46 protein-coding genes and 3 tRNA genes (2 of these 49 only partly in view) are annotated in these 57,671 nt (G+C 54.9%); 32 read left to right on the top strand and 17 right to left on the bottom strand.

The features are described from left to right. Positions 1-687, top strand: the 3' portion of a protein-coding gene (locus O3C79_RS09630; RefSeq protein ID WP_494385760.1) for a class II glutamine amidotransferase. It extends 153 nt beyond the left edge of the window; the window shows 687 of its 840 coding nt (coding positions 154-840); its start codon lies off the left edge, out of view; the stop codon is at positions 685-687. On the opposite strand, the gene O3C79_RS09635 is transcribed toward O3C79_RS09630, so the two are convergent. The 3 genes from O3C79_RS09635 to ptsP all read right to left on the bottom strand — a co-directional run bounded on the left by O3C79_RS09635 (position 669) and on the right by ptsP (position 5,670). After that, positions 669-1,202 (bottom strand): mechanosensitive ion channel domain-containing protein, encoded by a 534-nt coding sequence (locus O3C79_RS09635; RefSeq protein WP_494385761.1) that lies wholly within the window; start codon positions 1,200-1,202, stop codon positions 669-671. The genes O3C79_RS09630 and O3C79_RS09635 overlap by 19 nt on opposite strands. 34 nt (positions 1,203-1,236) lie before the next feature. Further along, positions 1,237-3,204, bottom strand: coding sequence for a flavohemoglobin expression-modulating QEGLA motif protein (locus tag O3C79_RS09640; RefSeq protein WP_494385762.1), 1,968 nt, complete (start codon positions 3,202-3,204; stop codon positions 1,237-1,239). Positions 3,205-3,408: 204 nt separating this feature from the next. Beyond that, positions 3,409-5,670, bottom strand: coding sequence for a phosphoenolpyruvate--protein phosphotransferase (gene ptsP / locus O3C79_RS09645; RefSeq protein ID WP_494385763.1), 2,262 nt, complete (start codon positions 5,668-5,670; stop codon positions 3,409-3,411). Positions 5,671-5,795: 125 nt separating this feature from the next. Between ptsP and O3C79_RS09650 the strand changes: the two genes are divergently transcribed. Next, complete coding sequence (locus O3C79_RS09650) at positions 5,796-8,339, top strand: EAL domain-containing protein (protein ID WP_494382939.1); 2,544 nt, start codon at positions 5,796-5,798, stop codon at positions 8,337-8,339. A gap of 13 nt (positions 8,340-8,352) precedes the next feature. Further along, on the top strand, positions 8,353-8,562 hold the full coding sequence (locus O3C79_RS09655) for a hypothetical protein (RefSeq protein WP_494382940.1): 210 nt from the start codon (positions 8,353-8,355) through the stop codon (positions 8,560-8,562). A 287-nt stretch (positions 8,563-8,849) separates the two neighbouring features. Here the strand turns inward: O3C79_RS09655 and O3C79_RS09660 are convergent, their stop codons facing one another. Continuing rightward, positions 8,850-9,422, bottom strand: a complete 573-nt coding sequence (locus O3C79_RS09660) for a TIGR04211 family SH3 domain-containing protein (RefSeq protein ID WP_010325378.1) — start codon at positions 9,420-9,422, stop codon at positions 8,850-8,852. 130 nt (positions 9,423-9,552) lie between these two features. Here O3C79_RS09660 and O3C79_RS09665 point away from each other — a divergent pair, with 130 nt between their 5' ends. Then, positions 9,553-10,362: a mechanosensitive ion channel family protein gene (locus tag O3C79_RS09665; protein ID WP_494382941.1), complete on the top strand. Its 810-nt coding sequence runs from the start codon at positions 9,553-9,555 to the stop codon at positions 10,360-10,362. Here the strand turns inward: O3C79_RS09665 and O3C79_RS09670 are convergent, their stop codons facing one another. The 4 genes from O3C79_RS09670 to O3C79_RS09685 all read right to left on the bottom strand — a co-directional run bounded on the left by O3C79_RS09670 (position 10,363) and on the right by O3C79_RS09685 (position 16,240). Further along, entirely contained in the window at positions 10,363-12,567 is a 2,205-nt protein-coding gene (locus O3C79_RS09670; RefSeq protein ID WP_494382942.1) for a hypothetical protein, read from the bottom strand. Between the two features lie 38 nt (positions 12,568-12,605). Next, positions 12,606-12,887 (bottom strand): membrane protein insertion efficiency factor YidD, encoded by a 282-nt coding sequence (gene yidD, locus O3C79_RS09675; protein WP_010325381.1) that lies wholly within the window; start codon positions 12,885-12,887, stop codon positions 12,606-12,608. A gap of 104 nt (positions 12,888-12,991) precedes the next feature. After that, a complete protein-coding gene (gene mqo, locus O3C79_RS09680; protein WP_494382943.1) occupies positions 12,992-14,482 on the bottom strand; it encodes a malate dehydrogenase (quinone) in 1,491 nt (496 codons plus the stop codon). A gap of 369 nt (positions 14,483-14,851) precedes the next feature. Next, positions 14,852-16,240, bottom strand: coding sequence for a PhoH family protein (locus O3C79_RS09685; protein ID WP_494382944.1), 1,389 nt, complete (start codon positions 16,238-16,240; stop codon positions 14,852-14,854). A 208-nt stretch (positions 16,241-16,448) separates the two neighbouring features. Between O3C79_RS09685 and ppnN the strand changes: the two genes are divergently transcribed. From ppnN to O3C79_RS09735, 10 genes are all read left to right on the top strand, one after another. Next, positions 16,449-17,819, top strand: coding sequence for a nucleotide 5'-monophosphate nucleosidase PpnN (gene ppnN / locus O3C79_RS09690; RefSeq protein WP_494382945.1), 1,371 nt, complete (start codon positions 16,449-16,451; stop codon positions 17,817-17,819). Between the two features lie 98 nt (positions 17,820-17,917). After that, positions 17,918-18,850, top strand: a complete 933-nt coding sequence (locus tag O3C79_RS09695) for a peptidoglycan DD-metalloendopeptidase family protein (RefSeq protein ID WP_494382946.1) — start codon at positions 17,918-17,920, stop codon at positions 18,848-18,850. Beyond that, a complete protein-coding gene (locus tag O3C79_RS09700; protein ID WP_494382947.1) occupies positions 18,799-19,284 on the top strand; it encodes a bactofilin family protein in 486 nt (161 codons plus the stop codon). Before O3C79_RS09695 ends, O3C79_RS09700 begins: the two co-directional genes overlap by 52 nt. Continuing rightward, positions 19,284-20,066 carry a class II glutamine amidotransferase gene (locus O3C79_RS09705; protein ID WP_010325387.1) on the top strand — a complete coding sequence of 261 codons (783 nt, stop codon included), beginning with the start codon at positions 19,284-19,286 and terminating at the stop codon, positions 20,064-20,066. Before O3C79_RS09700 ends, O3C79_RS09705 begins: the two co-directional genes overlap by 1 nt. 6 nt (positions 20,067-20,072) lie before the next feature. Continuing rightward, positions 20,073-21,731 (top strand): AMP-binding protein, encoded by a 1,659-nt coding sequence (locus O3C79_RS09710; protein WP_494382948.1) that lies wholly within the window; start codon positions 20,073-20,075, stop codon positions 21,729-21,731. Between the two features lie 63 nt (positions 21,732-21,794). Further along, positions 21,795-25,709, top strand: coding sequence for an ATP-dependent RNA helicase HrpA (gene hrpA / locus O3C79_RS09715; RefSeq protein WP_494382949.1), 3,915 nt, complete (start codon positions 21,795-21,797; stop codon positions 25,707-25,709). 332 nt (positions 25,710-26,041) lie between these two features. Next, positions 26,042-26,932, top strand: a complete 891-nt coding sequence (locus O3C79_RS09720; RefSeq protein WP_494382950.1) for a porin — start codon at positions 26,042-26,044, stop codon at positions 26,930-26,932. A 145-nt stretch (positions 26,933-27,077) separates the two neighbouring features. After that, complete coding sequence (locus tag O3C79_RS09725) at positions 27,078-27,782, top strand: MlaA family lipoprotein (protein ID WP_494382951.1); 705 nt, start codon at positions 27,078-27,080, stop codon at positions 27,780-27,782. A gap of 81 nt (positions 27,783-27,863) precedes the next feature. Then, complete coding sequence (locus O3C79_RS09730) at positions 27,864-29,036, top strand: PP2C family protein-serine/threonine phosphatase (protein ID WP_494382952.1); 1,173 nt, start codon at positions 27,864-27,866, stop codon at positions 29,034-29,036. After that, entirely contained in the window at positions 29,033-29,518 is a 486-nt protein-coding gene (locus O3C79_RS09735; protein WP_010325393.1) for an STAS domain-containing protein, read from the top strand. The genes O3C79_RS09730 and O3C79_RS09735 overlap by 4 nt, the downstream gene beginning before the upstream one ends. Positions 29,519-29,551: 33 nt before the next feature. On the opposite strand, the gene tal is transcribed toward O3C79_RS09735, so the two are convergent. Then, complete coding sequence (gene tal, locus O3C79_RS09740; RefSeq protein ID WP_010325394.1) at positions 29,552-30,487, bottom strand: transaldolase; 936 nt, start codon at positions 30,485-30,487, stop codon at positions 29,552-29,554. Between the two features lie 29 nt (positions 30,488-30,516). Continuing rightward, complete coding sequence (dusA, locus tag O3C79_RS09745) at positions 30,517-31,470, bottom strand: tRNA dihydrouridine(20/20a) synthase DusA (protein ID WP_494382953.1); 954 nt, start codon at positions 31,468-31,470, stop codon at positions 30,517-30,519. A gap of 430 nt (positions 31,471-31,900) precedes the next feature. Between dusA and O3C79_RS09750 the strand changes: the two genes are divergently transcribed. The 11 genes from O3C79_RS09750 to paaE all read left to right on the top strand — a co-directional run bounded on the left by O3C79_RS09750 (position 31,901) and on the right by paaE (position 40,724). Continuing rightward, positions 31,901-32,278, top strand: a complete 378-nt coding sequence (locus O3C79_RS09750; RefSeq protein WP_494382954.1) for a diacylglycerol kinase — start codon at positions 31,901-31,903, stop codon at positions 32,276-32,278. Between the two features lie 86 nt (positions 32,279-32,364). Next, positions 32,365-33,849 (top strand): glutamate--tRNA ligase, encoded by a 1,485-nt coding sequence (gene gltX / locus O3C79_RS09755; protein ID WP_494382955.1) that lies wholly within the window; start codon positions 32,365-32,367, stop codon positions 33,847-33,849. Positions 33,850-33,937: 88 nt separating this feature from the next. Continuing rightward, positions 33,938-34,013 (top strand) — tRNA-Ala (locus tag O3C79_RS09760). A 20-nt stretch (positions 34,014-34,033) separates the two neighbouring features. Then, positions 34,034-34,109 (top strand) — tRNA-Glu (locus O3C79_RS09765). A gap of 25 nt (positions 34,110-34,134) precedes the next feature. Further along, a tRNA-Ala gene (locus tag O3C79_RS09770) sits at positions 34,135-34,210 on the top strand. Between the two features lie 299 nt (positions 34,211-34,509). Then, the gene (locus O3C79_RS09775; RefSeq protein WP_494382956.1) at positions 34,510-36,528 is read left to right on the top strand and encodes a methyl-accepting chemotaxis protein; all 2,019 of its coding nucleotides are present in this window, start codon (positions 34,510-34,512) and stop codon (positions 36,526-36,528) included. 472 nt (positions 36,529-37,000) lie between these two features. Next, positions 37,001-37,942 (top strand): 1,2-phenylacetyl-CoA epoxidase subunit PaaA, encoded by a 942-nt coding sequence (gene paaA / locus O3C79_RS09780; RefSeq protein WP_076461551.1) that lies wholly within the window; start codon positions 37,001-37,003, stop codon positions 37,940-37,942. Positions 37,943-37,956: 14 nt separating this feature from the next. After that, entirely contained in the window at positions 37,957-38,250 is a 294-nt protein-coding gene (gene paaB, locus O3C79_RS09785) for a 1,2-phenylacetyl-CoA epoxidase subunit PaaB (RefSeq protein WP_010325399.1), read from the top strand. Positions 38,251-38,284: 34 nt separating this feature from the next. Further along, positions 38,285-39,049 carry a 1,2-phenylacetyl-CoA epoxidase subunit PaaC gene (gene paaC / locus O3C79_RS09790; protein ID WP_010325400.1) on the top strand — a complete coding sequence of 255 codons (765 nt, stop codon included), beginning with the start codon at positions 38,285-38,287 and terminating at the stop codon, positions 39,047-39,049. Between the two features lie 25 nt (positions 39,050-39,074). Beyond that, positions 39,075-39,614 carry a 1,2-phenylacetyl-CoA epoxidase subunit PaaD gene (gene paaD / locus O3C79_RS09795; protein ID WP_494382957.1) on the top strand — a complete coding sequence of 180 codons (540 nt, stop codon included), beginning with the start codon at positions 39,075-39,077 and terminating at the stop codon, positions 39,612-39,614. A gap of 9 nt (positions 39,615-39,623) precedes the next feature. Then, a complete protein-coding gene (paaE, locus tag O3C79_RS09800) occupies positions 39,624-40,724 on the top strand; it encodes a 1,2-phenylacetyl-CoA epoxidase subunit PaaE (RefSeq protein ID WP_494382958.1) in 1,101 nt (366 codons plus the stop codon). 70 nt (positions 40,725-40,794) lie between these two features. Here paaE and O3C79_RS09805 read toward each other — a convergent pair whose 3' ends face one another. Beyond that, on the bottom strand, positions 40,795-41,427 hold the full coding sequence (locus tag O3C79_RS09805) for a peptidylprolyl isomerase (protein ID WP_494382959.1): 633 nt from the start codon (positions 41,425-41,427) through the stop codon (positions 40,795-40,797). A gap of 185 nt (positions 41,428-41,612) precedes the next feature. Between O3C79_RS09805 and O3C79_RS09810 the strand changes: the two genes are divergently transcribed. The 7 genes from O3C79_RS09810 to O3C79_RS09840 all read left to right on the top strand — a co-directional run bounded on the left by O3C79_RS09810 (position 41,613) and on the right by O3C79_RS09840 (position 49,880). Next, a complete protein-coding gene (locus O3C79_RS09810) occupies positions 41,613-42,374 on the top strand; it encodes an EAL domain-containing protein (RefSeq protein WP_494382960.1) in 762 nt (253 codons plus the stop codon). A 101-nt stretch (positions 42,375-42,475) separates the two neighbouring features. Next, entirely contained in the window at positions 42,476-43,087 is a 612-nt protein-coding gene (locus O3C79_RS09815; RefSeq protein WP_494382961.1) for a TetR/AcrR family transcriptional regulator, read from the top strand. Next, complete coding sequence (locus O3C79_RS09820; protein WP_494382962.1) at positions 43,080-46,553, top strand: acyl-[ACP]--phospholipid O-acyltransferase; 3,474 nt, start codon at positions 43,080-43,082, stop codon at positions 46,551-46,553. Before O3C79_RS09815 ends, O3C79_RS09820 begins: the two co-directional genes overlap by 8 nt. A gap of 50 nt (positions 46,554-46,603) precedes the next feature. After that, entirely contained in the window at positions 46,604-47,701 is a 1,098-nt protein-coding gene (gene apbC, locus O3C79_RS09825; RefSeq protein ID WP_494382963.1) for an iron-sulfur cluster carrier protein ApbC, read from the top strand. 116 nt (positions 47,702-47,817) lie between these two features. Next, positions 47,818-48,384, top strand: coding sequence for a dCTP deaminase (gene dcd / locus O3C79_RS09830; RefSeq protein ID WP_010325409.1), 567 nt, complete (start codon positions 47,818-47,820; stop codon positions 48,382-48,384). Positions 48,385-48,413: 29 nt separating this feature from the next. Continuing rightward, on the top strand, positions 48,414-49,061 hold the full coding sequence (locus O3C79_RS09835; protein WP_494382964.1) for a hypothetical protein: 648 nt from the start codon (positions 48,414-48,416) through the stop codon (positions 49,059-49,061). A gap of 27 nt (positions 49,062-49,088) precedes the next feature. Next, positions 49,089-49,880, top strand: coding sequence for a hypothetical protein (locus O3C79_RS09840; RefSeq protein ID WP_010325411.1), 792 nt, complete (start codon positions 49,089-49,091; stop codon positions 49,878-49,880). 83 nt (positions 49,881-49,963) lie between these two features. Here O3C79_RS09840 and O3C79_RS09845 read toward each other — a convergent pair whose 3' ends face one another. The 6 genes from O3C79_RS09845 to O3C79_RS09870 all read right to left on the bottom strand — a co-directional run. Beyond that, a complete protein-coding gene (locus O3C79_RS09845) occupies positions 49,964-51,265 on the bottom strand; it encodes a TolC family outer membrane protein (RefSeq protein WP_494382965.1) in 1,302 nt (433 codons plus the stop codon). Positions 51,266-51,281: 16 nt separating this feature from the next. Next, on the bottom strand, positions 51,282-54,338 hold the full coding sequence (locus tag O3C79_RS09850; protein WP_494382966.1) for an efflux RND transporter permease subunit: 3,057 nt from the start codon (positions 54,336-54,338) through the stop codon (positions 51,282-51,284). Beyond that, positions 54,335-55,393, bottom strand: a complete 1,059-nt coding sequence (locus tag O3C79_RS09855; protein ID WP_494382967.1) for an efflux RND transporter periplasmic adaptor subunit — start codon at positions 55,391-55,393, stop codon at positions 54,335-54,337. The genes O3C79_RS09850 and O3C79_RS09855 overlap by 4 nt, the downstream gene beginning before the upstream one ends. Beyond that, a complete protein-coding gene (locus O3C79_RS09860) occupies positions 55,390-56,022 on the bottom strand; it encodes a TetR/AcrR family transcriptional regulator (RefSeq protein ID WP_494382968.1) in 633 nt (210 codons plus the stop codon). The genes O3C79_RS09855 and O3C79_RS09860 overlap by 4 nt, the downstream gene beginning before the upstream one ends. 84 nt (positions 56,023-56,106) lie before the next feature. Next, positions 56,107-57,258, bottom strand: coding sequence for a GGDEF domain-containing protein (locus O3C79_RS09865; RefSeq protein ID WP_494382969.1), 1,152 nt, complete (start codon positions 57,256-57,258; stop codon positions 56,107-56,109). Positions 57,259-57,317: 59 nt separating this feature from the next. Beyond that, positions 57,318-57,671: the 3' end of a pyridoxal phosphate-dependent aminotransferase gene (locus O3C79_RS09870; protein ID WP_494382970.1), read on the bottom strand. Its footprint extends 831 nt past the window's final position; 354 of the gene's 1,185 nt are visible here — the last part of the coding sequence; its start codon lies beyond the right edge, outside the window — the gene reads right to left on this strand; its stop codon occupies positions 57,318-57,320.

Raw genomic sequence — 57,671 nt, forward strand, 5'->3', positions numbered from 1 at the left:
GCTGCGGCCTGCGCGCACAGTGAAACCGCACACTGGCTAACGGACCGACACCGCCCTTCAACACTTTTTCTCGGTCATATCCGTCATGCGACCCAGGGTGAAGTGGCCTTGCGCAATACCCAGCCATTCCTGCGTGAAGCAGGGGGAGTGCCCCATTCGTTCGCACACAATGGCGACCTGAACCGGTTTATTTTCAACCCCAAGCGTTTCCCGCGCGGCAGCTTCGCGCCGGTGGGGGAAACAGACTCAGAGCATGCCTTCTGTGTCCTTATGGCAAGAATGTCTGCGGTATGGCAGGACGGTCGACCCGATGCAGATGTGCGTCTGGCAGTGGTTGCTGATTTTGCGGCGCGCCTGCGCCAACTCGGGTCAGCCAATTTCATCTATTCCGATGGCGAGTTGTTGTTTGCACACAGTGATCGCCGTCGTCAGCCTGATGGTGAGTTGTCATCGCCGGGCTTGTACTGGTTGCAGCAGAACATCTGTGAAACCGGCCCTATCGAGGGACTGGATCTTGAGTCACGTACAGACATGCAGACGGCCATGCTGGCCAGTGTTCCTCTGGATGACAGGGACTGGGAGCCCTTGCCGGAAGGAGAAGTGCTGATGTTCAGACAGGGGCAGCTGATCCAGCGCTACCCCCGTCTGGTACTTTGGCAGGAAGCCAGTCAGTTACTGGATGACTGAGGTGGTTCGGATGTATCCATGGGTACCTGGTCATGCAGCTTGCGAACGGCCTTTTGCAGAATCAGATTGTTGGGATAATGCACGGTCTCGCCATTGTCAGCCCGAATGTGCAGGTGAAACAGACCGATCTCGGTAATGATACCGGTGATGTCATCGTCCTTGTCCAGTACCTTGATGCGGTCACCAATCCGGTAGGGAAAGGCAAAGAAAATGATAATGCTGCCTGTGATGTTGCTGAGGATCGACCATTGCGCGAACAGGGCAACCCCAATCACGGCGAAGGCTGATGAGAACAGAATCATCAGCTCGGCATAGTCGACGCCCCAGATGATGCACAGCAGCATCACGGTAAATACCAGCTGCAGCAGACTGAAGAAGCGTTTGACCACCAATAGCCGCCGGTCAGCGACCTGTTTCTGTGAACCAATACGATCCAGCAGGCGATGGCTGAGCCAGCGCGCGGTAAACAGTGCCATGACGGCGGCGGTGCTGAGTGCCAGTTGAGTTTCCCACATATGACGCTTGTCCTTGGCTATTCCTTTAGGTGTGTCAGCGGATACAACTTACCAGATAGGCGATTTCCGGCGGGCTGGTGACCGGGTGCTTGAAGCTGTCTGGCAGGTGCAAGGGGGCTTCGATCAGTCCCCGGGACAGCAGGTCTTCCAGCAGTGAAAGATAACTGAATCCCGTCTTGCCGATATAGAGCGCACTGATATCGCCCTGGCGCCAGAGGTTCAATGCTTCACGAAAACCACTCAAGTACAGATGATCCTTGGTAAAACCTCCGCCCCGGTGAATCCTGGCGGTGATCTTGAACGCTTCCTTGTGTGAACAGCCGTGGTCTTCGACCAGCATACGCCAGGTACGGCAGAAGTCTCCGTAGCGCAGCATCTGGTCCACGGCTACAACACGCAAAGCGAGGGTTTTCAGGCGCTTGAGCGTCAGGTGACCGCAAAGGTATTCACTCAATATCGCCAGCCCTTCCTGGGCATGAGTATTGCCGGGCATGCCCAGGCTGAACACTTTCAACGGCTGGGCAGCAGCGTTCAGTGAAGTCACCATATGTACGCCCAGCTCGTGATGCGCCAGGGCATGCATCTCGGACTCGGTAGCCAGGGTATCACGCTTCACCATCAGGGCCTTGCGGCCACTGCTGACCATGGCCTGGGCCAGTATTCGGTCGGAAAGTTCGACCTTGCATTCAAGTCCCCAGGACTTGGCTTTTTCGGTGAAAAACGACGTCATTTGATCAGCCGGATAACGCTCGGCTTCGGTTTCCTCGATCCGGTCGGCAGCATGTAGCAGAAAGCGGGCATTGGCCAAGTCATCGGCGGTGGGCTCGCCGTAATAGCGTAACGAGTTGTACTGGAAACGGTCGGTTCCGATGCTGACAAGCAGGTCGATACGTTCCGCCAGGGTATCAATCACATCCCGGTACAACTGGCGCAGGGAGGGGTCGCGAATATCATCCACCGGTAGTCGATACAGCTTTTCCCGATGCAGGAAAGGGTCGATTCTGAGCTGGCGGTAGCGGAACTGGGGCTGATAGCGACCCGGATTGCGCATGAACTGCTTTTCTTCCCGCGCCAGATTGGTCGGGTTGATGTACAGCAATGTCTCCAGCCCGCGCGCCAGTTTTTTCAAGGCCTTGTCGACCTGAATAACCTCTTTGGGCAGCTGGCGTGGCATCAAGTCAAGTGCGGACACTTCTTCCGAGTTGGACTGGGTGGCCAGTGCAGCAGCACCGGCATAGAGGCTGTCATGCAGGCTGCGACTGATGGCATCGGCCATGACCGGATAGAGGCCGTGCTGGGCATCGATAAAGACCGGGGCGACCTTCAGCGTCAGCATGTGAGTCTGCGGATGGTGGCGCTGCAAATGGGAGTGCAGGTTATTACGTGAGGACGCTTCACCAGACTGGCACAGGCTCTCCAGGTGTGGCAGTTCAGCCTGCTCCAGCACGGCTTGAGTGGATGCCAGCAGTTCGGGCTGCTGGGGTGCATGGCCAAGCACTTCAAAAACCGGGTTGCTTTTGCTGTCGCCATTGCGCAGGTTCAAATCGACCAACAGGCAGTGACCAAAATCCTCGTTCAGCACTTCCAGCAGAGTATCCAGCAAATTGTAGAACTGCCGGTGCAGGCGCTGGGCTCGGCTGTGCATCGCCTTTGTCGGCGGCTTTTGCCAGAGCGGCTGCCCTTCCAGGCGCTGACGCAGGCTATTGGCAACCTGCGAGTGGAGGCTGCAACCAAGGCGTGATTCATGGGCTGTCAGTGTGATTGGCAGCAATTCCGTCAGCTGTTCCGTTCCGGCATGCTCCAGTGCATGGCGCTGCTCGGGGCTGATGCGCAGACGCTGGGTCAGCTCGTCGGACAGCAGAGTACCGGCTCTGAGGGTGGTACAAACCAGAGGTGTATATTCGCTGATGCGTACATGCAGTTCACTGCCCCTGATCTGGCAGTCAACGGGTTGGCGAGCCTGAATCAGGCGCTTAAGTTGGGCTTCGGACAGTTTACGCATTATTCATTCCGTTGCAGTAAACGTAACAGCGCCTCTGGGGTGTTTAGCCTGTTGTTGAGGCGCGGAAAAAGCTGAGTTCAGGATGACTTACCTTGAGGATATCCAGCCAGCAGTACTCATTGTTAGGGGGAGTATAGAGTATTCACCCAATGCGAAGCTATTACCGCAAAGCCCCGAAATGACGGGGCTTTGAACGATAATAGATCAGCCGTGCCGACGTGCGGCTGCCTCCAGCAAAGGTTGAATCAACGAGCGCACATCGGCTTCGCTCTGGCAAAGACGTGTGCTTTCCAGCAGGGGTTTGAGTTCTTCCCGGCTCACCGAGCGGATCAAGTGCTTGATACGTGGAATATTGAAGGCGCTGAGGCTGAGGCTGTCGTATCCCATGGCCAGCAACAGCAATACGGCTGCCGGGTCGGATGCCATCTCGCCACAGAGTGAGACCGGCAGGCCCAGGGATTCGCACTGTTTCTGTATCTGTTCCAATGCCACCAGGACAGCAGGATGCAGGTGGTCGAACAGGCTGGCAACCCGCGGGTTGTTGCGGTCGACGGCGAGCAGGTACTGGGTCAGGTCGTTGGAGCCGATGGAGACAAAGTCCACGTAGGGTGCCAGCCTGGGCAGCAACAGCATGGCAGAAGGTACTTCGATCATCATGCCGATCGGGGGCATGCCAACGCCCACACCTTCGCGTTCGAGTGTGCTGACCGCTTTTTCGACGTGGCGGCGGAAAGTCTGGATTTCATCAATGCGGCTGACCATCGGCACCAGCAGCTTGAGGTTACCGTATTCGGCATTTGCCCTGAGCATGGCCCTGACCTGGGTGATAAGCAGTTGGGCGTTATCCAACGAAAAGCGTATGCCGCGCCAGCCGAGGTAGGGGTTGGTTTCACTGATATCAAAGTAGGGCAGCTGCTTGTCACCGCCGACATCCAGGGTACGCATACTGACTGGTCGCGGTGCGTAGGCATGCAAAACCTTGGCGTAGAGGCTGTACTGTTCCTGTTCTGTGGGAAATCCGTCATGGATCATGAATGGAATTTCAGAACGATAAAGACCCACGCCTTCGGCGCCGTACTGAAGCCCCGGTGTAACGTCGGCCAGCAGGCCGGTATTGGTCAGCAGGCTAACCTCGAAGCCGTCGCGGGAGATCGCCGGCTCATCCCGCAGGCGCTCCAGGTCCTGCATGAAGCGCTGTTCTTCATTGATCATGCGGCGGTATTCGTGCAACAGGGCTGCTGGCGGATTGAGAATACACTCGCCACGGTGCCCGTCCACAACCATTTGTGACTGGGCGTGCTGCTCGGGCTCGAAGGAGTCCAGCCCCATGACCGCCGGGATACCCAGTGCATTCGCGACAATGGCTGTGTGGGACAGTGTTGAACCCTGGGTGCAGGCAATCCCCTGAATGCGCTGCAGGGGGAACTCTGCCAGATCGGCGATGCTGATCAGCTCTGCCGCCAGGATAAGGTCACCCTCTGGCAGTGTCTTGGACAGACTATCGCGTGACAACAGCTGGTTAAGTACCCGTTGGCCGATATTGTGGATGTCCTCGCCGCGGGCCTGCAGGTAAGGGTCTTCAGACTGCTGGAACTGGTGTGCCATGCGCTCGACGGTCTGCCGTAAGGCCCAGGCAGCCGATTTGCCGGTGTCGATCAGTTGGCAGCAACTGCGGTGCAGCTCAGGGCTCTGCAGCATCATCTGATAGACATTAAACAGAGCATGTACATCGGTTGGCAGGTGTTGGTCCAGATGACTGGAGCTGGATTCCAGGTCGTCGGCCACGGCCTGGATGGCAGTTTCAAGCGCTTCACGTTCATGTGTCGGATCGGAGCAACTGGCTTCCATCACCTGGTCCAGAGAGCGGTGAGGGCGTAACGGCCAGATCTGGCCAACGCCAATGCCCGGTGCGCCTTTTTGTCCCTTCAGACGTCGGTAGGCTGAGCTGCTGGGCGCACGCTCATACCAGTTTCCCTGGCTCTGGAGGCTATACAGAGTTCCGGCCAGTTGAGACGCCACCGTGATCATGAAGGCTTCGGTTTCCTGGGCGAAAGGAATGCGTTCGCGTCCCTGAATCACCAGTACACCAACGAGTTTGCGCAGATGCAGCAGTGGAACCCCTAGAAAGCGGTGATAGGGCATCTCGTGTGTTTCGGGTATGAATACAAAGCGGTCGTCAGTTGGTGCATCGCCCAGATTAAGAGTACTCAGGCTGGCGGCGATATGACCTACCAGACCTTCATCCAGCTGAAGTCGCGCCTGACCGACGGCACTGGCGGACAGGCCCTCGGTTGCAGCAAGGATCAGGTGTTGTTGGTCTGGCGTACAGAGATAAAGACTGCAGACATCAACCTGAAGCAAGGCGCGTAGCTGTTGCACGATACGGCTCATGATGGCTTCAGGGTTTCCGGAACGGGAGATCTCCTCCACAATCGTGGTGAGTGCTTTAAGTGAAGGCTGCTGCATCGTCGTTACTCGAACGGTTGGAAGGCAATCTGTTGATGCTTACATACTCGCTCTTTGAGGGCAATCCTGCCAGGAGTTGATCTGGTTTAGTCACTCCTGTGCGACGCCTGTGGTAGTCTTGGCGCATGACTGAAATGACACATTCTCATCCGACAATTCAGGTTGGCTCCATTTGCCAGACCGAAGTGATCAGCGTCGAGCTGGACAGCCCGCTTGGTGCCGCCATCGAGCTTATGGCCGATCGGCATATAGGATCAGTCTGTGTGAACAACGGTGTCGAATCCTGCGGCCTGCTGACCCGACGCAAGGCGATGCAGCTCAGCCTGGAGGAGGACAACGATCACGCCGTTGCGGTTACACGTGAGATGCTTGATCCTCTGCTTGAAGTCCACACCACCCAGACCGTGGATGAGCTGGGGCTGGAAATGGTAAGCCAGGGAGTGAGCCATGCCGTGGTACTGGACCCCTGGGGCAGCCGCGTCGGCATTGTCAGTCAAAGTGATGTGGTCAATAACCAGGGCATAGAGCATGATCTGTTCCTCAAGCCGCTGGATGAAGTGACCAACACTCAGGTGTTACGACTGCAGGCCAGCCTCTGTCTCAGGGATGCCATTCAGGCCATGCGGCGCACCCGATATACCGCAGTGCTGGTGGGTAATGACAGCTCCGGTTGGCAGATCATGACCGAGACGGATGTGATACGTCATCTTGCCTTGCGCACTCCACTTGACACACCCCTGCAACAGCTGGAGCTTCCGGCGTTGCTGGCCGTTGAAGGCTCAATGAGCCTGTTTAATGTCAGGCGCTACTTCAAGCAGAACGGCTTTCGTCATATAGGTGTGCTGGACGCTCAGCAGCGCATTATCGGGCTGGCTTCCTATGCTGATATCCTGCGCAGTGTTGAGCGGGACTATATTTACCGCCTGCAGGAGCTGCTGCAGGATAAGAGTCGTCAGCTGCAACAGTCACGACAAACACTGAACTTGATTGAGCGTGTCATCCAAGCCTCGCATGAAGCAATTGTGATCACTGATGCGCAGGGCGCCATCCAGAGTGTTAATCCGGCCTTCACCGCGATTACCGGTTACGAAGCGCATGAAGCGCTTGGTCAGAACCCCAGCATGCTCAGTTCGGGGCGCCATGACCAGGCCTTCTATCAGCAGCTCTGGGCGTCACTGGCGCAGGACGGCAGCTGGCAAGGCGAGATCTGGAATCGGCGCAAGGATGGCAGTGTGTATCCGGAGTGGCTCAGTATCACTGCCATTGAAAATGAAACCGGTGAAGTAGGCCAGTATGCAGCTATCTTCCACGACCTGACCGAAAGCAAGAATTACGAAGCGCGCATGAAGCGGCTCTCCTGGTTTGACAGCGTCACCGGTCTCGCCAATCGGCGCTTGTTCCATGATCGCCTGCAAATGGCGCTCAATTTCAGTGCCGAGCAGGGCGCCCAGGGGGCTTTGCTGGCGCTGGATCTTGATTTGTTCAAGCAGTTTAATGATCGTTTTGGCCACGCGGCCGGTGATCAGTTGCTGCGTCTGGTGGCCGAGCGGATAGAATCCACCTTGGGTGAACAGGGGACAGCTGCGCGACCTTCAGGCGACGAATTTTATATTCTCCTTACTGAAGGCGTTGATGAGAGCAAAATCAGTACCTATCTGGACAGCCTGAGCCGTGCGCTGACTCAACCTTTCTGGCTGGAGCAGCAGGAAGTGAGAGTGCGGGCCAGTATAGGTGTGGCGTTTTTCCCCGCGGATGCAAAGGAACCAACCGAGCTGGTGCGCGCGGCCGAGTCAGCTGTCCATCTTGCCAAGGATATGGGGCGCAACAGCGTGGCCTTTTTCCAATCCGGCCACCAGAATGACCGTTTGAGCCGTTACCGTATCGCGTCCGAGCTGCATCATGCCATGGAACGTGAAGAGTTCAGTCTGGTCTATCAGCCGCAGATTGACCTGGTGTCAGGTGCGCTCGTTGGTGCCGAGGCTTTGTTGCGTTGGCATAGTAAAAGCCTGGGAAGGGTTTCACCGGACCAGTTTATCCCCGTGGCTGAAGATACGGGCATGATGGATGATATCGGAATCTGGGTGCTTGGTCAGGCGGTGCAGGAGGCTGCCCGCTGGACCCGGATGGGCATGCCGCTGAAAATGTCGATTAATGTGTCCGCGCGCCAGTTTCAGCGCTCCGAAGTGGCTAGTCAGGTGATGGCGGCATTGCGGCAGCACCAGGTTGCACCGGAACAGCTGGTGGTCGAACTGACCGAAACCAGTTTCATGCACAGTGCAGCTGCTACCGAGCGTGAACTGTCATGCTTGAGGGATGAAGGGGTGCGGGTCGCCATTGATGATTTTGGCACCGGCTATTCCAGCCTCAGCTATATCCGTGAAATGTCGCTGGACTATCTCAAGATTGACCGCAGCTTTATCGAGCAGATTGAGCAATCCGAAACGGATCGCAAACTGGTCCGCGCCATGATCGACATGAGCCATGCCATGGGGTTGTCGGTGATTGCTGAAGGCGCCGAGACGGAAGCGGATCTGACTATTCTGAAGGCGCTGGGCTGTGATCAGGCTCAGGGGTATTATATAGCTCGTCCCATGTCTGCAGCCGACTTCAGTCGCTGGGCAAATGAATACAGGCCTCTGCCGCTGGCAGAAGCGCCGGATACCGAGTAATCGAGGGTACAGATTGAAAAGTTACATTTTTGCCACGGATAACGACCGCGGCGGCGTTATCCTCTGTGATATCGATACACTTGAAGACGCCGTCACCTATCTTCAGCAGCGTTTCAAAGGCGTAATTCGGGTCGAGCAGGGGCGCCGCTACTGGACCCCGGATGAGGGGTTTGATGAGCTTCAGCCGCTGGATCCCTCCGCATACCAATCGGGTACAAAATAGAACGGGCCACCTCTGGGTGGCCCGCTTGCTTTAAGGGTGGGTGGTACTACCACTTGCGCCGTTGCCGTATGGTGCGCTGGGGTCTGGTATCTTCCACCCGAACCCGCAAAGGCTGCGGTCGGGCTGATGAAGAATGCACCAACGCCGCCAGGCCCACGCCTAGCGCAATTGCAGTTGTCAAAACAGCCAGTGTTGTCAGCATGCAGTAGTTCTCCTGTTCAGCTCAACATCGGACAGCCCTTGCCACTCATGGTTCCTTACGTTCCTGTTATCCGTCTGGATCAGGATCAGAACCAGTCATCCCTGCGTTTGCGTCGACGCGGCAGGTAAGGGACGATCAAACCCAGCACCACGCCACCAAAGGCGATCAAGCCGCCATAGGTCAACCAGCGCATCATATTGCTCTGGTCCATATTACTTATCTGCGACTGCAGGTCGCGAATTTCAATCTGCAGATCACGAATCTGACCGGTGTAACCACTACTGGCATCCTTCAGTTGGGTCAGCTGTGCATTCAGCTGCTCAATGGTCGAGGCCTGCTCATCAATAGTAGAGCGGCTATCGGCCAGTGCCGTTTCCAGCTTGGGCAGGTCAAACAGCTTACTGTTGCCGGTTGCAACAAACTGTTCAGGTACCCAGCCGGTGCGGCCGCTCTCGGTCTTTATTTGAATATAGCCTGTGGAGCTGTTCTGGCCAAGGATTTCGACCGGTTCGCCACTATTGATGCGGCCGGTGATGCGATATTCGTTACTGGGGCCGCCGTGAAAGAAGACGTAGACATCATCGGCAATATGACCCTGTTCTGCCCAGGCGGGGGCAGATAAACCCAAAAGAGTGGTTAAAAACAATATTTTTTTCATGGTGTATCCGGCAACTGAAATAACAAAAGCATGATTTTACACAACAAACACTTTATCGTTTAGGAGCTGTCCTGCATATGAACGACAGTCGAATTTAACGCTTCCATACTGAAGATCAAAGGGAGTTATGATGGAATCCATCTCTCAAGACTATATTTTGCCCTGGGCGATCAATATTGGCCTGGCACTGGGGATTTTTGTTGTCGGTCGCTGGGTCGTCAAATTATTGATCGGGCTGCTGACGCGTATTCTGCGCAAAACCAAAATGGATCAGATGCTGATCAATTTTGTGACCTCGATAGCGCATGCCATTCTGCTGCTGTTTGTTGTAATCGCCGCGTTGGGCGAACTCGGTGTCGATACGACCTCGCTGATTGCCCTTATTGGTGCTGCGGGTCTGGCCATTGGTCTGTCACTGCAGGATTCACTGAAGAACTTCGCAGCTGGCGTTATGCTGATCGTATTCCGCCCGTTCCGTGAAGGTGATTTTGTGGAAGCCGGAGGTGTCAGCGGTATCGTTGAGCACATTACAATTTTCAACTCAGTGATGCGCACCGGTGACAACCGCGAAATCATCATTCCCAATGGCAAGATCTACAACGATAGCATCGTCAACTATTCTGCGCGAGCAACACGTCGTGTGGATATGGTATTTGGGATTGGCTATGGAGATGATTTGCTCAAGGCCAAGCAGATCCTGATGGAAATTTTGGAACAGGATGAGCGTGTACTCAAGGATCCTGCTCCGCTGGTGAATGTGGCGTCCCTGGGTGACAGCAGTGTCAACTTCAACGTGCGTCCCTGGGTCAAAAGCGCCGATTACTGGGCGGTTCTCTGGGACACCACCGAGAAGGTGAAGCTGGAATTTGACCGTCAGGGTATCAGTATTCCCTTCCCGCAGATGGACGTACACCTGCACTCCGAGCAGAAAACCGACTGATTACGGATTTCTGCCGATGGCTGAGGGGTCGCCCGACCCTTCAGCCAGTATCTGCTGACGCAGCCCCTCGTTTTCCTGGCGTAATTTCTGCGCCTCTATCCGATGATCAAACACCTGCTGGTATTGCGCTTCCAGCTTGGCTTCCAGCTGTTCGATCTCCCCCTGCTGTTGATCAATCTTGAGCTGCATATGCTCCAGCTGGTTCTGCAGGTCATCCAGCATTTCAAAACCGCGACTCTGGGGTTCGTTGGCCTTGTCGGGGTGGAATCGATAGGAGCCCTGAAGCTCATTCACGATATGGCTGTACAGGGCTGTCAGGTCCGAGCGTTCACGGTCGGTATAGCGGATATTTTCTTCAATGGCCGTGTGGGCGCTGGCGGCACCGATTGAGCCGGCCAGCACCTGTTCGAGCATGCGGTGAAACTCCATCAACTCAACCACTGAAATGTGGCTCTTGTCGTAAACCTGAAGATCCTCGGCAATGCGATTCACATTGTGCTGAGCCTTGTCTTCACCCAGATAGCGTTTCAACAGCTGCTCGGCTTCCACCAGTTTCGGGGCTAATTCAATGTAGGCATTGAGGCCGGTGGGGCGGGCCTTTTCCTGAGTACGCAGGGCCCGTGTGGTATACAGGAATTCCGTGGTGAGAGTCCGTTCATGTTTCTGTGGTTTGTAGAACCAGGAGCCTATCAGGTAGAACAACGTGTTGAGGCTCAGCGACCAGAGTGTGGCATGTGGAATGCTGGGCAGCTCACTGCCAAAGAGTGCTTCGGGGCGCAGCCAGGCAATGCTCAGTGGCCCTTCCGTCATAATATGCAGAGGCAGCCAGCCCTGTTCCACCCAGGCCGGAATGATGAGAGTCCAGCCCCAAACGGCAAAGCCGGCCCCCAGGCCCAGCATGGCCCCCATGCTGTTGCCGCGGTTCCAGAACAGGCCAATAAAGGCGGCTGGTGCCAGTTGGGCGGTCGCGACGAAGGAGAGCATGCCGACTGCCACCAGCAGGTTGGTGTCGCTGAGCAATCGCGCCAGGTAAAGGCTGCCGAACAGGATGATGGCAACCAGCACCCAACGGACTTGAAGAAGCCAGGTGCGCATCCAGGCCAGGCTTTTGAAGTGTTCACAAAATGGCAGCAGTAGATGGTTGGAGACCATGGTCGATAGGGTCATGGTCGTGATAATGACCATGCCGCTGGCAGCAGCAAAGCCACCAATAAACGTGAGCAGCGTAATCAGAGGCTGGTTAAGTGTCTGTGGCACCAGCAGCATGAAGTAATCGGCATAGGGTTCCGGCAGCCCCAGAATGAGGCCGGCAGCAGCAACCGGAATGACAAAAATGGTCATCAACAGGGTGTATAGCGGGAAAGACCAGAAAGACCGGCTTAAGTGTCGGGGGGAGACATTCTCCACAACAGCGACGTGGAACTGGCGCGGCAGCAGTTGCACCCCGACGAAGCTCAATACAATCAAGGTCAACCAGTGAACGCCACTGCCTTCACCGCCAGAGCCTATCAGGTGGTCAATCTGGTGCTCCCGAATGCTGAAGAGTACGTCGGCCGGGCCATCAAAAAACTGGTAGGTGACATACAGGCCGATAGCCATGAATGCCGCCAACTTCACGACTGAGTGTGCCACCAGCGCCAGGATCATGCCCTGGTGGCGCTCGGTCGGGTCAAGGCGGCGGACACCAAATATGATGGTGAATACGGTCATCAGGAAAGTAATCAGCAGTGCTGATGACCCCCAATGAATATCGTCGCTGCCCTCATGGGTGATGATCCGGAACGAATCGACCACGGCTTCCAGCTGCAGGCTGATGTACGGCAGCAGACCCAGCAATACGATGATTGTCACCAGTGCTGCGATGCGTTGGGAGCGGCGATAGCGGGTGGATATGAAGTCGGCAACGCTGGTGATGCGGAAGGTTTCCTTTACCGCAATCATGCGTCTGAGGGTGAGCTTCCAGAAGAAAAGTGACAACAGGGAGCCAACATAGACCCCCATATAGAGTAAGCCTGACTGAGTGGCGAAGCCGACACTGCCGTAAAAGGTCCAGCTGGTAAAGTATACGCAGAGGGAGAGGGCATAAATGGTGGCAGAGTTGATCGGGCGGCCGTTGCGGGTACGGTGTTCGCCCCACTGTGCCAGTCCGAAGAGTATGCCGATATAGGCAACGATAACCAGAATCACGCTAAGTGGCGAAAACATTCGGGTTCCTCAGAGCAGGTAGGCTTGATGGCTTGAGTCTAGTCGTTATCACAATGGCTGTGTATTCCCGCTTCATGTCGGCAGCGGGGTTCAGGCACCGGGTCGATGCCGCCATCGGAGTAGGGGTGGCAGCGCAACAGGCGTCGTATGCCCAGCCAGAGTCCCTTGATGGCACCATGGGTTTGAATTGCCTCGATCATATAGCTGGAGCAGGTGGGGTAAAAGCGGCAATTGCTGCCCATCACCGGGCTGATGCAGAGCTGGTATACGCGTACCAGGCCGATCAGAATTCGGGTCAGGATAGAGTTTATAAACGACATGGACACCTCATATGCATGAGGTCTGATGATAGACCTTCACTGTGGTGAGGACCAGTGACAAAGCGGCAAAGAAAAAGGGAGCCCTCAGGCTCCCTTGCGGTGGATCAGTGTTGCGGGTCGAGTTCAAGCACCGACAGGGTGCGAGCGCGGACTGTTTCCAGCAGCTCGGCATCGTCGGTCAGGCTCTTGCCGTAAGACGGAATCAGCTCCTGGATCCTGTCCTGCCAGTCGCTCTTCTGAAGGCGTTCCTCATAGCAGCGCTCAACAATGCTCATCATGGCACTAACCGCTGTGGATGCACCCGGTGATGCGCCCAGCAGTGCTGCGAGGCTGCCGTCTTCGGATGTGATGACTTCAGTACCGAACTCAAGCTTGCCGGCAGTTTCAGTGCCCGGCTTGATGATCTGCACACGCTGGCCGGCGTAGGACAGCTCCCAGTCATCATCCTTGGCTTCGGGGAAGAAGTTTCGCAGAGAGTCCACGCGTGAAGAGTGTGACTGCATCACTTCGCTGATCAGGTAGCGGGTCAGGTCCATGTTGTTTTTGGCCACGGACAGCATTGGCTTCAGGTTACCCAGGCGAATACTGCAAGGCAGGTCGAAGAATGATCCCTGTTTCAGGAACTTGGTGGTGAACCCGGCAAAGGGGCCGAACAACAGGGCTTTCTTGCCATCGATCACACGGGTGTCAAGGTGGGGAACCGACATGGGCGGTGCGCCAATCGGTGCCATGCCGTACACCTTGGCCTGGTGCTGCTCGATGATTTCCGGACGCTTGCAGACCAGCCACATGCCGCTGACTGGAAAGCCGCCATAGCCTTCGCTTTCACGAATACCGGATTTCTGCAGCAGTGGCAGTGCGCCACCACCGGCACCCAGGAATACGAAACGGCTGTTGATGACTTCTTTCTGGCTGCTTTCGGTGTTCTTCAGGGTGACATTCCAGCTACCATCATCCTGCTTGTTCAGGTCTTCTACGATGCGGCTCAGGAGCAGGTCGAAGTTGTCCTGCTGTTCCAGATGCAGCACCATGTGGCGGGCCAGCTGGCCGAAGTTGACGTCAGAACCGTAGCGAACACGTGTACCAGCGACTTTTTCATCAGGTTGGCGATCCTTCATGACCAAAGGCATCCACTCACGCAGGGTGTCGTGGTCCTCGCTGTACTCCATGTCCTTGAAGCAATGGTGCTGGCTCAAGGTTTCATAACGCTTGCGCAGGAACTCAACGTTTTTCTCGCCCCATACAAAGCTGCAGTGCGGGGTCGGGTTGATGAATTCCTTGGGCGAGGGCAGCTTGCCCTGTTCAACCAGGTAGGACCAGAACTGCAGGCTAACCTCGAAGGACGTGTTGATTGCGAAGGCCTTGGTGGCATTGATGCTGCCATCCGCCTGCTGCGGGGTATAGTTCAGCTCGCAGTAGGCTGCGTGACCGGTGCCGGCGTTGTTCCAGCCGTCGGTGCTTTCGCGGGCAACATGGTCGAGCCGTTCGACCATAGCAATCTTCAAGGTCGGATCCAGCTGCTTGAGTAGCATCCCGAGGGTGGTACTCATTGCGCCGGCGCCGACGAGCAGTACATCTACAGTTTTAGTGGTCATATGAGTTCGCCATTTGATCGTAAACAATGGGATTCAAGAGACGGCGAAAGGTGGCTTTTGGCGCGTCCGCACAGGGGTGGCTGTCGGACTTTCGCGTCTCACTGCTCCGGTTATCATCCGATTGGGTGATGCGCCGAGCAGATTGTTTGATTATTTACGCTTAGTACTTTGGTGCGGTGCATTATATTCAACTGTCGACAGAAAAAAACTCATGCCGAAGGTGGGAGGAAGGGGTGAGGGGCTGTAATTCGTCTGTAACCCGCGTCGTATAGGCGTTTAGTGTAATTTTTAGACTTTGGTCGGCAGAAAGGGAAACAGTGAATTGCGGCAGGCGTTTTGCCTGCCGCGCAGAGGAATTGGCGCCGAGGTTCAGAGATGCTCTTCGGCAAACTCGGCCAGACGTGAACGGAAAATGCCCTCGAAGTGCACACTGGCGGCGCCTTCAAAGGTACGGAAACGCTCTACTATATAGGTCAAACCCGAGGTAAGCGGTGTCAGGTAGTTAGAGTCGATTTGCGCCAGGTTGCCCAGACATACCATCTTGGTGCCCTTGCCACAGCGGGTCAGAATGGTTTTCAGCTGCTGCGGAGTCAGGTTCTGGGACTCGTCGATCAGTACGATGGCGTTCTGGATGCTGCGACCGCGAATGAAGTTCAGTGACTTGAACTGGATGTTGGCCTTTTCGATGGCGTACTTGACGCTGCTTTGCGGGCGCTCATCCTGTTCGTGCATGGCCTCAAGGTTGTCGTTGATGGAACTCATCCAGGGTGTCATTTTCTCCTCTTCGGTTCCCGGCAGGAAGCCGATATCTTCCGCTACCGGTGGGGTAGAGCGGGTCACAATGATCTTGTTGTAACGCTGCTCTTCAATCACCATCTCCAGAGCGCAGGCCAGAGCAATCAGAGTCTTGCCTGAGCCCGCAGCCCCGAGCAGGATGCTGAGGTCGATTTCCGGGTCCATCAGCGACTGCATGGCAAAGGCCTGCTGGATATTGATCGGCTGAATGCCCCAGCACATCTGATCCATCAAGCGCTCATAGCCCAGGTCCAACAGGGTGACACTCGTTTCATCAATGGCATGGGTGCGTGCGGCAAAATCCTTGCTGTCATCAAAGATGAACTCGTTGGGGTAGGTGTCCGGCAGCAGGCTGCGGTCTACCTTGTGGTAGGTGCGTCCATCTTTCTGAAAGCTGTCGACCTTATCCACGCCTTCCCAGAAGGGCGCATCCAGGTGGTGATGCCCGGCCGGCAGCATATCTATATCGCTGACCAGCTGGTCGGTGCGGTAGTCTTCTACGCGCTGCAGGCCTGCACCCAGCGCCTTGAGGCGCATGTTGATATCCTTGGTCACCAGAATGATCTGGCGATGCGGGAAGGTCGCCTGCAGGTGCAGGGCGCAGTTGATGATCAGGTTGTCCTTGTTGCTGGTGTCAGGGAGAAAACCCTGACGGCTGGTCAATTCATGGTCGGGGAAAATGGACAGCTTGCCCAGCTTGTGTTCGCGCTCCTTGCCTTCCAGTTGAATACGCACACCCTTGGTTATTTGGGCGGCGTTGGTAGCGGTGGAGAGTATCTTGTCGATCACACGGATGGCATGGCGTGCTTCTGCGGCCACGCTTTGCTTGCGGTCCTTGATGGAATCAAGTTCTTCAAGCACGGTCATGGGAATGGCAACATCCTGTTCCTTGAACTGGAACAGGCATTTGGGGTCGTGAAGCAGAACGTTGGTGTCGAGGATGTAGAGTTTTGATGCGGACATCTTTGCGCTTCCTTGTACACAGGCTTCAGCCCAAAACTAATCCATGCCCAGCACAAATACAATCGGGTACCCGGTCAAATTCTGTTATTGCGAGTTGTAACCTCGGGTTCATCAAATGGTAGTAAATCTGCTCGCAAGCATTCATAGTTAAAGCGTGCCTGTCGCCCAAGGCGGGCACGGTGTCTCCGACAGGAACAAGGAGGTCAGTATGATGACCGAGCATTACATCTCCTCCAGCGTGACCCCGCTGGATAACCTCGATGTTCTCTCTCCCTTCGAAGTGGCTCGTCTGCAGGATAAAAGCCAGGGCGGCCTGTACAATCTTTTTCGTCAGTGTGCACTGGCGGTGTTGAACTGTGGCAGCGAGCTGGACAGCACCCGCCAGGTACTTAACCGTTTTCGTGAATTTGATGTTCAGATCAGCCAGAAACATCGTGGCGTCCAGCTGGATCTGATTAACGCACCCGCTACTGCCTTTGTTGATGGCGAATTGATTCAGGGTATCAATGAGCACCTGTTTTCGGTGGTGCGCGATCTGTTGTACGTGGCTGATAAGGTGGATGGTTGTTGTGAGGGGCTGACCCCTTCGGCCATGATTACCAATCAGGTCTTCAATATGCTGCGCCACGCCGATGCGCTCAAACCCCATGTGAAACCGAATATGGTGGTGTGCTGGGGCGGGCATTCCATTCAGCATGAAGAGTATGAATACACCAAGCGTGTGGGTTACGAAATGGGCCTGCGCGGCCTGAATATCTGCACCGGCTGCGGCCCTGGGGCGATGAAAGGGCCAATGAAGGGCGCTACCATCGCCCACGCCAAGCAGCGAATCAATGATGGCCGTTATGTGGGCATCTCCGAACCCGGGATTATTGCGGCCGAGTCGCCCAACCCTATCGTTAACGAACTGATCATCATGCCGGATATCGAACGCCGCCTTGAGGCCTTTGTTCGACTGGGGCATGGCTTCGTTGTATTCCCCGGTGGTGTGGGTACGGCTGAAGAAATACTCTATATCCTCGGGATCCTGCTGCAGGAAGAGAATCGTGATCATCCATTCCCGCTTATTTTCACCGGTCCGGCCGGCAGTGATGACTATTTCAAGACCGTAGACCGCTTTATCCGAGCGACCCTTGGTGAACGTGCTGCCGGTCTTTATGAAGTAATCGTCGATGATGCTCATGAAGTGGCTGAACGTATGCGCCGTGGGTTGAACCAAGTGACGGATTTTCGCAAGCAGACCGGCGAGGCGTATCACTTCAACTGGCAACTGCGCATTCCCTATGCGTTGCAGCAGACCTTTGAGCCTACCCATGACGCCATGAGGCAGCTTAACCTGTCGCGTAATCAGACCGAACATGAGCTGGCAGCTCAGCTACGTTGTGCGCTGTCCGGAATCGTGGCGGGCAACGTCAAGGAGCCAGGTATCCGGGCGATTGAAGAACACGGTCCCTTCCAGCTCCATGGTGCGGCAGACATCATCCAGGAACTGGACCTTCTGCTTCAGGCGTTTGTTGACCAACGCCGTATGAAAATCAAACACGAGGACTACGAGCCCTGCTTTGAATTGGCATCCTGAGCCCTGTGGCTTCACCCCGGTGCTTGAGTGTCGGGGTGATGCTTGGTGTCCTCGGCTGCCAGGAGGTATAGTAGGCGTTTTTTTGAAGAGTATCCGAGTTGCGACGTAAACTGGTTCTGACCCTCACGACTACCCGTGGATCGCGTCAGATATTTCTGCACCAATTGCTGGCCTGGATGCTGCTGATTTTTTTGCTGATGTCGGCGGCCAGCTTCTTCGTGTCCAACTGGCTTCTGGTGCAGACTCAGGATGATCTGAATACCCTTGAGCGTGACCACGAAGACCTGAACGAACAGTATCAGCTTTTAATGGGGACTCAGCGTTTGTATATCTCCGAGTTGGATGACCTGAGTGAGTCCCTGTCCACGCTAAGCGCCAATAATTCCCGCCTTGCCAAAGAGAATGCGCTGATGGGCTCCAGCCTCAGTGATCTTGAATCCCGCCTTGGCTTGACCGAGCAGGTGAGCGAACAGTCACTTGAGCAGCGTATCGAATGGGCGCAGATGGCTGCCCGGCAGCGCCTTTCCTTATTGCACAGCATTCCCAATGGTGTACCGATTGAGGCCGAGCAGATCAACGACAGTTATGGCATGCGCATGCATCCCGTCCTGAAACGACGTAAAATGCACAACGGTATGGATTTCAAGGCCAGCCCGGGGACTCCCGTGTATGCCACTGCCGATGGCGTGGTGGAGTATGCGGGTTATCGCAAGGGCAGCGGCTTTGGCAATCTGGTGGTGTTACAGCATAATTTCGGTTTCAAGACCTATTTCGCCCATTTGCAAAAAGTGTTGGTTAAAAGTGGCACCTTTGTCAGTAAAGGGCAGAAAATTGCGCTCAGTGGTAACAGCGGCCGTTCTACCGGGCCGCATCTGCACTACGAAGTCCGTCACCTGTTTCGCCCGCTGGACCCGGCTCCCTTCATGAAATGGGGGCTGGATAATTTCGAGCACCTGTTTACTGAAATCGAGGAAGTGCCTTGGGAATCCTTAAGCGCAATGTATCCGCTCAATCAAGCCGAACTGCAGTAACCATTATTGCGCGGGGCAATCGGATGCAGGGCGACTTGCATCTGACTGGCAAGCTGCATGTGGACGGAGAGCTTGAGGGGCGCATAGAGTCGGCAGACGATCTGGCCGTGGGCCGCCAGGGTGTTGTGCGCGGCACCGTACGTGCGCGTCAGGTGACGGTCAGTGGAGTACTGGAAGGCGAGTTGTACTGTGAGTCCTTGCATATTGAAAGGGGCGGGCGCGTCAGTGCTAATGTGTGCAGCGAGGAGTTGATTATTGAACCTCGTGCGTCTTTTGTCGGTGAACGCCGTACTCAGGCTCAGGCTCAGGCACAGCTTGTTCAGCTTGAGCCTGAGCCTGAAAAGAGCGACTCTGACTGTCTTGAGGGCCTCGACTATCACCTGATCGATTCCCTGCCGGATCGTATTACCCTGACACGTGAGGGCAATGACTGATGTGTGAACTCTTGGGTATGAGTGCCAACGTACCAACCGATATCTGCTTCAGCTTTACTGGCTTGATGCAGCGCGGCGGGCGAACCGGCCCCCACAGTGACGGCTGGGGTATAGCCTTTTATGAGGGCAAGGGGCTACGTAGTTTTCATGATCCCGAGCCCAGTGCCAATTCCCGCATCGCCAAGCTGGTTGCTGACTACTCCATCAAGAGTCGCGTGGTTATCAGTCATATTCGCCAGGCCAATGTCGGCCAGGTGTGCCTTGAGAATACCCACCCATTCAGTCGCGAGCTCTGGGGTTACACCTGGACCTATGCGCACAATGGGCAGCTTGATCCCTCCCTGTTTGACTGGCCGCTGAAGTTTTATCATCCGGTGGGGACTACAGACAGCGAGTACGCCTTCTGCTGGCTGCTTGATCAGATTCGCAGCCGTTACCCCGAGCGCCCGGCTGACATGCATGAGCTACAGCGTTTTATTCATTACTGCTGCGAACAGCTGAGAGGCCTTGGCGTATTCAATATGCTGCTGAGCGAGTCGACTCACCTGTTCTGCTACTGCAGTACCAAACTGTCCTGGATCACGCGCCGTGCTCCCTTCGGAGAGGCTCGACTAAAGGACTGTGAAGTCAGTGTCGACTTTTATGCCGAGACAACCCCTAATGATGTGGTGACGGTTATCACCACTGAGCCGCTTACTGACAATGAGCGCTGGCAGCGTTTGGAAACTGGTGAGATGATCGTTTTCGTAGACGGGGAAGTGGTCGATCAGTTGAAGGGGTAGTTGCAGATGCAGGCAGAGCCTGATTACCAATGTTTGTCAGACCTGGTTCACTGGCTGGCTCGACGGTTTGATGAGAAGCCTGCTTTTGGTCACCTGGGTGCCAGCATCAGTTTTGCTGATCTTGAGCGCCTGTCGCGTCGTTTCGCTGCCTGGGTGCAGCACGAAACCCACTTGCAGCCTGGTGATCGTATCGCGCTGCAATTGCCCAACCTGATGCAATATCCCGTAGTTCTGTTTGGTGCACGCCGTGCAGGGCTGGTTGTGGTGAATACCAGTCCGATGCATACCGATGAAGAACTGGTTCGCCAATTGCGTGACTCTGGTGCGCGCATGCTGGTCAGCACCGCTTACATTCAGCCCTCCACACAACGGGCGCTGGAGCAGACCGAGCTGGAATATCTGGTTACAACCGAAGTAGGTGACTTGCACCCGGCGCCCAGGCGATGGTTACTGAATCTGGGTGTGCGCAGCCGGCGCCTGGGCGTAAAGCGGATGTTCAAACCCTTGCTGAGCCGATTGCCTTTCAGTGTGAGCTCGCTTGATGAAGTCATGCAAAGGGGCGCCCAGCTTATTTGGCAACCGCCGGATGTTCCTGAGCGCTGGGCGAACCTGGCGTTGTTGCAGTACACCGGCGGGACGACCGGGCCGGCCAAGGGCGCCATGCTCAGTGAGCAGGCGCTGCTCGCCAACCTGTCTCAGGTCGGTGAGCTGCTGGATGTGGTATCCGCTGAGGGTGCCGAACGGTTGTTGCAGCCCTTGCCGCTTTACCATATCTATTCATTCATGCTGACGCTGGTGATGATGAGTCGGGGGGCCTATACCGAGCTGATCCCTGACCCGAGAAAAGTACGCCTTCTGGTCAAGGCCTGGGATCGGGTTGAGCCTACGGTGCTGGCCGGTATCAATCCTCTCTTTATACATCTTTGTCAGCAACCCGAATTTCAGCGACTGGATTTCAGTGGCCTCAAGTTAACGATCTCCGGTGGCATGGCGCTGACCCGTTCGGTGGCTGCACGCTGGCAGCAGGTGACCGACAATCAGATATGTGAAGGCTATGGTCTGACCGAATGCTCACCGGTGGTCAGTGTCAATCGGCCTGATGCGATTCGCCTGGGCACCGTAGGTCAGCCTGTTCCCGGTACTCGAGTAAGGGTGGTCGATGAAAGCGGGAATCCCTTGCCTGCAGGTGAGTCAGGACGTATTCAGGTTGCCGGTCCTCAGTTGATGCAGGGTTACTGGCATCAGCCGGAGGAAAGTCGGGCCGTTATGGTCGACGGCTATCTGGATACCGGTGATATAGGGTTTTTGGATGCCAGCGGGCACCTGAAAATTATTGATCGCCTTAAAGAGATTATTAATGTGTCAGGCTTCAATGTGTATCCGAGCGAGCTGGAGGATGTGATTGCCTGTCATCCGGATATTCTGGAATGTGCAGCAGTGGGTTTGCCCGACAGTTGCACAGGGGAGCAGATCAAGCTTTATGTGGTTTCGGCTAATCCGCGTTTGAGTATCAAACAGGTGCGCGAATACTGCCGTGAGCGTCTGACTGCCTATAAGGTACCCAAGTCGGTCGAGTTTTGTAAACGTCTGCCACGTACGGCGGTTGGCAAGGTTTGCCGTCGTCAGTTGCGGGAGCGCGCAGGGTTGCCCATCGCCAGGGATTAGAAATTGCCGTGCCAGTGTGGATAATGGGCGGCACTTCATTCATCAGCGACAAGGCGTGCCAGATTGTCCCAGCGAATCACCTCTTTGCTACAACAACTTCCCCAGTGTCGAATTGCTGATCGCTTTCCGCTCAGGCGAGCCCTTAAGAACGCGCAGAGCAAGAAGGCGGAAGATGAAGCTGCGCTTGATCAACTTGCGGCCAGACTGGAGGCCTCGATTGAGCGGGTAGAAACGCTGAAAGCCTCTGCTGTTGTCCCGGAGTATCCTGACTTGCCGGTTTCGGCACGTCGTGAAGAGCTGCTGAACGCTATTCGTGACAATCAGGTTGTTGTGATTGCAGGCGAGACCGGCTCCGGTAAAACCACGCAGATACCCAAGCTCTGTCTTGAATTGGGGCTTGGCTGCTACGGCATGATTGGCCACACCCAGCCTCGACGGCTGGCGGCTCGCACGGTTGCATCACGTATTGCTGAAGAGCTGAAAACGCCACTGGGTGAGCGGGTTGGCTATCAGGTGCGCTTTCATGACCAGGTGTCCGAGGGTACCCAGGTCAAGCTGATGACCGATGGTATCTTGCTGTCAGAAACGCAGCGGGATCGTTTTCTTGAGCAGTATGAAGTCCTCATCATTGATGAGGCTCACGAGCGCAGTCTCAATATTGATTTCCTGTTGGGTTACATCAAGCGGATTCTGCCCCGGCGTCCTGATCTAAAGGTCATCATTACTTCAGCAACAATCGACCTGGAGCGCTTTTCCAAACACTTTGATAATGCGCCTGTTATCGAAGTGTCTGGGCGAACCTATCCGGTTGATGTCCTCTACCGGCCCTTGCATGAGATGGAAGGAGAGGATGAGAAGGCCGTTGATCTGCAGCAGGGGCTTCTGGCCGCTGTAGACGAATTGATAGAAATTGATCTGGCCAAGCGCTCGGGAGGGCCGGGGGATATTCTGGTGTTCCTGCCGGGTGAGCGTGAAATTCGGGAAACGGCAGAAACCCTGCGTAAAGCAAAGCTGCGGGACACCGAAGTGATTCCCTTGTATGCCCGCCTGTCACTGACAGAGCAAAATCGTGTATTCCATGAGCAGCGCAAGGCGGGGCGCCGAATAGTCCTGTCAACAAACGTTGCGGAAACTTCACTTACAGTCCCGGGGATTCGCTATGTTATCGATCCGGGTCAGGCGCGCATATCCCGCTACAGTGTCCGTTCCAAGGTGCAGCGTCTGCCAGTGGAAGCGGTCTCCCAGGCCAGCGCCAACCAGCGTGCCGGCCGCTGTGGCCGCGTTGCCCCTGGTGTCTGTATTCGTCTCTATTCGGAAGAGGATTATTTATCCCGTCCCGAGTTCACAGATGCAGAAATCCGTCGCACCAATCTCGCGGCCGTCATTCTGCAGATGTTGCAGTTGAAGCTGGGTGATATTCGAGACTTTCCCTTTGTCGACCCGCCCGATACACGCTTGATCAACGACGGCTTTAAATTGCTGGAAGAGCTGGGTGCGGTTGATACCCAGCGGCGTATGACGAAAATTGGCCGTCAGCTGGCGCGCCTGCCGGTGGATCCGCGTATTGCCCGAATGGTCATTGAAGGCGGGCAGCGTGATGCGTTGCGTGAAGTCATGATTATTGCCAGTGCACTGAGTGTGCAGGATCCACGTGAGCGACCGCATGATAAACGCCAGGCGGCAGATCAAAAGCACAAGGAATATGCGGACGAAGAGTCCGACTTCATGACATTGCTGAATTTGTGGCAGTTATGGAGTGAGCAACGTGAAGAGCTCAGCCAGAGCCAATTGAGGCGGTGGTGTCAGAAAAACTTCCTCTCCTTTATGCGTCTGCGCGAATGGCGGGATGTGCATCGCCAGTTGCATATCAGTACTCGTGAGCTGGGCTTGAAAGAGAATAGTGAGCCAGCTGACTATCGCACAGTGCACACTTCCCTTTTGGCGGGCTTGCTCAGCCATATTGGCTTCAAGCAGGAGAAAGGTGAATACCTCGGGGCTCGCAATCGGCGCTTTAAAATCTTTCCGGCCTCGGGTGTGTTCAAGAAAGCACCCAAGTGGGTTGTGGCGGCTGAACTGCTGGAGACCAGTCAGCTGTTTGCCCATCAGGTTGCGCGTATTGAGCCTGAGTGGATAGAGCCGCTGGCCAAGCACCTGGTGAAACGTAACTGGTCTGAACCTCGTTGGGAGAAAAAGCGGGCGCAGGTGGTAGCCAATGAACAGGTGAGCCTGTTCGGTGTCATTATTGTTCCCAAGCGCCGGGTTAATTTCGGTGCTATTGACCCTGATGCCTCGCATGAAATCTTTATACGTAGTGCGTTGGTGGAGGGCGAATTCAATACCCGTGCACCTTTCTTTCAGCATAACCGCGAACTGCTGGCCAGCGTTGAAGGATTGGAAGACAAGTCACGTCGACGTGACCTTCTCGTAGACGAAGAGCAGCTGTACCAGTTTTATGCCCGGCGCTTTGATGAGCTGGGTGGTGGGCATGTGGTCAACGGGAAGGGGTTTGAGCACTGGCGCAAGCAGGTGGAAGCCGAAAGTCCTGATGCCCTGTTTATGAGTGAATCTGATGTGCTGCAACGCGACAGTGATCATGTCAGTGAAAATCAGTACCCGGATACCCTTGCCCTGGATGGCGTACAATTAAAGCTGAGCTATCACTTTGAGCCGGGCTCGGAGCAGGATGGCGTGACTCTGGAGCTGCCACTGGCATTGCTTCGAGTGGCGCCGCTGCAACGATTGGAATGGCTGGTGCCGGGGCTGCTTGAGGAAAAGGTGGTTGCGATTCTTAAAGGATTGCCCAAGCAACTGCGCAAGCATTTTGTGCCGGTACCCAATTATGCCGGGGCGTTCTGTGAAGCCGCCGTGTTCGCAGAGGGGGATTTGTACGAGGCGTTGTCTCTCCAGTTGCTGAGAATGACCGGCACCCGGGTGCCAGCTGAAACGCTCCGTGAAGTCACGCTTGATCCGCATCTGTATTTCAGTATCAGGCTGCTGGATGAACAGGATCGCCAGATCGGTATGGGGCGTGATTGGGAACAGCTCAACAAGCGCTTCGGCGACCAGGCGGAAGAGGCTCTTCAGTCCGGGCCTTCGGAACAATGGGGGCAGACTGGCCTGACCAGCTGGAGTTTTGATGATCTGCCAGACGTGGTAAGTCTGCGCCAGGCTGGAGGAATCCAGGTGGAGGCCTGGCCCGGCCTGATTGATCAGGGTGATAGTGTTGAGCTGCGTGTGTTGCCATCAAGGGATCTTGCCAATCAGCAAAGCCTGAGAGGTGTGGCACGTTTAATTTTGCTGGCTTTTCCCGCGCAGCAGCTTAAATACTTGCGGCGTGAGTTACCCAAGTTAAACGAAAGTATAATATTGACGGGCAAGCTGGTTGATCGCAGAGCATTGGAAAATGATGCGTTATTGCTGGCAGCAATGAAGTCAGCTCAGCTGAGTATAGAAAACCTGCCGCGTAACCGAGAAGCCTTTGATGCTGCTTTGGTGCATGCGAAGGCTGATATTGCTGAGCACCTGGTTGAGGTGGGTGAGTTTATCCATCGTTGTCATCGCTCGGTTCACCGTATCAATAAACAGCTCAATAAGCGCAATATCAATTTGCAGGCGGTGCCCGTACTTAATGATATCAAGCAGCAGATGGCCGATTTGATGGGGCCACATTATCTGATCGATATCGATTACGAGTGGCTATCGGAGCTGCCACGCTACCTGGAAGCGATTGAGGTACGACTGGAAAAGTATGCGCGTAATCTCAGGCAGCAGTGTGTTTGGTCTGAGCAGTTGGCAGAATTTCGTACCAAATATTTGAAGAAAGAGCAGGATTACTCAGCCCGTCATGAGCGTCCTGTGGACTTGATCCGGTTAAGATGGTTGCTGGAAGAGTATCGGGTTTCTCTCTTTGCCCAGCAGTTGGGTACACGTGAATCCGTATCAGAAAAGCGTTTGCGTCAATTATTGCAGACGTTATGAGGGATAAAGTTCCTCAAACTTAATCTTTCCTGTTGATGGGTATCAAAAACAGGGAGAAAACCCCGTTTTCAGGGGGCTGAAAGACTTGTTTGACGAAAAAGGCTGTGCTGTAATGCGGGTAATTAAGGTGGTTGCTCAGTCGTCGCGGGCTTCAAACCTCGCAATGGATGGCAATTGCCAGGCAACATCGCAGGCTTTTGGATTGAAAAACTCAGGTTTTTGCATTCACTGGTTTGCAATACACTGGATTTATAGTATTTTTCTGGAAGCACCATAAGTGCTAAGAAAAACTAGAATTCACTACTAGTATGTTGAATGAAGGGGAAATGTTGATGAAAAAGTCACTGATTGCTCTGGCTGTTGCTGGTGCCATGACTGCTCCGATGATCGCTCAGGCCGACGCTACTCTGTACGGTTCTCTGCGTGTCAAGCTGGTTGATACTGACAGCACTAACATGGATATTGCCGATAACTCTTCCCGTATCGGTATCAAAGGTTCTTCTGACCTGTTCTCTGGCGCCAAGGCTATCTACCAGTTCGAACAGTTTATCAACACTGAAGCAGGTGCTTGGGGCGGCGGTCGTCTGTCTTACATCGGTGCTACTGGTGATTTCGGTACCGCTCAGGTTGGTCGTATGTGGACTCCGTACGCTCTGTGGACTGTATTCACAACTGATATCGTGGACAACGGTACCAGCGGTAGCTCTGGCTACGTGATCGGTGCTCACCGTACTCCTGAAACTCTGGCGTACATCTCGCCGGAAATGGGTGGCTTCCAGTTCGCTGGTGCGGTGCTGATGTCTGATAACGCAGCGGTCCTGGACGAAAATGTTGACGTTTCTCACGCTGCTGCCAAGTTCTCAGCTGGTGGCTTCATGGGTGCGGTTTCTTACCTGGGCTACGAAGAAGGCATGTACGACGACGTAGTTTCTCTGGGTCTGTCTTACACTATGGGCGACCTGTACCTGGGTGCTCGTTACGAAGATCGTGATCTGGTAATGGCTGACGATCAGGACGCTTGGGAACTGGCTGGTTCTTACACCATGGGCCACACCAAACTGCTGGCTAACTACATCGATGATGAAGCCGATGGTGATGACGGTGAGCAGTGGTCTCTGGAAGCTCAGCAGAAGCTGGGTAAACAGGCACGCGTATTTGCTTCCTACGTTGACTACGGTAACGACGACAACGGCGTTGAGCTGGGTTACCGCGTAGACTTCTAAGTTTGACTTTTTAAAAGTCGCTTAAAAAAGGCTCCTTCGGGGGCCTTTTTTGGTTTTATGGATACCTCATGTAAACGGCGCGGGTTTAATTGCGCGGAAACAGCGGCTAGAATGACAGCTGCTTCGGCTTAACTAAGGAATATATATGCTGTCTTTTTCCATGCGTACGGGGGCTCTGGCTACAGCATTGGCCCTGTCTGGTATGGCGCCTGTCGTAGCGGGTGCTGAAAAAGCGGATCCACTGGAAAGGATGAACCGGTCAATTTTTTCGTTTAACGAAACCGTAGATAAATATACCCTAAAGCCTTTGGCACAAGGGTATCGCTATATCACACCGGATATTGCCGAAACAGCCGTGAGTAATTTTTTTCACAATCTGCGTGATGTGAATAATCTTGCCAATAATCTTTTTCAGCTGAAATTTGAGGGTGCTGGCAAAAGCTTGGCACGCCTGGCATTTAATTCCACCTTTGGCCTTGCTGGTTTTATTGATGTGGCAACCCCGATGGGAATACAACGCCACGGAGAGGATTTTGGCCAGACACTCGGTTATTGGGGTGTGTCAAGTGGCCCTTATCTGGTGCTTCCATTTTTCGGACCCAGTACTGTTCGTGATGGCTCTGCGATGGTTGTAGATATGAATATTGATCTAACCAACCGAGTCGATCATGTACCTACCCGTAACAGTTTGTATGGCTTGCTGCTGATTGATACGCGCAGTCGTTTGCTTGAAGCTGAGCAAATTATTACTGGTGACAAGTATCTGTTCACGCGAGATGCTTACCTCCAGCGCCGTGACTACCTGATTAATGATGGCCAGGTTAGCATCCAGTACGATGAGGACTTCTAGTCCTGAGGTATGGTTGCAAGCCTGTCATATTGGGGCTAGTGTGAGGCTTCCAGTGTCAGTTTTCATGCCTAAGGCTGATTGATGGACCTACATCACCAAAGGGTGCTGCTGCTTTCAGCCAGTGCCGAAACATCTGACAGGATTTTTGAACTGTGTGGCCAGTGTGATCATCATCAGCTTACACTGGTTCACTGTGCCGACCTTGAAGAGGTTGAGCATCAACTAGATCATTTTCCTGTTTCTCTCCTGATATTCGATCTGGCGTCGGTTGGCAGCAGTGTCACCATGGATGCGCTGGCGCAACGGTTGAGCCCCAAGCCTCTGGTTGCCTTGATCGAAGAGGGGACGGCAGAGCAGTTGGTCGCTGCGCTCAGAAGTGGGGCGGATGATGTGTATGTCATCGGCGAGCTTCAGCTTCATCCTGATCTGTTTATTCAGTCCGTCGAGCGCCAGCTCAAGCGAGCGCGTTACATTGAAGAGGTTTACAGCCTCAGGGATAGTCTGGAGCGGAGTCTGGATGAGCTGCGTGAAGACCAGCATGCTGCCCAGCAGGTTCAGTTAAACCTGCTGCCGCCCACCAGCCAGCGAATCAATAGTCTTGAATTTGATTATATTCTCAAGCCCTCGCTGCTGTTGAGTGGGGATTTTGTTGATGCATTTCCCATCAATGATCAGCTCTCCATGTTCTATCTTGCTGATGTGTCGGGCCATGGCGCTTCTTCGGCGCTGGTGACAGTGTTGTTGAAAAACATGACGCATCGTCTGTTGCGGAATTTCCGACGCAATTCCAGCTTTGATATTCTCTCGCCGGTTTCAACGCTCGAGCGTATCAATCGTGAAATGCTGCTCACGTCTCTGGGTAAGCATCTGACCATGTTTGTCGGGGTGATTGATCATGATCGCAGCTGTCTGGATTACGCCGTTGGTGGTCACCACCCGCTGCCAATACTGCGTCAAAACGGAGAAGTGCGCTATCTTGAAGGTAAGGGTATGCCGCTGGGGTTGTTTGATGAGCCGCACTTTGAGCGCCACTTTTGTGAGTTGGATGCGGCTTTTGATATCACGCTTTTTTCCGATGGTATTCTCGAAATTATTGACGGTGACTCTCTTCGCGAAAAAGAAGATTGCTTATTGCGACAGTGTTCAAGTGAATGGGACTCGCCAGAGCAATTATTGCAGAGTATGATGCCTGCCGGACGGGCTGATAACCCGGATGATGTTGCGATCATGAGGGTACGCAGAGACGCTTTATGAGTGATGGCGCGATTTACTACGCGTGTCGTGACGGGCACTATGTGTTGAAGTTTGCCGGTGATGTTCGTTTGACGCTTTGTTCTACTATCGAGCGTCATTTGGACAGTGTTTTGCAGCGTGATGATATCACCGACACTCTGGTTGATTTGACCGAAACCGAGAATATCGACAGCACTTCGCTGGGTCTTATTGCCAAGCTGGCCATCAAGGCTGACAAAAAAGGCATGCCTCAACCAACCCTTGTCTCGACGCGAGATGATATTACCCGCATTCTTATGAGCATGGGTTTTGATCGTGTGTTTGTGCTGGTGCCTGAGTTGCCAGCCGACCGCTGCGAGCTCAAGCAGGTTCCTTTTGTGCAGGAGTCGGAAGATGAGGTGCGCTCAAGGATTCTGGATGCGCATAAGGTGCTCAGCGATTTGAATGACAGCAACCGTGAGGCCTTTAAGGACCTGGTTGCGACACTGGAGAACTGTCGCTGACAGTCCTCCATTCACGTATTTTCCCTGCCTGATTTAGCAAGCTGCCAGTAGCTGTTCCAGCTTGACCTGGTCTGCAGCAAAGTTACGGATACCTTCTGCCAGTTTTTCATGTGCCATCAGGTCTTCGTTCATCTTCCAGCGGAACTGGCTTTCAGTCAGTATTTCGCGCGGGTCATCGCTCTTGGTTTCGGCGGTTAGACGTCGTTCCAGCTCGCTATCGTCTTCAGCCAGTGCCTGCATCAGGGCGGGGCTGATGGTCAGGCGGTCGCATCCGGCAAGTGCCTGAATCTCGCCTGTGTTACGAAAGCTGGCGCCCATTACGACGGTGTTGTAGCCATGGGTTTTGAAGTAGCGATAGATACGGCTGACCGACTGCACACCAGGGTCCTGATCGAAGCTAAAATCGGCATCGGGCTGGCGTTGCTTGTGCCAGTCAAGAATACGGCCGACAAAAGGTGAAATCAGGTAGATACCGGCATCGGCGCAGGCTTGAGCCTGGGCAAAACTGAACAGGAGCGTCAGATTGCAGTTGATGCCTTCCTGCTCCAGCTGGCGCCCGGCTTCAATTCCTTCCCAGGTGGAAGCAATTTTAATCAGTACACGGTCCCGTGGGATATCCAATGCTTCATACTGCTGGATCAGTTCGCGGGCCTTGGCAATGGTCGCCTGAGTGTCAAACGACAGGCGTGCATCCACCTCAGTCGAGATGCGTCCCGGGATGATCTGAGTAATTTCGCGGCCAATGAGTACACCAAAGCGATCGCTCATGCGTTGCAGCTGATCGTCACCGGTGCCGGCCCAGGCCTTGGCTTCCTGCAACAGTGCGGCGTACTTGCTTTCCTGTGCTGCTTTCAGAAGCAGGGACGGGTTGGTAGTGGCATCGACGGGCTGGTATTCACGGATGGCATCAATGTCACCGGTATCGGCGACGACGGTGGTCATCTGTTTCAGTTGTTGCAGTTGGTCCATCAGTGTATGTCCTGTTGCAGTCGGTTAAATCATTCGGTGTCCGGACTGGGGGTTACCAGTGCCAGTGCCGCGCGAAAGGTGTCGACAGCGGCATCACGTTTGTGGCCATTTTCACTCAGATAACGGCGGAACTGTTTACCGCCACGCTGGCCGTGAAAAAGGCCCAATAGATGTTTGATGACGGCGTAAAGCGGGGCACCTTCGGCCAGGCGTTTTTCGAGGTGGGGGATAAAGGCTTCGGCAACATCCAGGCGGCTCAAAAACGGATGGTCGTCATTGAAAAAGCGTGCGTCCGCCTGGCTCAGCAGCGGCCAGGGGTTCTGATAGGCTTCACGGCCGATCATGACACCATCTACATGTTGCAAATGTGTGTCACACTCCTCCAGCGTCTTGATACCGCCGTTAATAACGATTTCCAGATCGGGAAACAGCTCCTTGATACGATAGACGCGGTCATACATGAGCGGGGGGATGTCGCGGTTCTCTTTCGGACTCAAGCCGTCGAGTATCGCTTTACGCGCATGAATGGTGAAGCTGCGGCAGCCGCTTTGGCGTACCACCTCAACAAAGCGGTGCAGATGCTCGAAACTATCCAGATCGTCGATACCCAGGCGGTGCTTCACGGTTACCGGGATATCCACAGCAGCCTGCATCTCGGCCAGGCATTCCGCAACACGTTCAGGGAATTCCATAAGGCAGGCCCCGATCATATTGTTCTGAACGCGATCACTGGGGCAGCCAACATTGAGGTTTACTTCGTCATAACCCCACTCCTGCGCCATACGCGTGCAGGTCGCAAGGTCTGCGGGATTGCTGCCACCCAATTGCAACGCAATCGGGTGTTCGCTTTCTTCATAGCGCAGGTGGCGGGCCGCATCGCCGTGGATAAGAGCACCGGTGGTGACCATTTCGGTATACAGCAGAGTGTGGCGGGACATCAGGCGGTGGAAAACGCGGCAGTCTGATGTTGTCCAGTCCATCATGGGGGCAATACTGAAGCGGCGATTGACTGGGTCTGACTGCGCTTGGGTGTGTGAGGAGGTTGTCTTTTCTAATGCCTGTGTATTCATGCGTGCCTACTGCGAGTTTAGCGGTCTGCGTGAAAGTGTGTCCAGGCCCTATGCTGGATCATGAAAGCCAAGGTTGCTCGCGCAGAGATTGGACGGGAATTGTATCATAGCGGGCGGGGATTTAAGGCGGCTTTAAGTCTGGATGTTTATCTTTGCGGCAAAGCGCTGGCCCTGTCATTGAGTGACAGGTAAATCCTCGGTAAAGCGTTAAGCTTTAACGGATTTGTATGGAAACTCTGACAAGCTGGAACTGTCTTGTAATGGCATGCAAACTGCTGCTGTTTTAATCGGGTGTGTAGCCGTGGTCGATCCGGTTCATACTATTCAAATTTAAGGAGCTGTCGTGATTGTAACCAAGTCAACCGGGCTGATTCGCTTTTATCATGCCACCCGATATTCATTAAAAGGGCTAAAGGCGGCCTATCGCTCAGAGCCTGCGTTTCGTTATGAAACCTGGGCGGCGTTGGCAATGCTGCCCTTCTCATTCTGGATTGCTCAATCGGGGTTGCAGCTGGGATTGTTGATCAGCACCCTGTTGCTGGTGCTGATCATGGAATTGGTGAATACGGCAATAGAAGCAATCGTGGACAGGGCTGGTACCGAGTTTCATGCGTTGGCGGGGCTGGCGAAGGACCTGGGTTCGGCTGCCGTTTTGTTCAGCCTGTTTATCACTGCGCTTGTCTGGGGCGGTATCATCTATGACAACTTCCTTGTGAGCTAATGCAGGCTGGCATGGCTGCCGCCCCTGTTCACAGGCTATAATCCGTTGTTTTCGTAAACCACCAACAGGATCGAGTACAGAGAATCATGACTGTTCGTACCCGTGTAGCGCCGTCTCCCACCGGTGATCCCCATGTGGGCACCGCCTATATCGCACTGTTTAACCTCGCATTCGCCCGCCAGCACGGTGGTCAGTTCATTCTGCGCATCGAGGATACTGACCAGACGCGCAGCACCGATGAGTCGGAACAGGCGATTCTTGATTCCTTGCGCTGGCTGGGCCTGGAATGGGATGAGGGGCCTGATGTCGGTGGTGAATACGGGCCCTATCGCCAGAGTGAACGCAAGGACATGTACAAGGACTTCGCCATGCGTCTGGTGGAAGAGGGAACCGCGTTCCTGTGCTTCCGTACCGCCGAAGAGCTGGATGAGCTGCGTGAATCACGCAAGGCTGATGGCAAGCATACAGCGCTGAAACAGAGCGACCTGGAACTTCCACAAGACGAAGTCGAACGCCGTATGGCGGCAGGCATGCTCTATGTTGTGCGCATGAAAGTGCCGGAAGAGGGTGTCTGTGTCATTGATGATATGCTGCGCGGCCCGATTGAGCTGGACTGGGGGCAGGTCGATGCTCAGATTCTGCTCAAGTCTGATGGCATGCCGACCTATCATCTGGCCAATGTGGTCGATGATCACCTGATGAAAATTACCCATGTGATCCGTGGTGAAGAGTGGATCAACTCTGCGCCCAAGCACAAACTGCTGTATCAGTACTTTGGCTGGGATATGCCGCAGCTGTGCCACATGCCGCTGCTGCGTAACCCGGACAAGTCCAAGCTGTCCAAGCGCAAGAACCCGACCAGCATTCTGTACTATCAGCGCATGGGCTTCCTGCCGGAGGCGTTGCTGAACTATCTGGGTCGCATGGGCTGGTCAATGCCGGACGAGCGCGAGAAGTTCAGTCGTGATGAAATGTTCGCCAACTTTGACATCCAGCGTGTATCGCTGGGCGGTCCTGTTTTTGACCAGGAAAAATTGAGCTGGTTGAACGGTCTGTGGATTCGTGAAGACCTGACACCGGAGCAGTTTGCCGCTCAGGTTCAGAAGTGGGCGCTTAACCCGGAATACCTGATGCAGATTATTCCGCTGATTCAGCCGCGTGTAGAGAAATTCTCCGACGTGGCGCCTCTGGCCGGGTTCTTCCTCAGTGGCATGCTTTCGATTTCCGAGGCGGACTTTGAGCACAAGAAGCTGGAGCAGGAAGAGATTCAGCGCATCCTGCAGTTCAGTGTCTGGCACCTTGATCAGCAGACAAAATGGGATCGCGACAGCCTGTTTGCCGAGCTGAAAGGTCTGGCCGATGGCATGGAAATCAAGATTCGTGATTTTCTGTTCCCGCTGTTTGTGGCGATTGCCGGTACTTCGCAGAGTGTATCCGTGGTGGATGCCATGTCCATTCTGGGTCCGGATATGAGCCGTGCGCGCTTGCGTCATGCTCTGGAAGTGGTGGGTACACCTTCCAAGAAGGCCACCAAGCGTCTTGAGAAAGAGTATCGTGCGCTAAGCGCATGATTAGACTCATAATTTTTTGTGACGTTTTGCTAAAAAGTGTTTGACACCACAGGGTGGGGCGATTAATATACGCCCCGTCCTGTGACGAGGGGCCTTAGCTCAGCTGGGAGAGCGCAACACTGGCAGTGTTGAGGTCAGCGGTTCGATCCCGCTAGGCTCCACCATAATCGTCATTGACCACAGCGTCCCATTCGTCTAGTGGCCTAGGACACCGCCCTTTCACGGCGGTAACAGGGGTTCGAACCCCCTATGGGACGCCATTCCCTTCAGGTCTATCCTGTACGTGGGGCCTTAGCTCAGCTGGGAGAGCGCAACACTGGCAGTGTTGAGGTCAGCGGTTCGATCCCGCTAGGCTCCACCAATTTCCTCTGGTTTATTTCTTTTAGCCTCCTGATTGTTTCTTATTGACATCACCGCAGCCTGGTCTGTGCTCGGGTGTTTTGTCGCTATTGCATCTATCTGTTTTTGCTGTCTCTTAATGTCAATTTTGTGGCCTGTTCTGCCATGTCCTAACGGCTGTCTTGTTGTTTAAATGACACTTTAAAGTGTTCTTGCAAGTAAATGCCTGTCCGCATTAGTTAACCAATGCTTTGCCGGCAGTTAGCGGAGACGCTTTGTTCTGGAAACCGACTCTACAACAATAATAAGTTGGAACACCTGATGCCAAGTTTGCTTACGCCCGCGATTAGTCTGATGAACAGGCTGTCCTACCTGTCTAAATTTATTCTGATCAATTTGCTGTTTCTCATTCCCCTGCTGTGGCTGGCCTATATGCAACTGAGTGATATATCGGCTCGGGAGGGCTCTATCCGGCAACAGCTGAGCGGAATGGAGGCCTTGCAGCAAGCCCTTGAGTTGACCCGTATCGCCGGTGAGGTTCGAGACCTGACCGTGGTGCGTGAAACCGCTAATGTCCTGCAACAGGAGATCGCCGAGCTGGGTGATTCCTATGCGGAAAATCTGGCAAGGTTGCAGGTCTATGTGGCCGAGCTGGGGCTGGAAGGCAAGCTGACGGACTCGTTTGAGCGGCTTGAGGCAATCAGTAACAAGCCGCTGATGTCGTCCGGCTCGAATACCGAAGGCAGCTTTGCCAATGAAAACCAGTTGGTTCTGGAAAGCTGGATACTGGTGCACACCATCGGCTATCACACAGGGCTCTATCAGGATTCGGATCCGAACAACTTTGTCTTGATGAAAACGGTACTCGATTCCATGGAGTCGCTGCTTGAGCATCAGGGGCAGATGCGCAGCTTCTCCACGCTTACTGTGCGTTCGGGCACCATGAACTCCACGATGATTGAAATTCTCAGTCGATTGATGGACGAGTTGTTAAGTGACCAGAAGCGTCTCGATAGTGCCTTGCGGCCTGTTCTGGGTAACGAGGCCGTTTATGGAAAAGCTGTTATTGAATCGGCGCAAGCAATCGTTGAGAGTCTGGAGCAAGGGGTTGTTCGTTTCGAGAACGATTTGCTTCTGGATGAAAATATCGATTATGACTGGCGCGGCTATTATCAGCGCGAATCGGCCACGACTAAGCAGGTGTATGTATTCATTGATGCTGCGTTGCAATTCGTTAATGGTCGGTTGCAGCAGCGTTATAGTGCGCAGGAGCAGCTGTTCCATGGGCTTTTGGCTGCCCTTGTGCTGGTGTTTGTGCTCACCAACTATCTGATGCTGGGCTTCAGTGTGTCGGTGCGTAGGGCAATTAATGCGTTGCTGTCGGCAGCGGAGTCAGTGGCGCAGGGTGATTTGACTCAGCAGGTCTCTATCGGGAATCGTGATGAAATGGGACGACTGGCGGGGCGATTCAATGCCATGGTCGATCAGATGCGCAATCTGCTGGGGCAGGTCACCAGTACGGCGCAGTCTGTGGCAAGCCAGGCTGCTGTGGTGGATGGTATTGCCCACCGGAGCCGTGAGGATGTTGAGCGTCAGCAGCAGGAAACCGAGCAGGTGGCAACGGCGGTCAATCAGATGGTTGCCAGTGCAGAAGATGTTGCCAGGCAAACCCAAGTGGCCTCACGTGAAACCGGCAGTGTGGATTCCGAAGCGATGCAGGGGCAAAAGCTGGTTGAGGTGACACTGGGTGATATACATCAGCTGTCGACGGATATCGATAACGCCATGGGCTCAATTCGCCGGCTGGTGAAGGAAAGTGACACCATTGCCCAGGTCCTGGATGTCATTAAGGGGGTTGCCGAACAAACCAACCTGCTGGCGCTTAATGCGGCGATCGAGGCAGCTAGAGCAGGAGAGCAGGGGCGCGGCTTCGCCGTCGTTGCTGATGAGGTGCGTACTTTGGCCAAGCGCACTCAGGAATCAACGGCGGAAATAGAAAGTATGATTCTTGGTTTGCAGTCGGGCGTGGGTGAGGCTGTAAAAGCGATGGAGGTGTCGCATGGCAAGGTTGGTCAGACGGTGTCCAATTCCTCTGAAGTTGGCCGTAGCCTCGAGCACATCTCGACCGCGATCAGTCGCATTCTCGATTTCAACACCCAGATCGCCTCGGCAGGTGAGCAGCAGACACAAGTGGCCAGCGAAATCGAGCGCAATATACATTCAATTAGCCAGGTGGGTAGCCAAACCGCCAATGGTGCACGTGAGACCGTAGAAGCCTGTCGTCAAATGGCGCAGCAAACAGAGCGACTTCAGGCAGTGGTGTCCGCTTTCAAAGTTTAGGCCGGGTGCTGGCAGGGGGGGGGTAGCACCCTGTGCATCCCGTTGTTCTTCTTGTAGTGCGTAGCGCCCTGCCAATTGGCAGGGCGCTTTACGTTCAGGGGGTGCCTCTTTCTTCTGGCGGCATGTGTGGCGCTGTCGATGTGGAGGTGCGCATGCTCTGCGTCAAATTGATGTGCGTACAGCTGATCACGGATTCGCCAGTGTGAACTAGAATTAAGGAACTTGAGGTACATCAATCTTTCAAGTGATACATTTATTTAAAAAAATATTCCAAATTGTGTATCATTAATTGGAAGAGTTGGTGTACATTTACTCTATCGCATGCTGGTGAGCGTATCTTGTGATGTCGCGCCTGTGATTAACACGGTGGTTACGGCTTCCATCACGCAGGTGCGATACAAAATAATCGCTTACGTACAAGAAGCTGTTACATAGTGCGAAAGTAAGAAACATAAGATCGGAGAGCAGAACGATGACGCCCGAAGAACAAAATTTCATGCGGAAGATCGAAGCGGAAGAGAAGATCGAACCCAAGGACTGGATGCCGGCAGATTACCGCAAAAACCTGATCCGCCAGATCTCTCAGCACGCCCACTCTGAAGTGATTGGCATGCAGCCGGAAGGCAACTGGATTACCCGTGCTCCGTCCCTGCGTCGCAAGGCGGTTCTGCTGTCCAAGGTTCAGGATGAAGCGGGTCACGGCCTGTACCTGTACTCTGCAGCCGAAACTCTGGGCATTTCGCGTTCCGAAATGATCGAGCAGCTGCAGACTGGCAAGGCCAAGTACTCTTCCATCTTCAACTACCCGACCCTGACCTGGGCAGATGTTGCCGCTATCGGCTGGCTGGTAGACGGTGCTGCCATCGTTAACCAGGTATCCCTGCAGCGCACCTCTTACGGTCCTTATTCTCGCGGCATGATCCGTATCTGTAAGGAAGAGAGCTTCCACCAGCGTCAGGGCTATGAAGCCATGCTGGCACTGGCACACGGTTCTCCGGAACAGAAAGAGATGGCTCAGGACGCTCTGAACCGTTTCTACTGGCCGGCACTGATGATGTTTGGTCCGCATGACTCCGCTTCTGCCCACTCCCAGAAGTCCATGGAGTGGAAAATCAAGCGTGAGACCAACGACGACCTGCGTCAGAAGTTTGTTGACCAGACCGTGAAGCAGATCGAGGTACTGGGTCTGGAGCATCCGGACAAGAACCTGAAGTGGAACGAAGAGCGTGGCCACTACGATAGCAGCGACCTGAACTGGGACGAGTTCTGGAGCGTTATCAACGGTAACGGTCACTGCAACCGTGAACGTATCGAACACCATGTTGCTGCTCACGAAGAAGGTGAGTGGGTACGTGACGCCATTGCGGCATACAACGAAAAGAAACGCGCTAAAAAAGCGCAGAATGCGGCGTAAGAGGGGACCTGATAATGACTAAGCCAACTGAAAAACTGGAACTGTTTGAAGTATTTGTTCGTTCCAAGCGCGGTCTGGACCACAAGCATGTTGGAAGCCTGCACGCCGAAGATCATGAACAGGCACTGGAATACGCCCGTGACTGCTACACCCGTCGTAGCGAAGGCGTAAGCCTGTGGGTCGTCAAGTCCAGCGACATCTGCGCGTCTCAGGAAGATGATGCAGATTGCTTCTACGATCCGAACGACGACAAGCCGTACCGCCATGCGACTTATTACGTCCTGCCTGATCCCGTTAACAACATGTAATCGGTTTTAACGGGATAGATTGAGGAGACAAGTAATGAGTGATGCAATCAAAGCGGCAACGCTGGAATACGCTACCCGTCTGGGTGATGACTCTGTAGTACTGGGTCACCGTATCTCCGAATGGGTCAGCTACGGCCCGTTCCTGGAAGAAGATATTGCCTACGGCAACGTGGCGCTGGACTATATCGGTCGCGCCCGCATGTTTTACACCTATGCAGCCGAGCTGGCTGATGACGGTCGCACCGAAGATGACTTCGCCTACATGCGCAGTGATCGTGAATACCGCAACCTGCTGCTGATGGAAATGCCGAAAGGTGATTTCGCCTACTCGCAGGTACGTCAGCTGTTCGCAGACGTGTACTACACCCTGGTACTGCCGCAGCTGCTGCATTCCAAGGATGAAACCCTGTCTGCCATTGCGGCCAAGGGTATCAAGGAAACCAAATATCACCTGCGTCGCAGCCGTGAATGGGTTCTGCGTCTGGGTGACGGTACCGAAGAAAGTCACAAGCGTACGCAGAAAGCGGTCGATTCACTCTGGGGCTACACCCATGAGCTGTTCGACATGGACGAAACCGAACAGATGCTGGCCGACGCAGGTATCGCGGTAGACGTGTCCAAGCTGCGTGACGAGTGGCACAAAATGGTCAGCGACATTCTCACCGAAGCGACACTGACAGTACCTGAAGATAGTTGGGCTGTGCGTGGTGGCCGTACCGGTTATCACACTGAGAATCTGGGTCACATGCTGACCGAGATGCAGATTACGCACCGTTCTTACCCGGGTTGCCAGTGGTAAGCGCAAGCTGCCAGGAATAAGAATCATGAATGAAATCTCACTGATGCCAGAAGAGCAGTACCAGCGCCTCCAGCAGCGCAACGCCGCTGAGGTGAAGGAGCTTTGGGACCTGCTCGATCAAGTCAAGGATCCTGAAGTGCCGGTACTGAGCATTTGGGATCTGGGGATCTTGCGTGATGTCGAGCGTGAGGGTGACCGCATTGTGGTCACCATCACCCCGACATACTCGGGTTGCCCGGCGATGAACACCATCACCGATGATGTTATTGCGGCGCTCAAGGCCAACGGCTACGAAGACGTTGAGGTGAGAACCAAACTGTCGCCGGCCTGGAGCTCCGAGTGGATGTCGCCGGAAGGGCGGCGCAAGCTGCGCAACTACGGTATCGCGCCGCCTGAAGACGCCGAGCTGGACGAGGACGGTTTGACGCCGGACGCTCATGCCCAGTGTCCGCATTGCGGATCACGCGACACCCGCAGAATCAGTGAGTTTGGCTCCACCGCCTGTAAGGCGCTGTTTCAGTGCAATGACTGCAATGAGCCTTTTGACTATTTCAAAAAGATATAAGGTGAAGCAATGTCTGACACCAATTTCTACACGCTGAAAATTGCCGAAGTGCAGCCGGAAACCGATTCGGCCATCAGCGTGACCTTTGCTGTACCGGAAGAGCTGACCGAGAAATTCAACTTCATCCAGGGCCAGTTTTTGACTCTGCGTGCCATGATCGACGGTGAAGATGTCCGTCGTTCCTACTCCATCTGCTCCGGTGTGACCGACGGCAAGATGCGTGTCGGTATCAAGCGTGTCGATGGCGGCAAGTTCTCCAACTACGCCAACGACCACTTCAAGCCGGGCATGGATATTGAAGTGATGCCGCCGCAGGGTAGCTTCTACACCGAGCTGAACCCGGAAAACGCGAAGAACTACATGTGCATCGCCGCCGGTTCCGGTATCACGCCGATGATCTCCATCATGAAATCCGTGCTGGACATCGAGCCGAACAGCCGCGTGACCCTGATCTACGGCAACCAGCGTTCCAACACCGTAATGTTCAAAGACGAACTGAACTTCGTCAAGAACCGTTACCTGGACCGCTTCCAGTGGATCAACATCATGGACTATGAAGACCAGGGTGCTGACCTGCTGAATGGCCGTATCGACAACAAGAAAGGCTACGCACTGCAGAAAGCCGGCCTGATCGATATCAAGAACACTGATGAAGCCTTCATCTGTGGTCCTGAAGCGATGATGACCGAAGTGTCTCGCGGTTTCCGTATGGAAGGCCTGAGCGACGACCAGATCCACTACGAACTTTTTGCGAGCTCTTCCGCAGATGCCCAGGCGACTCTGGAAAAAGCCCAGGCGCGTGTGGCTCAGTACGGTGAAGAGAAGATGAGCAAGGTTACCGTCGTTGCCGATGGTCGCTCTGTCATGTTTGATCTGGCCACTGTGGGCCAGAACATCCTGGACGCCGGTATGGATGTGGGCATGGACCTGCCCTACTCCTGCAAGGGCGGTGTCTGCTCCACCTGTAAATGTAAGCTGGTGAAAGGTGAAGTGGAGATGGATATCTCTCACGGTCTGGAACCGCACGAAATCGAAGCCGGTTACGTGCTCAGCTGCCAGGCTCACCCGATCTCTGATGAGGTCGTTCTGGACTTTGACCAGCGCAACTGATTGCTCTGCAAGACCCGCAAAAGCCCGACTTCTGTCGGGCTTTTTTATGTGGAGCGGATACTGAAAGGCCTTATTCTGTTGCCTGCTCTGCCTGCTCTGCCTGCTCTGCCTGCTCTGCCTGCTCTGGTTCCGAAGCGATAACAGTGGCGCTATTAATTACGATAGGGGTGACAGGTACATCGCGATATCTGCCGCGAGTGCCGGTCTGTGTTTTACTAATCGTATCGACCACCTCCATCCCCTCGGTCACCTTACCGAATACTGTGTAGCCGGGACGACCGGGAACACCATCCAGGCGGCGGTTATCAGCCGTGTTGATGAAGAACTGGGACGTGGCACTGTTCGGGTTGCGTGTGCGGGCCATGGCAATGGTGCCGCGGCGGTTGCTCAGCTGGTTGGTAGATTCGTGCTTGATCGGGTCACGTGTGTCCAGCTGCTGCATATCGGGTGTGAAGCCGCCGCCCTGAATCATGAAGCCGGGAATGACACGGTGAAAAATCAGACCGTCATAGTGGCCATCCTCTACATACTGCACAAAGTTTTTCACCGTGATGGGGGCTTTTTCGGCATTCAGTTCAAGCCGGATTACGCCGACACTGGTATCCAGACTGATCTCTACTGCGGGTTCGGGCGCTGCATATGCCAGGCTTCCAGTGAATAGGGTCGTTGCCACCAGCAGCGTCGCAGTGAGACTTTTTGTCATTGGTTGACTCCTTTTAGCGTCAAAATATATGGGGCGCTGTGTTAATCTATAAAAATTTCTCACGCCTTATGTGCTTAGGCTAGCATGTTGGCATGAGTAGCATGTATGTGCTTGAGTGTAATTCAGCTGCGCACTTCGGCGTAGCCCTTGAGCGCGTATAACCGACCTCATTGTTGGGAGTCAGTATGACGGATGAGAACATGCCTGAGCGGAGTGCCATTGGATGTGCTGGCTGCAAGCAACCATTGGACTTTGATTTTACCTTTGCCTTTCAACCGATAGTGGATGTTGCCAAGGGTGAGGTATACGGCTACGAGGCGTTGGTAAGAGGCAAAGCCGGAGAAGGTGCTTTGGAGGTTTTGTCCAAAGTAACCGACGACAACCGCTATGCCTTTGACCAGGCCTGTCGCGTAAAGGCGATTGAACTGGCTGCCCGTTTGGGATTGAAGCAGAAGCTCAGCATCAACTTTCTCCCCAATGCGGTCTATTCGCCGGAGCACTGTATCCGCAGCACGCTCAAGGCAGCCCGTGACTATGGTGTGCCCGCTGAGCAAATCATGTTTGAAATCACCGAGTCGGAACGTGTCCACGATACGGCTCATCTGACGCGAATCTTTGAGTACTACCGTGCCCAGGGATTTATCACGGCACTGGATGACTTCGGCGCGGGGCATGCAGGTTTAAACCTTTTGGCGGGCTTCATTCCACATATCCTGAAAATTGACATGGAGCTGGTACGAGGGATTGACCACCTGGAAGTGAAGCAGGTGATTCTGGATGGCTTGTTGGAAATATGTACCCGGTTGGGTATCACTCTCTTGGCTGAAGGCGTGGAGACCCGCGAAGAGATGGAATACTTCCGTACACGCGGAGTGCGCCTGATGCAGGGGTATTATTTTGCCAAGCCTGGCTTTGAAGCGCTTCCGCTTGCTGATACCGGTCTGTGAAATAATTCTGAACACTGTTTAAAAAAAGATTGACCTGGCCTTGGCTGCCTGATTATTATCCTTTACATAATAATTGAACAGTGTTCATTAAGGAGAGGCAGATGGCCAGGCGAAATGATCATACACGCGAGGAGTTGCGTGAGCTGGCGCTGGAAGCGGCAGAGCATATCGTTCAGACACAAGGTGTAGAGGCGCTCAGCACCCGCAAGGTTGCAACCGCAATTGGATATTCAGTCGGGTCATTGTATTCAGTGTTCAGTAACCTGGATGACCTCTGCTGGCAGCTCAATACACGTACCCTCACTGAGTTACTGGAAGAGTTGGAGCGCCAGCAGGCAGAAGAGCCCAAAGCCTGTTTGCATGCCTACGGTCTTATCTACCTGCAATTTGCCCAACGTCACCCCGAGCGGTGGCGTTTGCTGTTTGAACACCGCTCACCTGAAGGCAAACAGATGCCAGATGCGCTTGAAACGCAGATTGCGACCCTGTTTTCCTATATTGATCGCTGTCTTGCAACCCTGTTTCCTGCCTGGTCTGCTAATGAGCTTGCGCTGCGTGCCAGGACCGTCTGGAGTGGTGTTCACGGCATTGCCCAACTTCAGCTTGGCGACAAGTTGTTCCTTCACGAGCCAGAAGGCGCCACCCAGATGCTGGCACTGCTGATTGATGGCCTGCTTAAGGGCTGGCAGCAGGAGGGAGGGTGTCATGCTTGAACTTCTCCGTATACGTGGCTTCCTGCCCTTTATCCTGATTGCGTTTATCAACGCATTCGTAGACCTGGGCCACAAGATCATTATCCAGAACACCCTGTTCAAGGCCTATGACGGCGATCTTCAGGTCATGCTGACAGCTGTCGTGAATGGCCTGATTCTGCTGCCCTTTATTCTGTTGTTTACCCCTGCCGGCTTCATTTCGGACCGTTATGCCAAGCCTCGTGTCATGAAAGCCGCGGCCTGGGGGGCGGCTGTTATCACCGGTTTGATTACGCTCTGCTACTACAACGGCTGGTTTGTCACCGCCTTTGGCCTGACGTTTGTTCTGGCCGTGCAAAGTGCGCTCTATTCCCCGGCCAAATATGGCTTTATCCGCGAGCTGGTGGGACAGGAGCGCCTCAGTGAAGGTAACGGCTGGATGCAGGCCACCACCATGGTGGCGATTCTGAGTGGTATCGTCGCCTTTTCCGCCATGTTTGAAGCCCGTTTTGATGCCCAAACGGCACGCGTACCAGGCGAGGTGCTGCACCAGATCGCACCGCTGGGTTTCCTGCTGGTGCTGGGTGCCGTACTGGAGCTGGTATTCGCGTATCGACTGCCGCCGAAGCCTGCGCGCAGGCCAGACCTGAAGTTCAGCATGCGCGACTATGTAACGACGCGAAGCCTGCGTCGTAATATGCGCATGCTGATGGCCAAGCCGGGGATTATTCAGTCCATTATCGGTTTGGCACTCTTCTGGTCGATCAGTCAGGTAATGCTGGCCGTGTTCCCAGCCTATGCTGAAGTGACCTTTGCTGAAGACAATACCTTTGTCATCCAAGGTGTTATGGCACTGGCCGGTATCGGCATCATGCTCGGTTCCATACTGGCAGCGCGCCTGTCGCGGCACTATATCAACGCCGGGCTGATCCCGATGGGAGCGATTGGCGTAGCGCTGGGGCTCTGGTTGCTGCCGATGATGGAGTCGCTGCTTTGGGTGGCCCCGGTCTTCCTGTTGATCGGTATCAGTGGTTCGCTGATGACGATCCCGCTGAATGCTCTGATTCAGTTCAATGCACGTGAAGATCGTCTGGGCCGTGTACTGGCCGGTAATAACCTGATCCAGAATGTGGCGATGCTCAGCTTCCTTGTCATCACGGTGCTGAGTGCCTGGCTTTCCGTAAGTGCCGAAACACTGCTCTGGGTGCTGGTGGTCGTGGCTTGTGGCGGGGCGCTTTACTCGATCGGTCGCCTGCCCCAGGCGGCGTTGCGCCTGCTGGTGTCATTACTGGTGCGTCGTCGCTACAACTTGAAAGTACAGGGGTTTGAACATCTGGCGACAGTTGATGACGGCATTCTGCTGCTGGGCAACCATATCAGTTGGCTGGATTGGGCCATGATTCAGATGGCCTGTCCCAAGCATATCCACTTCGTAATGGAGCGTTCCATCTATGAGCGCTGGTATCTGCGCTGGTTTATGGATCTGTATGGCGTGATCCCGATCTCCAAGGGCCGTGCACGTACCGCCATGCAGGAGGTGCGTCGTCTGCTGTCGGAGGGCAAGGTGGTGTGCCTGTTCCCTGAGGGCGCCATCAGCTATACGGGTCAGCTGGGTGAATTCAAGCGCGGCTTCGAGCGGATTGTGCGCCAGGAAGAGGGGGAGTCCCTGCAGGCCCATATCGTACCCTTCTATCTGCGTGGGCTCTGGGGCAGCCGTTTCTCTCGCTCCAGTGAACGTTTGCAGAGCAGTGAAGGCAGCCGCCTGAAACGTGATGTTATCGTTTCGTTCGGGGAAACCATGCCGATTGAAAGCACGGCTGCCGAGGTAAAACAACAGGTGCTGGCGCTCTCGGTACATGCCTGGAATGAATACACTGATAGCCTGGATACGCTGCCCCAGGCATTCATCCGTACCGCCAAGGCTGCACCGACCGAATGGGCGCTGACGGACCTGAATGGCCCCGTGTTGAATCATCGTCGGCTGCTGACCGCTACAATTCTGTTCAGTCGTCGCATGCGTCGGATCGAGCAGCAGAACCTGGGCCTGTTACTGCCTACGGCAGCGGGCGGTGCCATTGCCAATATGGCTGCGATGATGGCGGGCAAAACAGTGGTCAACCTGAACTACACGGCGTCTCAGGCGTCTCTGCTGAGCGCCATTGAGCAGGCCGAAATCAAGACGCTGGTTACATCCAGTCGCTTCCTCAAGAAGCTGGAGCAGCGAGGCGTCTGCCTGCAGGAATTATTGGACCGGGTTGAAGTCATCGAGCTGGAAGAGGTCAAGGCCGGTATTGGCAAGCTGGAGTCTGTCCTGACACTGGCTCAGAGTGTCCTGATGCCCGAGTTTCTGTTGCGTTGGCGCTATGGCGGCAAGGCAGCATTGGATGATACGGCGGCGATTCTGTTTTCTTCTGGCAGTGAAGGCAGTCCCAAGGGCGTGATGCTCAGTCATCGCAACATGATGGCGAACCTGAAGCAGATCTCGGCTGTACTCAATGTGCGGGAAGATGATTGTATTCTGGCGACCTTGCCGCTGTTCCACGCCTTTGGCCTGACCGTTACCTGTATGCTGCCGCTGGTTGAGGGTATCCCGCTGGTGTGTCATCCGGACCCGACCGACGCAGTGAATATCGGTAAGGCGGCCGCTCGCTACCGCGCCACGATCATGTGTGGTACCAGCACTTTCCTCAATCTCTACATGCGTAATCGCAAGGTGCATCCGCTGATGTTCGAATCTCTGCGTGTCGTCGTAGCCGGGGCTGAGAAGCTGTCACCCACGGTCAAGCAGAACTTTGAAGGCAAATTCAAGGTGCCGGTGGTGGAAGGCTACGGCTGTACCGAAACCACGCCCGTGGCCGGTGTCAATTTGCCGGATCATCTGGATACCCAATGGTGGAATGTCCAGGTCGGTGAGCGCGCCGGAACGGTAGGGATGGCATTGCCGGGCTCCATGTTCAGGATTGTTGATCCCGAGACACTTGAACAACTGCCGACGGGTGAAGACGGCCTGATTCTGCTGGGCGGAAGCCAGATTATGAAAGGCTACCTCAACAACCCGGCCAAAACGGATGAGGTTGTGGTCGAGCTGGATGATCTGCGTTGGTACAAAACCGGAGACAAGGGGCATTTGGATGAGGATGGATTCCTGACCATAGTGGATCGTTACTCCCGTTTTGCCAAGGTCGGGGGGGAGATGATCTCCCTGGGTGCCGTCGAAACCGAACTGAGACGTGTCCTCGGCGATGAGCAACCTCTGGCTGCAGTCGCAGTGCCGGATGAAAAGAAAGGCGAACGTATTCTGCTGCTGATCGAAACGGATGACACTGCGCAGGTTGAAACCGCATTGCGAGCTTCCGATATCGCGCCATTGATGCGTCCTGCGGCCATCTTCAAGGTTGATGAGGTACCTGTTTTGGGCAGTGGCAAGCCGGACCTGGCATCAGCCAAGCGTTTGGCGCTGGAACTCAATGCCGGATCTAAGGCATAATTCCGAGTAAATTGGTTGGTTATAGTTTTGGGTGATACTGAGGAGTCGCTATGGCGGATTTGAGTACAGACCAGGTGCTGGCAGCACTGGAAGGCTTTGTGGATGCAGAGCTGGGTCAAGGCCTGGTCGAGGCCGGTTGCGTAGAGAACCTGCAGGTTGACGCAGGTCGTATTCAGCTGGAATGTGTATTGCCCTTTGCCTGCAGTAGCCGTCATGCAGCGCTGAAAGCAGAACTGGAAACGCTGCTGAAGCAGTCTTTTCCGTCTGTTCGCGTTGAGGTGCAGGTGTCGCAGCGCATTGATGCGCACCCCAGCGCCAAGAAACTGCCCGGTCTGGCCGGCGTGCGCAATATTATAGCGGTCGCCTCCGGCAAGGGTGGGGTGGGTAAATCGACCACCACCGTAAACCTTGCGCTGGCCTTGGCGGCTGAAGGCGCGCGTGTTGGTATTCTCGATGCCGATATCTATGGCCCCAGCCAGGGAATGATGCTGGGTGTGGCTGAAGGTGAGCGACCGGAGACGGCGGAAGAAAAGTACTTTCGTCCCATTGAACGTCACGGCATTCAATCCATGTCCATTAGCTATCTGGTGGATGAGAACACGCCCATGGTGTGGCGCGGGCCGATGGTCAGCGGCGCCATGCAGCAGCTGCTGAATCAGACACTGTGGCAGGATCTGGATTACCTGCTGATCGACATGCCCCCGGGTACTGGTGATATTCAGCTGACTCTGGCGCAGCGTGTGCCGGTGACGGCGGCCATAATCGTCACTACGCCTCAGGATATTGCACTGCTGGATGCAAAAAAAGGCATTGAGATGTTCCGCAAAGTGGATATCCCCGTCCTTGGGGTGGTGGAGAACATGAGCGTTCATATCTGTTCCAATTGTGGCCATGAAGAGGCGCTGTTTGGAGCAGGTGGTGGTGAGCGCATTGCTGATGACTACGATACTGAGCTGCTGGGTCAGCTGCCACTGGCGCTGGCGATTCGAGAACAAACGGATGCAGGCAAGCCGACGGTGATTGCAGAACCGGACAGCAGCCACGCCCAGCGTTATAGAGAAGTGGCGCGCAAGGCCGGTGCGCTGTTGGCAAAAAAAGTTCAGTCAGCGGGGAACTCTATTCCCAATATCGCAGTCGAACTTGATTAGTACAGCGAGATGAAAATTTCCCGCCCCGGTGTCCGCACCGGGGCGGTTTTTTTTGTGCAAATCCGTTAGAATAGCCGGCTGCATTCACAATAGATCACATCAGGGTGACAGGAATTATGGGAATCAAGTCGGATAGCTGGATCCGTCGTATGGCGGATGAGCATGGCATGATCGAACCGTTCGAATCGGGCCAGGTGCGTCGTGAAAATGATCAGCCGATCGTTTCCTATGGCACTTCCAGCTATGGCTATGACGTCCGCTGCGCTGACGAATTCAAGATTTTCACCAACATCAACTCCTCCATCGTTGACCCCAAGAGCTTCGATGAAGGCAGCTTTGTGGATGTGAAATCGGATGTCTGCATCATCCCGCCCAACTCGTTTGCTTTGGCTCGTACCGTAGAGTACTTCCGTATTCCGCGTGATGTACTGACCATCTGCCTTGGCAAAAGCACCTATGCGCGCTGCGGCATTATCGTTAATGTCACGCCGCTGGAACCTGAGTGGGAAGGGCATGTGACCCTGGAGTTCTCCAACACCACGCCGTTGCCGGCACGCATCTACGCCAATGAGGGTGTAGCCCAGATGCTGTTTCTCGGTGCCGATGAGGTGTGTGAAACCTCCTATCGGGATCGTAACGGCAAGTATCAGGGGCAAACCGGTGTGGTTGTTCCACGCACCTGAACATTTCACTTCACGTACGTCGGATTTTCATGATTTTCAAACCTGACCTAGAACAGATTAATGCCTTCTGGCAGCGTCTGGAGCAGACGCTCGATCAATTGCTGAAAAGTCAGCAAGGGGCGCAGTTCGATGCAGAGAACCTGCTGAATACTTACCGTGACAGCTTGATGAAGATCGATCGCAACCTGACCTTCCATTTCGAGCAAGAGCACGAGGAAGGCCCTGTCGAAATGATTTTCGGCTGTGATGGTTACCCGGAATCGATCCATTCTGTTCTCAGCCTGGTCGGAGCGGCTCCTGAGCTGACTGGCATCAGCGTTCGCGCCTTCAACCATCGTCACGACCCTGTTCCGTCCTGCGTCAACATGGGTGATGAATACTGCGACATTGAGGATTTCTGGTGCGCGGTCAAGGTCGTCAACGGTAAGATGCAATTGACCATCTACCTGCAGGATGCGCCCAAGATTCTGGAAATGGATCCGCGCGTTGAAGCCGTGATGATTTTCATGGACGCGTTGATCGGTGAGTATGAGCTGATGACCCGTATCTGGGCGCTGGACTGGTGCGATCTGCCCAAGGATCCGGTTGATTTCGGTTTGATCCCGCTGAGTCAGTTGCGTTCGGCGTTTGACAAACTCAAAGATGACGTAAAACCTGTGGGTATTACGCTTCACTGATTATCTATTCGACTGCCCGAGGTATCGATGAGCCAGTTGCTTGCAGACCTGATGGATCGAGTGCGCCAGCGCTACGTGCGCGCCATGCAGGATAATGGTCAACATGAGCCTTACCTGACCGCCCACCGTGTCTGTCAGTCGATGCTGCAATTGTCGCCAGCGGAGTTGTCAGAGCTGGTGGCTGAAGATCCAAAGCTTCTGTCAGCACGCGCAAGTGAGCTGGTGGAAGATCCTGCCGAGATTGAAAACCCCAGTGTCGGGGTCATTATCTGCAGTAATATTTGCGCTGCGGCCATTGAAGGCCTGCTGGCTGTTGCCGTCAATCGGGAATGGCTCGGTGTGGATGAAGAAGACCGTATTCTGGTAGACGCCTGGGAGCTGGATAATGTGCCCGAAGTGCGCAGTGTCGATTACAGCCAGGTGGATGGCCCGAATCTGGACAAGCCTGGCAACAGCCAGTTGAGCATCATGTTCAACGCAGCTGAAAGCGAATACCTCAAGCGTCTGGCCGAGGCGGCCCATGATGCTTACCAGCTGGCGCTGCAGGTATCGTCCGATTATGTTGTCTTCGCCCCCGAGGATCTGGCTCCGCTGATCGCCGAAAACCCGCTCCTGCTGGGGCTGCGTGGTGATGGACTGGTTGATGAAGAGCTGTTTGAAGGTGATCCGCCTGCCGGTCTGATCATCAGTGCGCATCTGACCGAAATGCTGTTGCAGCAGTTGCTGGAGCGGGCACAGGATGAAGGTGCGCTGGCGCTGGATAGCTCAGGCCAGGTGATTATTCCCGAGACGGAAGACGACAACCCCACACTGCACTAAAACTAACGATTGTTGTCGGGAATTCCGAGCAAAAAAAGGGCTGATTGAATCAGCCCTTTTTGTGTCCGTGGTTTGGCATCCAATCAGTTGGTTTTCAGCCACTCATCCAGAGCGTAGAGGTCATCCGGGCTCAGGGTGCCCAGCTGCAGTTTGAAACCGAACAGGGTGGATACGTGGTTGATACGCGCGGAGGCATAGTCAAAACGTGCCTGATACAGTGCCTGCTCGGCCTGCAACACATCGACCACGTTACGGGTACCAACATTGAAGCCTTCTTCAGTCGCACGCAAGGCGGTTTCTCGGGATTTGATGCTCTGAAGGCGTGCCTTCACGCTTTGCGCGCTGGTCTGCAGGTCGCGCAGCAGAGAACGTGTGTTTTCGGTCACGGCGCGATACTGGTCTTCACGGTCGTAACGGGCTGCATTCAGTCCTTGCTCTGCCTGGCGCACCTGAGAGCTGGTCGCTCCGCCGGAATAGATCGGCATGCTGAAGGTCAGGGCTACGGCGCTGGCATCATCCCAGTCTTGCTGTTGGAACTCGGACTCTGTGTAGCCATAACGGGCTTCAAACTGCAGCTTCGGGTGGTGTCCCGAGCTGGCAATCTTGGCATCACGACGGCTGATATCGACGCCCAATTCACTTAGCTTCAGCTCCAGATTGCCATCGCGTGCCTTTTCCAGCCAGGGGGCAGGGTCGCGCGGTGCAATCGGTGTAATCGGATAATCTTCACGCAGAGGGTCGACAGCGGTAACGGAGTTGCCGGTCAGGCGCTCCAGAGCTTCATAGCTGTTGGATAGTGCGCCTTCTGCGTCAATGCGCTGGACTACCGCGTTATCGAATGACGCCTGGGCTTCCTGAACATCAGTGATGGCGATCAGGCCAACCTCGAACTGGGCATTTACCTGATCCAGGCGGCGTTGCAAGGCGCGTTCCTGGGCCTGTGCTGTATCAAGTGCGCTATTGGCATTGAGTACGCTCAGGTAGGCATTCACCGTGCGCAGAATGAGCTGCTGCTGGGCCAGGTCAAAGCTGAGCTGGGCCTGCTCAGTGACAATTTTGCTGCGCTGATAACCCTGCCAGGCGGTAGTGTCAAACACGGGCTGAACCAGTGAAACCTGCCAGGCGCGGTCGCCGGCTTCCTGATCCAGCAGACCGCTGTCTGACTGGGTCAGGCTGCCGCCAGCATTTACCTGGGGCAGCAAGGCAGCACGGCCCTGGGGCAGTGCTTCCTGACCTGCCAGGTAGGACGCCTCGGCAGATTTCAATTGCGGGTCATTTTCCAGGGCCTGTCGGTACAGGTCTGCCAGTGCAGCGGCCTGCGCCTGAGGCACGGCCAGGGCGCCCGCAATGAGAACGGGGATAAGTTGTTTCTTGAGATTTTTCACGTTGCGATATTTCCCATTATCGATGTGCAGGGTCAGGCTCGACCTGAACGAAATTACGTTTACCGAAATAACTATAGACGGTCGGTATGACGAAAAGCGTCAGCAGTGTGCCGAACATCATGCCGCCTACGATGACCCAGCCGATCTGCTGGCGTGATTCTGCACCAGCTCCCATAGCCATGGCCAGTGGCATAGCACCCAGTACGGTAGCGCCAGTGGTCATCAAAATCGGACGCAAGCGCAAGGAAGCGGCTTCAACAACAGCCTCCTGGAGCGCTACACCTCGGTCCTGAAGCTGGTTGGCAAACTCAATGATCAAAATGCCGTGTTTGGTGACCAGGCCAATCAGGGTAATCAGGCCTATCTGGCTGTATATGCTCAACGAACCACCCGAGAAGTGCAGGGCTGCAAGCGCGCCTGCCAGTGCGGGCGGAACGGCCAGCATGATGATGAGCGGGTTTTTGAAGCTCTCAAACTGAGCTGCCAGAACCAGGAAGATAAAGATCAGTGCCAGAGCAAAGGTGACCTGCAGGGTGTTGCTGGACTCCTTGAACTCGCGGGACTGACCGGCGTAATCGAACATGGCATCAGGTGCGATTTCCTTGAGGCTCTGTTCCATGAATGTCAGCGCTTCGCCCAGACTGTAGCCGGGGGCCAGCATGGCCTGAATTTTCACCGCCTTGAGCTTGTCGAAGTGGTTCAATTCCTTGGCCGTGATGGTCTCGTCTACTGTCACCAGGTTGGCGAGCTGTATCATGTCGCCCTGATCACCGCGCACGTAGAGGTCGGTCAGATCTCCCGGTACGCGTCGGTCACTGTCTTCTACCTGCAAAATGACGTCATACTGCTCGCCATCCTGCTTGTAGCGTGTCAGTTCCCGGCCTGCCATGAAGGTTTCCAGCGCGCGGCCCATTTCGTTCACGTTGATGCCAACATCGGACACCTTGTCACGGTTCAGGTTAACGCTGAGCTCGGGCTTGTTCAGTTTCAAGTCCGTATCCGGCTGTGCCAGCCCGGGGTTTTCCGCCATTTTCGCCAGCATCTGGCCAGCGATGGCGTTCAGCTCTTCATAGTCACGGGTGGTCTTGATGATGAATTCAACCGGGCGTGAAATGATGCTCTGACCCAGAGAGGGCGGGTTCATGCCGAAGCTCATGTTACCGGTAACGCCACCGTACAGCTGGGGTGTCAGGCTTTCGGTGATCGCCTGCTGCTTGCGCGTGCGCTCATCCCAGTCCTGCAACCGAATGAAGGTCAGCGAGTTGGTTTCACTGGGAAAGCCGGTGACGCCAAAATAATGGGTTGCTTCAGGCACCTGGCTGACAATCTCTTCCACCTGTTGTGCATAGCGGTCAACATAGTCAACGGACGAGCCTTCCGGCGAGATGGAGAAAGTCATGATGGTGCCGCGGTCTTCTACCGGAGCCAGTTCCTGTGGCAGTTGCTGGTAGAAGTAGTAACCGGTGCCAGCGCTTGCTGCCAGCAGAATGATGGCGAGCAGGCGAGAGCGTAGCACGCGCTTCAGCAGGGCGTGGTAGGCATTGCTCAAGCCGTTCAGCCAGCCTTCAATCAGGTTGAAAGCAGCGCTGTGGCGTGTTTCATGGCGCAGCAATCGCGAGCACAGCATGGGAGACAGCGACAGGGCGATAAACGTTGATACCACCACTGAACCCGCCAGCGTCAGTGAGAACTCGGTAAACAGCTTGCCGGTGCGCCCTGTGCTGAAGGCAACAGGGACGAATACAGCCACCAGCGTTGCTGTCGTGGCAATAACGGCAAAGCCGATCTCCTTGGCGCCCTTGAACGCGGCCTGAATCGGGCTCAGGCCTTCTTCCACGTGGCGGTATATGTTCTCCAGCATCACGATGGCATCATCCACCACCAGGCCGATGGCCAATACCAGTGCCAGCAGGGTGAGGGTGTTAATGGAAAAGCCCATCAGCGCCATCATGGCAAAGGCACCAATCAGCGATAGTGGAATGGTCACCACCGGGATCAGTGTGGCCTTGAGGTTACGCAGGAAGAAGAAAATAACCAGTACCACCAGTACCCCGGCCTGCCAGAGCGTGGTGAATACGGATTTGATTGACTCTTCGATAAACAGGGAAGAGTCATAGGCAACCTTCACGTGCATGCCTTCAGGCAGGTTTTGCTCAATTTCCTTGAGCATCTCCCGAACTTCCGAGGAGACGTCCAGAGGGTTGGCGGTTGACTGCTTGATCACACCCAGTGCGACGGCAGTATCACCATTGAAGCGCGCGATATTGCGCTCGGATGCCGGTGCGATCTCCACGTTGGCAATATCGCGTACGCGGACCGGGTAGCCGTTGTCATTGCGGATGATGATGCGCTCGAACTCTTCAACCGTGTTCAAATCGGTCTGTGCCAGTACGGTAAATTCTCGGTCGCGGCTTTCGATACGGCCGGCCGGAATTTCCACATTCTGCGAGCTGAGGGCTGACTCAATATCCTGCGGCACGATCTTGTAGGCGGCCATTTTCTGCGGGTCCAGCCAGATTCGCATGGCATAGCGGCGCTCGCCGGCCACCATGACGCTGGCCACGCCGGGTACGGTTTGCAGTGGGTCCTTGACGCGGTTTTCCGCGTACTCGGTGACGGCCATGGTGTCGTGAATTTCGGAAGACAGAGCCAGCCAGATAATCGGCTGGGCGTCGGCTTCTGATTTGGCGATGACCGGCTCGTTGATATCGTCGGGCAGGTCCCCGCGTGCGCGGCCTACACGGTCGCGCACTTCACTGGCAGCATCGTCCGGGTCACGTTCAAGATCAAAGGTGACCGAGATCTGGCTGGATTCAGATCGGCTGACCGAAGTGATGTAATCAATCCCTTCAATGCCGGACAGGGAGTCTTCGATGATCTTGGTGACCTGGCTTTCGATGATAGAAGCGCTGGCACCGGGGTACACGGTTTCCACCGAGATGATGGGAACATCGATCTTGGGATACTCACGCACGGTGAGGCGATCGTAGGCGATCAGGCCTAACAGCAATACCAGCATGCTCAGCACGGAGGCGAGCACGGGGCGTTTTATGCTGACGTCGGAGAGAATCATGCGTCCTTGCCTGTTTCAGACTGAGGGAAAATGGGGGTAATCGGCATGCCAGGGTGCAGCTTCTGGTGGCCGGCGGTGACCACGACAGCGCCAGGCTTGATGCCGGTCAGGATCTGCACATCGCCGTAACGGCGGGCGCCAGTAGTGACCGGAACCAGCTGAACCTGTTGCTGTTCGTCCATTTGCATTACCAGGGTTGTGTCGCCGTCCAGAATGAGGGCCTGTTCAGGTACCATCAGAGCCTGATCATCACTGCCGGTGGGGATCACAATGCGCACGAACAGGCCGGGCTTCAGCATACCGCTGGTGTTAGGTACACGGGCGCGAAGGCTGATGTTGTGGCTGTCCGGGTTGGCTGAAGGCGCGATGGCGTACACTTCGCCTTCCAGCTGCTGGCCATCGAGTGCATCCACGATCAGGTGGATAGTCTGCCCGGTGCGCAACATGCTCAGGTGGCGCTCGGGTACGCTGAACTGCACCTTCAGGCTTTCGGTATCTGCCAGCTCAACCAATGGCTGTCCCACGTTGACAAAGTCACCCGGGCTTACCTGGCGCAGGCCGATGGTACCGGTGAAGGGAGCGCGCACGGTCATTTTATCCAGTCGAGTCTGGGCCAGAGCCAGTTCGGCCTGGTCGACTTCCAATTGTGCCAGTGTGGTGTCGCGCTGGGTTTGAGAACCTACGCGTTTCTGCAGCAGGCTTTCAGCGCGCTCGTACTCAAGTTGACTCAAGCGTACGCGGGCTTTCACCTGTTGCAGAGTCGCCTGGTAGATAGCGCTATCGAGTTTGAAAAGTGGTGTGCCTGCGGCCACTTTCTCGCCTTCGTTAAACAGGATTTTACTGATGCGGCCGCTCTGCTCAGGGCTGAGGGTGACTGCTTCATTAGCTTCGAGGACGCCAACAGCGCTGATGCTGCTTTCCAGGCGCTGTGCTTCAACACGCACGACCTCTGCCGGTAAGCCGGAGGGTTTGCCGGCATCAGCATCTTCTTCAGCCATCAGGGGGCTGCTGGCCAGTGCCAGGCTCATCACAAGTGTTTGGGCTAATCGTTTCATGTGCTGCTCTTGGGGGCTGTTGTTATCTGTTGGGCTGGCGGCAGCAGGTGCTGCCACAGCATCTCAATGGCTTGGTACAAGGGTGTCAGGCTGTCTTCTGTGCGCATGCGCAGGAGAGCACCCTGCCAGTAATCCCATATCAGTGCGGCCAGTTGGCGGGGGGAGAGGTCGGTTCTGACACTTCCTTCTGCCTGGCAGGTCACCATATCTTCTTCAATCAATATCAGTACGCGTTGAATAGCCTGGCGAATCGCTTTACGAAAAGCGGGTGAAGCCAGGCTCATTTCGCCGGACAGGTTGGCGAGCAGGCATCCAAGGCGTTCATGCTCCTGGTCGAAATCGTCCAGCAGGCGATGAAGCATAGTTTGGATCTTGCTGGCATGGCTGCCTGTGAGTAGCTTGAACTCGCTATCCCAGCGATCGATTTCCAGGGCCTGATAGTGCTCAACGACTTCGATGGCGTAGGCTTCCTTGCCTCCAAAGTAATTGTAAAAGGAGCCCCGAGAGACCTGGCAGGCCTCCAGAATCATGCTGAGGCTAGTGCCATGAAAGCCATATTGCTGAAACAAGGTGTGCCCATGTTCCAGCAAGGTTTCGCGGCTGTGGGATGGCGGGCGGCCTCGACTCATAATTAAACCGATCATTCCATAAAAAGCCTATTGTAGACTCTGGACTGGTCAGTTCAATATCTTATTGTTGATAATATACAACACTCAGTTGCTTGATTTGGCTTTTCTTAGCTGGCTATCAGCCAGCAGTAATAGTTCGTCACCGCTACCACGGGCCTGGCTCAGGGCGGCTGTGCCATAGCTCGAGTGGAATGGTTGACCAAGCGCTTTACTCATAAGTGCATTAATTCGCTCCAGTCGCTCATGCAAAGGGGGAGAGAGGTCATCGTGATGGAACAGAATGACAAACTCATCACCGCCGAAGCGGAACAGTCGGTCGCTGGCGCGGCAGATATGTCGTAAATGGTCTGCGAATTGGTGTAATACATCATCACCAGCACGTTGGCCCTTTGACTGGTTAACGGCTGACAGGCCGTCTATATCGATCATGGCCAGCAGGAAATCCTGATTATGTTCACGGTACTGGTGCTCGCACTGTTGCAGCAGGCGGTCCAGTGCTTCCCGCGTTGCCAGGCCGGTCAGGGTGTCACCGGGAAGAGTCCGGGCTTGGTCGGTGTCTTCTACACGGCTTAACCAGGCCGTGGACAGCTGGATACAGTGTTGAACCAGTTGCAGACTATTGGCCAGCGGTGTCGAGCCTTCGCTGGGCTTGCCCAGCCAGAAGTGGCCGAGAGGGTTGCCTTCAATGCTGTCTACTCGCAGGGCGAACCAGCTGTCTTGATCAGCTTCATCTTCATGAATCAGGCAGGCCTCGATATTACCTGTATAGAGCCGTGCAGCCGGGTCGCTGTCGAGGTTGAGCGTCTTGGGCGCCTGATATTCGCCTTGACGGTAGTCGCCCACGCGTACCAGAGTGTTGTCAGTACTCAGCTTGACACCCTTGGCTTCGCTCCAGCCAAGGTGGCGGGACAGGATCTCGGGCAGCGCATAGAAAGGATCGCTGCCTTGCTTGAGTTTATCGAGCAGGGCCTCAGTTAGCGTACGGTTTAGCTCAAGATCAGCAGGCGGTGCAGGAGTGGTCAGGCTATAGGCCTCAACCTCTACCCGTGTGAAAACCCGCCCCTCGATAAGAGTGCTGCGTCCCTGTTCACTGCAGGCCCAGTGCGTAATTGCGCGTTTTTCCTGTTTGGAAAGCTGGTCAAAGGCTTTGTTGTTCCATTTGGCCGAGTCACGTTTACACACGAGTGCGGGAACAGGGTTGGTGGCAAATAGCTGGGTGAGGAGGGCGTCTTTCATGGGCAACGTACCTGTTGCAGAAAAAAAGCGCCCCGATCAGTGTCGGGGCGCGGGTGGTATCAGCTCAGAGCTGCTTTGATGCGCTCAATGGCGTTTTCCAGGACGGAGAGGCTGGTGGCAAAAGAGAGGCGCATGTTACCCGGTGCGCCAAAGGCTGAGCCCGGCACCAGTGCAACACCTGCTTCCTTCAGCAGGAATTCCGCCAGAGCGATGTCATCGTCAAACTCCGTTCGGGATTCGATCACCTTATGGAAGCTTGGGAAGGCATAGAAGGTGCCGTCAGCACGAATACACTCAACACCGTCGATTTCATTCATGGCATTGACCACGAAATCATGGCGATGCTTGAAGGCATCAACCATCAGGCCGACGCAATCCTGCGGGCCTTCCAGGGCAGCCTGGGCCGCTACCTG

The sequence above is a fragment of the Marinobacterium sp. NO-S09 genome, assembly GCF_059179545.1.

Coding starts and splice junctions, on each gene's coding strand:
- O3C79_RS09855 (WP_494382967.1), bottom strand. CDS start 55,393: ATGAAACGATTAGCCCAAACACTTGTGATGAGCCTGGCACTGGCCAGC.
- O3C79_RS09865 (WP_494382969.1), bottom strand. CDS start 57,258: ATGAAAGACGCCCTCCTCACCCAGCTATTTGCCACCAACCCTGTTCCC.
- O3C79_RS09705 (WP_010325387.1), top strand. CDS start 19,284: ATGTGTGAACTCTTGGGTATGAGTGCCAACGTACCAACCGATATCTGC.
- paaC (WP_010325400.1), top strand. CDS start 38,285: ATGAGTGATGCAATCAAAGCGGCAACGCTGGAATACGCTACCCGTCTG.
- O3C79_RS09665 (WP_494382941.1), top strand. CDS start 9,553: ATGGAATCCATCTCTCAAGACTATATTTTGCCCTGGGCGATCAATATT.
- O3C79_RS09850 (WP_494382966.1), bottom strand. CDS start 54,338: ATGATTCTCTCCGACGTCAGCATAAAACGCCCCGTGCTCGCCTCCGTG.
- apbC (WP_494382963.1), top strand. CDS start 46,604: ATGGCGGATTTGAGTACAGACCAGGTGCTGGCAGCACTGGAAGGCTTT.
- O3C79_RS09860 (WP_494382968.1), bottom strand. CDS start 56,022: ATGAGTCGAGGCCGCCCGCCATCCCACAGCCGCGAAACCTTGCTGGAA.
- O3C79_RS09820 (WP_494382962.1), top strand. CDS start 43,080: ATGCTTGAACTTCTCCGTATACGTGGCTTCCTGCCCTTTATCCTGATT.
- O3C79_RS09640 (WP_494385762.1), bottom strand. CDS start 3,204: ATGCGTAAACTGTCCGAAGCCCAACTTAAGCGCCTGATTCAGGCTCGC.
- paaA (WP_076461551.1), top strand. CDS start 37,001: ATGACGCCCGAAGAACAAAATTTCATGCGGAAGATCGAAGCGGAAGAG.
- paaB (WP_010325399.1), top strand. CDS start 37,957: ATGACTAAGCCAACTGAAAAACTGGAACTGTTTGAAGTATTTGTTCGT.
- O3C79_RS09710 (WP_494382948.1), top strand. CDS start 20,073: ATGCAGGCAGAGCCTGATTACCAATGTTTGTCAGACCTGGTTCACTGG.
- O3C79_RS09735 (WP_010325393.1), top strand. CDS start 29,033: ATGAGTGATGGCGCGATTTACTACGCGTGTCGTGACGGGCACTATGTG.
- paaD (WP_494382957.1), top strand. CDS start 39,075: ATGAATGAAATCTCACTGATGCCAGAAGAGCAGTACCAGCGCCTCCAG.
- O3C79_RS09660 (WP_010325378.1), bottom strand. CDS start 9,422: ATGAAAAAAATATTGTTTTTAACCACTCTTTTGGGTTTATCTGCCCCC.
- ppnN (WP_494382945.1), top strand. CDS start 16,449: ATGATGACCGAGCATTACATCTCCTCCAGCGTGACCCCGCTGGATAAC.
- gltX (WP_494382955.1), top strand. CDS start 32,365: ATGACTGTTCGTACCCGTGTAGCGCCGTCTCCCACCGGTGATCCCCAT.
- O3C79_RS09635 (WP_494385761.1), bottom strand. CDS start 1,202: ATGTGGGAAACTCAACTGGCACTCAGCACCGCCGCCGTCATGGCACTG.
- O3C79_RS09670 (WP_494382942.1), bottom strand. CDS start 12,567: ATGTTTTCGCCACTTAGCGTGATTCTGGTTATCGTTGCCTATATCGGC.
- paaE (WP_494382958.1), top strand. CDS start 39,624: ATGTCTGACACCAATTTCTACACGCTGAAAATTGCCGAAGTGCAGCCG.
- O3C79_RS09725 (WP_494382951.1), top strand. CDS start 27,078: ATGCTGTCTTTTTCCATGCGTACGGGGGCTCTGGCTACAGCATTGGCC.
- O3C79_RS09775 (WP_494382956.1), top strand. CDS start 34,510: ATGCCAAGTTTGCTTACGCCCGCGATTAGTCTGATGAACAGGCTGTCC.
- O3C79_RS09835 (WP_494382964.1), top strand. CDS start 48,414: ATGATTTTCAAACCTGACCTAGAACAGATTAATGCCTTCTGGCAGCGT.
- ptsP (WP_494385763.1), bottom strand. CDS start 5,670: ATGCAGCAGCCTTCACTTAAAGCACTCACCACGATTGTGGAGGAGATC.
- dcd (WP_010325409.1), top strand. CDS start 47,818: ATGGGAATCAAGTCGGATAGCTGGATCCGTCGTATGGCGGATGAGCAT.
- yidD (WP_010325381.1), bottom strand. CDS start 12,887: ATGTCGTTTATAAACTCTATCCTGACCCGAATTCTGATCGGCCTGGTA.
- O3C79_RS09720 (WP_494382950.1), top strand. CDS start 26,042: ATGAAAAAGTCACTGATTGCTCTGGCTGTTGCTGGTGCCATGACTGCT.
- mqo (WP_494382943.1), bottom strand. CDS start 14,482: ATGACCACTAAAACTGTAGATGTACTGCTCGTCGGCGCCGGCGCAATG.
- tal (WP_010325394.1), bottom strand. CDS start 30,487: ATGGACCAACTGCAACAACTGAAACAGATGACCACCGTCGTCGCCGAT.
- O3C79_RS09650 (WP_494382939.1), top strand. CDS start 5,796: ATGACTGAAATGACACATTCTCATCCGACAATTCAGGTTGGCTCCATT.
- O3C79_RS09840 (WP_010325411.1), top strand. CDS start 49,089: ATGAGCCAGTTGCTTGCAGACCTGATGGATCGAGTGCGCCAGCGCTAC.
- O3C79_RS09805 (WP_494382959.1), bottom strand. CDS start 41,427: ATGACAAAAAGTCTCACTGCGACGCTGCTGGTGGCAACGACCCTATTC.
- O3C79_RS09810 (WP_494382960.1), top strand. CDS start 41,613: ATGACGGATGAGAACATGCCTGAGCGGAGTGCCATTGGATGTGCTGGC.
- dusA (WP_494382953.1), bottom strand. CDS start 31,470: ATGATGGACTGGACAACATCAGACTGCCGCGTTTTCCACCGCCTGATG.
- O3C79_RS09730 (WP_494382952.1), top strand. CDS start 27,864: ATGGACCTACATCACCAAAGGGTGCTGCTGCTTTCAGCCAGTGCCGAA.
- O3C79_RS09815 (WP_494382961.1), top strand. CDS start 42,476: ATGGCCAGGCGAAATGATCATACACGCGAGGAGTTGCGTGAGCTGGCG.
- O3C79_RS09685 (WP_494382944.1), bottom strand. CDS start 16,240: ATGTCCGCATCAAAACTCTACATCCTCGACACCAACGTTCTGCTTCAC.